Source organism: Desulfuromusa ferrireducens, assembly GCF_055389805.1.
In genome coordinates this window covers 288,358-346,028 of the sequence record NZ_AP042415.1, presented here as the reverse complement: position 1 = coordinate 346,028, position 57,671 = coordinate 288,358, and the positions used below count along the sequence as shown (strand labels likewise).

General features: G+C 53.7%; 49 protein-coding genes (1 of these 49 running past the window's edge). 30 read left to right on the top strand and 19 right to left on the bottom strand.

Annotated elements, in window-relative coordinates:
* Nucleotides 1-530: the start of a sensor histidine kinase gene (locus tag ACZ5PT_RS01540; protein WP_464265051.1), read on the bottom strand. Its footprint begins 916 nt before the window's first position; only the first 530 of its 1,446 coding nucleotides appear in the window; the start codon lies at nucleotides 528-530; its stop codon lies beyond the left edge, outside the window.
* Nucleotides 531-1,205, bottom strand: coding sequence for a response regulator (locus ACZ5PT_RS01535; RefSeq protein WP_464265050.1), 675 nt, complete (start codon nucleotides 1,203-1,205; stop codon nucleotides 531-533).
* Nucleotides 1,206-1,606: 401 nt separating this feature from the next.
* On the opposite strand from ACZ5PT_RS01535, the gene prmA reads away from it, so the two are divergent.
* Genes prmA through ACZ5PT_RS01520 form a run of 3 tightly spaced genes read left to right on the top strand, consistent with a single transcriptional unit; the run spans nucleotide 1,607 to nucleotide 5,049 of the window.
* A complete protein-coding gene (gene prmA, locus ACZ5PT_RS01530; protein ID WP_464265049.1) occupies nucleotides 1,607-2,527 on the top strand; it encodes a 50S ribosomal protein L11 methyltransferase in 921 nt (306 codons plus the stop codon).
* On the top strand, nucleotides 2,528-3,295 hold the full coding sequence (locus ACZ5PT_RS01525) for a 16S rRNA (uracil(1498)-N(3))-methyltransferase (protein WP_464265048.1): 768 nt from the start codon (nucleotides 2,528-2,530) through the stop codon (nucleotides 3,293-3,295).
* A complete protein-coding gene (locus ACZ5PT_RS01520) occupies nucleotides 3,292-5,049 on the top strand; it encodes an RDD family protein (RefSeq protein WP_464265047.1) in 1,758 nt (585 codons plus the stop codon). The genes ACZ5PT_RS01525 and ACZ5PT_RS01520 overlap by 4 nt, the downstream gene beginning before the upstream one ends.
* Before the next feature lie 63 nt (nucleotides 5,050-5,112).
* On the opposite strand, the gene ACZ5PT_RS01515 is transcribed toward ACZ5PT_RS01520, so the two are convergent.
* Together ACZ5PT_RS01515 and ACZ5PT_RS01510 are read right to left on the bottom strand one after the other, a co-directional pair.
* Nucleotides 5,113-5,730, bottom strand: coding sequence for a hydroxyacylglutathione hydrolase family protein (locus ACZ5PT_RS01515; protein ID WP_464265046.1), 618 nt, complete (start codon nucleotides 5,728-5,730; stop codon nucleotides 5,113-5,115).
* Nucleotides 5,724-5,939 carry a hypothetical protein gene (locus ACZ5PT_RS01510; protein WP_464265045.1) on the bottom strand — a complete coding sequence of 72 codons (216 nt, stop codon included), beginning with the start codon at nucleotides 5,937-5,939 and terminating at the stop codon, nucleotides 5,724-5,726. The genes ACZ5PT_RS01515 and ACZ5PT_RS01510 overlap by 7 nt, the downstream gene beginning before the upstream one ends.
* A gap of 91 nt (nucleotides 5,940-6,030) precedes the next feature.
* On the opposite strand from ACZ5PT_RS01510, the gene dapF reads away from it, so the two are divergent.
* The 5 genes from dapF to ACZ5PT_RS01485 are packed head-to-tail and all read left to right on the top strand — an operon-like array spanning nucleotide 6,031 to nucleotide 9,415.
* On the top strand, nucleotides 6,031-6,870 hold the full coding sequence (gene dapF, locus ACZ5PT_RS01505) for a diaminopimelate epimerase (RefSeq protein ID WP_464265044.1): 840 nt from the start codon (nucleotides 6,031-6,033) through the stop codon (nucleotides 6,868-6,870).
* Nucleotides 6,871-6,884: 14 nt separating this feature from the next.
* Entirely contained in the window at nucleotides 6,885-7,535 is a 651-nt protein-coding gene (locus ACZ5PT_RS01500; protein WP_464265043.1) for a pyrimidine 5'-nucleotidase, read from the top strand.
* Nucleotides 7,535-8,425 carry a deoxyribonuclease IV gene (locus ACZ5PT_RS01495; protein WP_464265042.1) on the top strand — a complete coding sequence of 297 codons (891 nt, stop codon included), beginning with the start codon at nucleotides 7,535-7,537 and terminating at the stop codon, nucleotides 8,423-8,425. Before ACZ5PT_RS01500 ends, ACZ5PT_RS01495 begins: the two co-directional genes overlap by 1 nt.
* Nucleotide 8,426: 1 nt before the next feature.
* Nucleotides 8,427-8,876, top strand: coding sequence for a D-aminoacyl-tRNA deacylase (dtd, locus tag ACZ5PT_RS01490; protein WP_464265041.1), 450 nt, complete (start codon nucleotides 8,427-8,429; stop codon nucleotides 8,874-8,876).
* A 14-nt stretch (nucleotides 8,877-8,890) separates the two neighbouring features.
* A complete protein-coding gene (locus tag ACZ5PT_RS01485; RefSeq protein WP_464265040.1) occupies nucleotides 8,891-9,415 on the top strand; it encodes a DUF4124 domain-containing protein in 525 nt (174 codons plus the stop codon).
* Between the two features lie 41 nt (nucleotides 9,416-9,456).
* On the opposite strand, the gene trxA is transcribed toward ACZ5PT_RS01485, so the two are convergent.
* A complete protein-coding gene (gene trxA / locus ACZ5PT_RS01480; RefSeq protein ID WP_464265039.1) occupies nucleotides 9,457-9,786 on the bottom strand; it encodes a thioredoxin in 330 nt (109 codons plus the stop codon).
* A 200-nt stretch (nucleotides 9,787-9,986) separates the two neighbouring features.
* Between trxA and ACZ5PT_RS01475 the strand changes: the two genes are divergently transcribed.
* The 9 genes from ACZ5PT_RS01475 (at nucleotide 9,987) to ACZ5PT_RS01435 (ending at nucleotide 20,203) form a co-directional block, all read left to right on the top strand.
* A complete protein-coding gene (locus ACZ5PT_RS01475; RefSeq protein WP_464265038.1) occupies nucleotides 9,987-10,565 on the top strand; it encodes a hypothetical protein in 579 nt (192 codons plus the stop codon).
* 4 nt (nucleotides 10,566-10,569) lie between these two features.
* On the top strand, nucleotides 10,570-11,259 hold the full coding sequence (locus tag ACZ5PT_RS01470; protein ID WP_464265037.1) for a precorrin-2 dehydrogenase/sirohydrochlorin ferrochelatase family protein: 690 nt from the start codon (nucleotides 10,570-10,572) through the stop codon (nucleotides 11,257-11,259).
* A complete protein-coding gene (ccsB, locus tag ACZ5PT_RS01465; protein WP_464265036.1) occupies nucleotides 11,256-12,092 on the top strand; it encodes a c-type cytochrome biogenesis protein CcsB in 837 nt (278 codons plus the stop codon). The genes ACZ5PT_RS01470 and ccsB overlap by 4 nt, the downstream gene beginning before the upstream one ends.
* Nucleotides 12,093-12,112: 20 nt before the next feature.
* Nucleotides 12,113-13,426: a glutamyl-tRNA reductase gene (gene hemA, locus ACZ5PT_RS01460; protein ID WP_464265035.1), complete on the top strand. Its 1,314-nt coding sequence runs from the start codon at nucleotides 12,113-12,115 to the stop codon at nucleotides 13,424-13,426.
* Between the two features lie 12 nt (nucleotides 13,427-13,438).
* Nucleotides 13,439-14,392 carry a hydroxymethylbilane synthase gene (hemC, locus tag ACZ5PT_RS01455; protein ID WP_464265034.1) on the top strand — a complete coding sequence of 318 codons (954 nt, stop codon included), beginning with the start codon at nucleotides 13,439-13,441 and terminating at the stop codon, nucleotides 14,390-14,392.
* A gap of 5 nt (nucleotides 14,393-14,397) precedes the next feature.
* Nucleotides 14,398-15,912, top strand: a complete 1,515-nt coding sequence (gene cobA / locus ACZ5PT_RS01450) for a uroporphyrinogen-III C-methyltransferase (protein WP_464265033.1) — start codon at nucleotides 14,398-14,400, stop codon at nucleotides 15,910-15,912.
* A 57-nt stretch (nucleotides 15,913-15,969) separates the two neighbouring features.
* Nucleotides 15,970-16,944, top strand: a complete 975-nt coding sequence (gene hemB, locus ACZ5PT_RS01445; protein WP_464265032.1) for a porphobilinogen synthase — start codon at nucleotides 15,970-15,972, stop codon at nucleotides 16,942-16,944.
* Between the two features lie 259 nt (nucleotides 16,945-17,203).
* Nucleotides 17,204-18,706 carry a PAS domain S-box protein gene (locus ACZ5PT_RS01440; RefSeq protein ID WP_464265031.1) on the top strand — a complete coding sequence of 501 codons (1,503 nt, stop codon included), beginning with the start codon at nucleotides 17,204-17,206 and terminating at the stop codon, nucleotides 18,704-18,706.
* Nucleotides 18,707-18,922: 216 nt separating this feature from the next.
* The gene (locus ACZ5PT_RS01435) at nucleotides 18,923-20,203 is read left to right on the top strand and encodes a M16 family metallopeptidase (RefSeq protein ID WP_464265030.1); all 1,281 of its coding nucleotides are present in this window, start codon (nucleotides 18,923-18,925) and stop codon (nucleotides 20,201-20,203) included.
* Here the strand turns inward: ACZ5PT_RS01435 and ACZ5PT_RS01430 are convergent, their stop codons facing one another.
* Nucleotides 20,204-23,026, bottom strand: a complete 2,823-nt coding sequence (locus tag ACZ5PT_RS01430) for a GPMC system transcriptional regulator (protein WP_464265029.1) — start codon at nucleotides 23,024-23,026, stop codon at nucleotides 20,204-20,206. It lies immediately after the preceding gene.
* A gap of 159 nt (nucleotides 23,027-23,185) precedes the next feature.
* On the opposite strand from ACZ5PT_RS01430, the gene ACZ5PT_RS01425 reads away from it, so the two are divergent.
* The 5 genes from ACZ5PT_RS01425 (at nucleotide 23,186) to ACZ5PT_RS01405 (ending at nucleotide 31,008) form a co-directional block, all read left to right on the top strand.
* On the top strand, nucleotides 23,186-23,620 hold the full coding sequence (locus ACZ5PT_RS01425; protein ID WP_464265028.1) for a FecR family protein: 435 nt from the start codon (nucleotides 23,186-23,188) through the stop codon (nucleotides 23,618-23,620).
* A 43-nt stretch (nucleotides 23,621-23,663) separates the two neighbouring features.
* Nucleotides 23,664-24,266, top strand: coding sequence for an OmpA family protein (locus ACZ5PT_RS01420; protein ID WP_464265027.1), 603 nt, complete (start codon nucleotides 23,664-23,666; stop codon nucleotides 24,264-24,266).
* A 15-nt stretch (nucleotides 24,267-24,281) separates the two neighbouring features.
* The gene (locus ACZ5PT_RS01415; RefSeq protein WP_464265026.1) at nucleotides 24,282-26,303 is read left to right on the top strand and encodes a CHASE2 domain-containing protein; all 2,022 of its coding nucleotides are present in this window, start codon (nucleotides 24,282-24,284) and stop codon (nucleotides 26,301-26,303) included.
* Between the two features lie 479 nt (nucleotides 26,304-26,782).
* Nucleotides 26,783-28,810 (top strand): HDOD domain-containing protein, encoded by a 2,028-nt coding sequence (locus ACZ5PT_RS01410; RefSeq protein ID WP_464265025.1) that lies wholly within the window; start codon nucleotides 26,783-26,785, stop codon nucleotides 28,808-28,810.
* A gap of 8 nt (nucleotides 28,811-28,818) precedes the next feature.
* Nucleotides 28,819-31,008 carry a putative bifunctional diguanylate cyclase/phosphodiesterase gene (locus tag ACZ5PT_RS01405; RefSeq protein WP_464265024.1) on the top strand — a complete coding sequence of 730 codons (2,190 nt, stop codon included), beginning with the start codon at nucleotides 28,819-28,821 and terminating at the stop codon, nucleotides 31,006-31,008.
* A gap of 186 nt (nucleotides 31,009-31,194) precedes the next feature.
* Here ACZ5PT_RS01405 and ACZ5PT_RS01400 read toward each other — a convergent pair whose 3' ends face one another.
* On the bottom strand, nucleotides 31,195-31,401 hold the full coding sequence (locus ACZ5PT_RS01400; protein WP_464265023.1) for a hypothetical protein: 207 nt from the start codon (nucleotides 31,399-31,401) through the stop codon (nucleotides 31,195-31,197).
* 159 nt (nucleotides 31,402-31,560) lie between these two features.
* Between ACZ5PT_RS01400 and ACZ5PT_RS01395 the strand changes: the two genes are divergently transcribed.
* Complete coding sequence (locus ACZ5PT_RS01395; protein WP_464265022.1) at nucleotides 31,561-32,775, top strand: GGDEF domain-containing protein; 1,215 nt, start codon at nucleotides 31,561-31,563, stop codon at nucleotides 32,773-32,775.
* A gap of 149 nt (nucleotides 32,776-32,924) precedes the next feature.
* On the opposite strand, the gene ACZ5PT_RS01390 is transcribed toward ACZ5PT_RS01395, so the two are convergent.
* The 6 genes from ACZ5PT_RS01390 to ACZ5PT_RS01365 form a co-directional block, all read right to left on the bottom strand.
* Nucleotides 32,925-34,226 carry a (Fe-S)-binding protein gene (locus ACZ5PT_RS01390; RefSeq protein ID WP_464265021.1) on the bottom strand — a complete coding sequence of 434 codons (1,302 nt, stop codon included), beginning with the start codon at nucleotides 34,224-34,226 and terminating at the stop codon, nucleotides 32,925-32,927.
* A 4-nt stretch (nucleotides 34,227-34,230) separates the two neighbouring features.
* Nucleotides 34,231-35,622, bottom strand: a complete 1,392-nt coding sequence (locus tag ACZ5PT_RS01385) for an FAD-binding oxidoreductase (RefSeq protein ID WP_464265020.1) — start codon at nucleotides 35,620-35,622, stop codon at nucleotides 34,231-34,233.
* Nucleotides 35,623-35,667: 45 nt separating this feature from the next.
* Complete coding sequence (locus ACZ5PT_RS01380) at nucleotides 35,668-36,177, bottom strand: universal stress protein (RefSeq protein WP_464265019.1); 510 nt, start codon at nucleotides 36,175-36,177, stop codon at nucleotides 35,668-35,670.
* Nucleotides 36,178-36,198: 21 nt separating this feature from the next.
* Nucleotides 36,199-37,539 carry a TRAP transporter large permease gene (locus tag ACZ5PT_RS01375; RefSeq protein WP_464265018.1) on the bottom strand — a complete coding sequence of 447 codons (1,341 nt, stop codon included), beginning with the start codon at nucleotides 37,537-37,539 and terminating at the stop codon, nucleotides 36,199-36,201.
* A 114-nt stretch (nucleotides 37,540-37,653) separates the two neighbouring features.
* Nucleotides 37,654-38,151 (bottom strand): TRAP transporter small permease subunit, encoded by a 498-nt coding sequence (locus ACZ5PT_RS01370; protein WP_464265017.1) that lies wholly within the window; start codon nucleotides 38,149-38,151, stop codon nucleotides 37,654-37,656.
* A gap of 90 nt (nucleotides 38,152-38,241) precedes the next feature.
* A complete protein-coding gene (locus ACZ5PT_RS01365) occupies nucleotides 38,242-39,399 on the bottom strand; it encodes a TRAP transporter substrate-binding protein (RefSeq protein WP_464265016.1) in 1,158 nt (385 codons plus the stop codon).
* Between the two features lie 469 nt (nucleotides 39,400-39,868).
* On the opposite strand from ACZ5PT_RS01365, the gene ACZ5PT_RS01360 reads away from it, so the two are divergent.
* Nucleotides 39,869-40,435 carry a LutC/YkgG family protein gene (locus ACZ5PT_RS01360; RefSeq protein ID WP_464265015.1) on the top strand — a complete coding sequence of 189 codons (567 nt, stop codon included), beginning with the start codon at nucleotides 39,869-39,871 and terminating at the stop codon, nucleotides 40,433-40,435.
* Nucleotides 40,436-40,446: 11 nt separating this feature from the next.
* Entirely contained in the window at nucleotides 40,447-42,603 is a 2,157-nt protein-coding gene (ldhH, locus tag ACZ5PT_RS01355) for an L-lactate dehydrogenase (quinone) large subunit LdhH (protein ID WP_464265014.1), read from the top strand.
* A 451-nt stretch (nucleotides 42,604-43,054) separates the two neighbouring features.
* On the opposite strand, the gene ACZ5PT_RS01350 is transcribed toward ldhH, so the two are convergent.
* From ACZ5PT_RS01350 to ACZ5PT_RS01335, 4 genes are all read right to left on the bottom strand, one after another.
* A complete protein-coding gene (locus ACZ5PT_RS01350) occupies nucleotides 43,055-44,146 on the bottom strand; it encodes a cytochrome c3 family protein (protein ID WP_464265013.1) in 1,092 nt (363 codons plus the stop codon).
* A 431-nt stretch (nucleotides 44,147-44,577) separates the two neighbouring features.
* Nucleotides 44,578-45,744 (bottom strand): Na+/H+ antiporter NhaA, encoded by a 1,167-nt coding sequence (nhaA, locus tag ACZ5PT_RS01345; RefSeq protein ID WP_464265012.1) that lies wholly within the window; start codon nucleotides 45,742-45,744, stop codon nucleotides 44,578-44,580.
* A 76-nt stretch (nucleotides 45,745-45,820) separates the two neighbouring features.
* A complete protein-coding gene (gene htpX, locus ACZ5PT_RS01340) occupies nucleotides 45,821-46,669 on the bottom strand; it encodes a zinc metalloprotease HtpX (RefSeq protein ID WP_464265011.1) in 849 nt (282 codons plus the stop codon).
* Between the two features lie 201 nt (nucleotides 46,670-46,870).
* Complete coding sequence (locus ACZ5PT_RS01335; RefSeq protein WP_464265010.1) at nucleotides 46,871-47,035, bottom strand: hypothetical protein; 165 nt, start codon at nucleotides 47,033-47,035, stop codon at nucleotides 46,871-46,873.
* A 136-nt stretch (nucleotides 47,036-47,171) separates the two neighbouring features.
* Between ACZ5PT_RS01335 and ACZ5PT_RS01330 the strand changes: the two genes are divergently transcribed.
* Both ACZ5PT_RS01330 and ACZ5PT_RS01325 read left to right on the top strand, forming a co-directional pair.
* Nucleotides 47,172-48,770, top strand: a complete 1,599-nt coding sequence (locus ACZ5PT_RS01330) for an ATP-binding protein (RefSeq protein WP_464265009.1) — start codon at nucleotides 47,172-47,174, stop codon at nucleotides 48,768-48,770.
* A gap of 15 nt (nucleotides 48,771-48,785) precedes the next feature.
* Nucleotides 48,786-49,478, top strand: coding sequence for a response regulator (locus ACZ5PT_RS01325; RefSeq protein ID WP_464265008.1), 693 nt, complete (start codon nucleotides 48,786-48,788; stop codon nucleotides 49,476-49,478).
* 116 nt (nucleotides 49,479-49,594) lie between these two features.
* On the opposite strand, the gene ACZ5PT_RS01320 is transcribed toward ACZ5PT_RS01325, so the two are convergent.
* Entirely contained in the window at nucleotides 49,595-50,173 is a 579-nt protein-coding gene (locus ACZ5PT_RS01320; RefSeq protein WP_464265007.1) for a response regulator, read from the bottom strand.
* Nucleotides 50,166-53,309: a PAS domain S-box protein gene (locus ACZ5PT_RS01315; protein ID WP_464265006.1), complete on the bottom strand. Its 3,144-nt coding sequence runs from the start codon at nucleotides 53,307-53,309 to the stop codon at nucleotides 50,166-50,168. Before ACZ5PT_RS01315 ends, ACZ5PT_RS01320 begins: the two co-directional genes overlap by 8 nt.
* A gap of 578 nt (nucleotides 53,310-53,887) precedes the next feature.
* On the opposite strand from ACZ5PT_RS01315, the gene ACZ5PT_RS01310 reads away from it, so the two are divergent.
* From ACZ5PT_RS01310 to ACZ5PT_RS01300, 3 genes are all read left to right on the top strand, one after another.
* On the top strand, nucleotides 53,888-55,216 hold the full coding sequence (locus ACZ5PT_RS01310) for an anaerobic C4-dicarboxylate transporter (RefSeq protein WP_464265005.1): 1,329 nt from the start codon (nucleotides 53,888-53,890) through the stop codon (nucleotides 55,214-55,216).
* 199 nt (nucleotides 55,217-55,415) lie between these two features.
* Entirely contained in the window at nucleotides 55,416-57,011 is a 1,596-nt protein-coding gene (locus tag ACZ5PT_RS01305) for an ExeA family protein (RefSeq protein ID WP_464265004.1), read from the top strand.
* Between the two features lie 6 nt (nucleotides 57,012-57,017).
* On the top strand, nucleotides 57,018-57,653 hold the full coding sequence (locus tag ACZ5PT_RS01300) for a general secretion pathway protein GspB (protein WP_464265003.1): 636 nt from the start codon (nucleotides 57,018-57,020) through the stop codon (nucleotides 57,651-57,653).
* Nucleotides 57,654-57,671 lie beyond the last annotated feature (18 nt).

The window sequence follows — 57,671 nt, the reverse complement described above, 5'->3', positions numbered from 1 at the left end:
ACTGCGGTTATGAGTTTGAGGCGATAATGGCTGAGGTTGAGAGCTGTTTCCTCAAGGGGGTGTCCAAGTTGTAAATGGTAGCGGATCTGACCGTTCTCGATAATGGGAGTGGTCAGCCGGCGAATCTTTTGCTCTGAATTGTCCCCGATATTTTCGAAGTAGGACTTTCCCGCTGAAGAATTTGCTTCTGCTGCTGGCGAAAAGCTGAGTAATGAGTTAAAGGGATGCTTATTGCTGCAGAGGACTTTTCCTTGTAGGGAATAGAGCTCAACCGCTTGTTCACCACTTTGCCATACGCTGAGCCGATTGAAATCCTGACAGAAGCTACTGTCGGTAGAGCTCGACACATCAACTTCGCGATAGCTGCAGGCAAAGTTTCGCGCGATGGACAGCAGCTGTTTGTCCAGGTTTTCCAGAAGTTCTTGCTGCTGTGCGTGATAGCAAAAAAAACCGCCTGCACCCAGGAGCATAATTAGCAGGATAAAGCTCCAGATGGTGAGGCGGTTTCTCAGTTTACTGCCGACTGGCAATTAATCGGACTCCTTGAGAACGTAGCCGACTCCGCGAACAGTGTGGATCAGTTTTTTATCGAAATCACGATCAATTTTCTTGCGTAGATAGTTGACATAAACATCGATGATGTTGGTGAACGAATCGAAGGTGTAATCCCAGACGTGTTCGGCGATCATGGTCCGGGTCAGAACCTGATTCGGATTGCGCATAAAATACTCAAGCAGCGCGTACTCTTTCGCGGTCAGGTCGATATCTTTGCTGCTGCGCCAAACTTTGTGACCGACCGGGTCGAGGCGAAGATCAGCGAAAAACAATTCGGCGCCACGATCTTGGGAGCCGCGACGAATCAGTGCTCTGACGCGAGCAACCAGTTCGGCAAAGGCGAATGGCTTGGTCAGGTAATCATCACTGCCGATGTCGAGGCCGGAAACGATATCATCAACGGTGTCTTTAGCGGTAAGGCAGAGGATCGGGGTCGGGATGTTCATTTCCCGGATCTCCCTGATGGCGCTCAGCCCATCTTTTTTGGGCAACATGACGTCCATCAGGATCAGGTCGTACTCGGTGTTTTCCGCCATGTAGACGCCTTCTTCACCGTCATAGGCAACATCCACGGCAAACTCTTCCTCTTCCAGACCCCGCTTGATAAAGCTGGCAACCTTCTTTTCGTCTTCCACTACCAGGATGCGCATTTGTGTCTCCTTCGTTGCAAGGTATCGAGGAGTTTAAGCCCCGCCTCTTCTTGAATTGATATGATCTCGGGCCGAATGTGATAACTTGGTTCGGCTGATAATTTTAGTAACGTTTACCATTTAAAAAGTTTTGCGATATGAGACGGGCATAATTATAGTGCCTGCTCATGAAGATTAATGGCAACTTTATCAGAGAGCGGACAGCAGTGCAAGCGAGATAATAAGATTTTCTAATTATTTTATCCGCAGGCGAAAATTTTTAAATAAGACCTTGATTTCAGTGATAAACAGCGCATTCATTGGCCTGAGCTTAGAATTCAGCCAGACTTTTCATGTTGTGTCAACTTTTTTCTTAAGATTCGTTGTTGATTTTCTTTCGATCTCTCTGTTAATTAGGGGTTATGAAAAATGAGTGGATTGTCATTGAAGTTGCTGTTCCCGGTCGGTATGTCGATTTAGCTGGTGCTGTTTTAGCTGATCTCGGTGCCGGGGGAACGGTGGTAGAGGACCGGCACCTGGATACTTTTAGTGTGCCGGATGAAGAACTTGAACCCGAGCGGATCTATCATTTGAAGGCCTACTTCGAAGATGCGACGGATCCTTCACAGCTTCGCACGTGGATTGATGAAGGATTGCACCGCCTGCCAGGTTTGGCAGGGCAAACTCTCTCTGTCAGTGCTCCTGCGGTTGTGAGAATGGAAGATTGGGCGGAAAATTGGAAACAGAACTTTTCCGTCATGCATATCGGGTCGCGGCTGGTTATTCACCCCAGCTGGGATCCTTACCAGCCGAACAACAATGAAGTGGCCATCGAGATTGACCCTGGCATGGCTTTTGGGACCGGTACCCACGGAACGACGTTGCTCTGCCTGGAGATGATCGCCGAGTTGCTGGATGGTAGCGAGCCGCCAGCTAACATGTTGGATGTCGGTACCGGATCGGGGATTCTGGCGCTTGGTGCTGCGGCTCTGGGGTGTGATAATATTCTGGCCAATGATATCGATCCGCTAGCCTGCGAGGTGGCTCGGGAGAATGTGGCGAAAAACAACTTGAATGAGCAGATCGAGATCAGCCTCCAGCCATTGGAAGAGTTGACGGGGAGCTTCGATTTAGTCGTGGCCAATATCCTTGCGGAAGAGAATGTTCGCTTAAAGGACGAACTGCTGCGCCATTTGCGCCCAGGGGGATGGTTGGTTCTTTCCGGCATCCTGGAGGAAAAAGAGACCTTAGTGCGGGATGGTTTTGCCCGTTTGCCGCTTGAAGCGTTCCCGACCCGCGTGCAGGATGACTGGGTCTGTCTCCTTTATCGTCGGCAAAAATAAATGCATCGATTTTTTTTACCGACAGCTCAATTAGCCCCGGATCAAACAGTTGCCCTGCCAACGGATGTGATGCGTCATTTGCGGACTGTCCTCAGGTTGCAACCAGGTGCCGAGTGTGAATTGCTCGACGGTGCAGGATTGGTTGCCCGGGCTCTTCTTTTGGAGGAATCAAAAGCGCGCATTTTGTCGGTTGCTCAGGTGCCCGCACCTGAATGTACGTTGTCGCTGATCCAGGGGTTGCCGAAGGGCGAAAAGTTGGAGTTGGTGTTGCAAAAAGGGACTGAATTGGGGATTAATCAGTTTCTGCCCACGCAGATGGAGCGCAGTGTCAGCCGCTTGAAGGGCGATCGCGAACAGAAACGGCTTGGTCGCTGGGAAAAAATCATTCAGGAAGCAGCCAGACAATCGGGACAGCCCTATCTGCCGCAACTGCAGCTCAGCCATAGTCTGGAATCATCCCTGTCTGCCGTTGATGCGGATTTAAAACTGCTGCTTTGGGAAGAAAGCGGTCGGCCGCTCAACCAGGTTTTGCCGTCTGAACGACCACGGCGGGTCGCTGTCATTATTGGCCCCGAAGGGGGCATCACGCCACAAGAAGCTGAAAAAGCGCAGCTTGCGGGCTATCTTCCGGTCAGTATCGGCCCGCGAATTTTGCGAACGGAGACTGCCGGACTTGCGATTATGGCAATTTTACAATATCTTTATGGTGATTTGACGAAAGTCCGGTGCGGCAGAGATGCTGCTTCCCAAGGAAAGGATGAGTCATGAAGTGCCCTAAGTGCGGCTACAACAGTTTTGACCATCTCGACAGCTGCAAAAAATGTGGCAAGGATTTAATCGAGCACAAGCAGCGTTTCGGGATCGTAAGTGTTCTTTTCCCCGGCCAGATGAAACCGGTCGATGAGGCTGCGGTGGCTGAGGAGGCTGAGGAGGAGAGCGCGACGGTGGAAGCCGTTGTCGCCGCTGCGACGGCAACAATGGTCGCTAGTAGTGAAGCCGCTGAAGCTCCAGCAGAGCCAATTTCTGAGTCTTCTAGTGAGGGCGATGACTTTGGTTTCGATTTCATGGGGGAGAGTGAAGAGGAAGAAGATCTTTCTTTCGACGAGTTGTTTGAGGAAGCCTCGGCTGATGAGGATGTCGATGAGAGTTTGACCGCCCCTGAAGAAGAGCCTGCCGCCGCAGAAGATGGTGGCGCGGGAGAATTTTCTTTTGACCTCGATGATGACGAGCCCGCCGATGAAGCTGCTGCTGCCATCTCTGATCTGGATGACGATTTCGGTTTTGACCCAACCGGTGAGGAGAAGGAGGCAACGGAGGTCGCTGGTGGTCCGGCGGATGATTTGGATGCAGATGCGTTTGAATTGCCACCGGCAAAGGACGAAGGATTTTCCTTCGACAGCGACACGGTAGAATTCGAAGACGATGAGGATACTGGGACCGGGGGGGACCCTAAAGCCCCTTTTGACTTACCGGAGTCTTCTCACCTTGAGGGGGCTCCGGAGCAGAAACTGGATCTTTTTGTTGTTGAAACTGTCGCCGATTCCGCTGATGTTGAAGAGGTTGATCTGCAACTGGACGAACCGCTCGCTGAACCTCCGTTGGATGAAGAGGTTGCTCTTCCCGGTGTCGTTGTTGACGCTTCGAATGAACCGGCTGGAGAGTTTGTTGCGCCCCACGGTGAGTTGCTATCAGAGGTGCCCGCAGCGGAGCCGTTTTTAGCAGAACCTTGCGCAGCTGAGGCGGAAGAATTGCCGTCGCCAGCTGCTGCTTGGCAAGAAGTTCTGGAGGATAAGTCTACAGTTGAGGCGGAACTTCCGCTGGCTGCCGTGATAGAAAAAGCGCCGCTTGAAACGACAGCGTTGCCCGCTGCGTTGACCGAAGAGATAGGGCGGGCAGCAGCCGTCGCGATAATTGCTGATAATCAACTCGTAGCAGATGTTCCTGCGGATATTCCCATAACAGAACCCCCGGTCGAAGAGCTCGCTGCTGCCGATTTGCTCGATGAGCCACTGTCTGAGGTTCTCGCATTTGAAGGATTGCCGGACGAAGCACCGTCCGTAGCGGAAGCCGATAGCCTGCCAGCCACCGGCAGCCGTGTCGCTGCTTTTTGTTGTGATCTGCTTCTGCTGGTCGTGGTTGGTGTCAGTTTTGTGGTTGCTGCCGAAGCGGCAATTGCTCCCAGTGGCGATAACTGGCTGCCTTCCATGGAAACCATGATCGACCTGTCAGTGCCGTATTTTCTGGTGTTATTCTCCTTGGCTTTCGGCTATTTCACCCTCTTCCATTTTCTCGCCGGACAAACTCCAGGCAAAATGTTAACTGGCTTGCGGGTAGAAACGATTGATGGTGAGCCGCTGCTGTTCTCACAGGCTTTTTTGCGCAGCGTCGGTGGTTTGTTGCAGATGTTGCCGGGAGGGCTTGGCTACTTGGTCGTTCTGTCGAGTCCAGATCGTCGTGGTTGGAATGATCGCTTGGCCGGGACCCGGCTGGTATCCCTCAAGGGGTCGCCCGTAGAGGCGTGAATTGAAGTGTCAGTAAAGACGACGAGGCCCTCGAAATGACGATTTCGGGGGCCTCGTTTTGTTTCAGCCGATGCGCAGTTTGATAAAGCTGGGAAGATCGGGACATTTGAGGAAGTCATTATTGTCCAATTCCCAGCCGATGGTTGATGTCGGTGTCGGGCCGTAATTATGACCGGGGTAAACCTGGGTTGCGGGCGGCAGGGTTTTCAGCCGTTGCAGGCTGGTATAAAGATCTTCTGCCTGACTGCCCGGCAGGTCAGCACGGCCGCAGCGACTGACAAACAGAGTGTCGCCGGTGATGATACGGTTGCCAATCTTAAAGACGAGCGAACCGGGGGTGTGGCCAGGGGTATGCAGGACTTCAATCTCGCCATTGCCCAGAGGGATTGTTGTCCCCTCAGCCAACGGAATGTCCGCGTTGGGCATGTCGATGGGACTGGCCGCGAGTTTGATATTGCCCTGCGCCAGAACCTGCGGATTGCCGGCAATGTGGTCTTGGTGTCCGTGGGTGTTGAGCAGCAGCGACAGGGTGACGCCCTGAGCCGCAGCTGCTTCAATCAGCAGTTCAGGGCGCATCGATGGGTCGACCGCTGCGCCTTGGCGTGTTTCCGGGCAAAAAATCAGGTAAGAATAGTTGTCCATCTCGCTGGCTTCCAGTTGGACAATCTCTAATCTCACCATGGTTCAACCGGGTCTTCTTTGGCGATCAGGCGGATTTCGCCTTCAATCACCTTAAAGCGATCTCCAGAGGAGCGTACCTTCCACTCATCCCCTTCTTCTGGGGGCAAAGGGAACTCACGGTTGCCCAAGTAGACATCTTCATTATCAATCATTGCCCACCAGTCGAGGGCACCCGTTTGCCAAAGTTTTGTTTTTAGGTAAAAAGCCATGTCATCTCCGTAAATTCAGTTGTTAGCATCTCAGACGCTGTTTATAGTAACAGAGACGGCAGGTCAACAACAACCGCCCGAAGGGGACGCTATGAAATTCATCAAAATGCATGGTGCTGGCAATGATTATGTCTATATCAATGGCTTTGAAGAGCAGGTCGATGACCCGGCAACATTAGCGCAGCAGGTGAGTAAACGGAATTTTGCCATCGGCTCCGATGGGTTGATCCTGATTCTGCCCTCGCAGCAAGCCGATGTGCGTATGCGCATGTTTAACGCTGACGGCAGCGAAGCGGAGATGTGTGGCAATGGGGTTCGTTGCGTGGCCAAGTATGCACACGATCACGGTTTGGTCGATCGACTGCAGATCACGGTCGAAACGGGTAATGGGGTTCTACCGCTGCAGCTGTTTGCCGGTGACTCGGGTTTGATTGAGCGGGTGCAGGTCAATATGGGACCCCCCAAACTGACCCGTGCCGAACTGCCGATGACCGGCGCACCACAAGAGCCGATGACCGCCATCCCATTGTCGTTAGATGGTCAGGATATTGAGGTGACCTGCGTCTCTATGGGCAATCCGCACTGCGTTATCTTTGTTGAGGATGTTGCAACCTGTGGTCTTGAGCAGATCGGGCCGCAGATTGAATGTCACCCCAGTTTTCCGCAGCGGATCAATGTCGAGTTTGTTCAGGTGTTAAGCCCAACCGAGGTGATTCAGCGGACTTGGGAGCGTGGTGCCGGGGAAACCCTGGCTTGTGGCACCGGCGCTTCGGCGGTGACCGTCGCTGGCGTGTTGACCGGACGTACCGAGCGCAAGATTGTTAATCATCTGCGCGGCGGCGATTTGCAAATGGAATGGTTGGAAGAGGGGCCGGTGCTGATGACCGGACCGGCAGTGGAAGTTTTTTCGGGTGATTTCGACCCCAAGTAACAGACTGGAAATAAATGAAAGCCGTTCTTTTTGATCTGGATAACACCCTTTATCCGGCAGAGTGCGACCTGTTCTCTCTAATTGATGTGCGAATTAATCGCTACATGGAAGAGATCGTTGCCATTGATCCGACGCAAGTCGATGTTTTACGCCGTCGCTACTGGAAAGATTATGGAGCGACCCTGCAGGGCTTGATCCGTCATCACGCCATCAATCCGGAGGATTATCTTGATTACGTGCATGCGGTCGATGTCGGTAGCCGGGTTGCGGCGGATAGCGAGTTGCGCGAATCGATAGAGCAATTGCCGGTGCCCAGCTACGTTTTCACCAACGGTTCGCGCTGTCATGTCGACCGCGTGGTGACGGCTCTTGGTCTCGATGGCCTGTTCGTTGATGTCTTCGATATTCGTATCGCCGCTTACCAGCCAAAACCGAACCCCGATCCCTATAGGCAGGTGTTAGAGCGCTTGCAACTTCCCGGGGAGCAGTGCGTGATGGTTGAAGATCAGCCGCAAAACCTCAAAACCGCTAAGGATTTCGGCATGAAAACGGTGCTGGTCGCTAACACGGCAGATGTCGATGAGCAGCATTCCTATGTCGATGCCACACTGGCCCGACCGGCGGAGATTGGTTCCCTGCTGCGAAGTTGGGGGGGGCTGCCCTGATGGTCGCTACAGAGTCAATTGCAGCGATTCCATTGTTGATTGGAACCCATGTCTCGATCGCCGGTGGCATCGAAAAGGCGATTGCCCGTGGGGAAGCGATCGGTTGTCGCGCTATCCAGGTTTTTACCCGCAATGCCAGTCGTTGGCTGGCCAAACCGCTACAGCCTGAAGCCATTGCGGCATTTCGCGCCGCTCGGCAGGGTAGCGACATTGCCTATATTGCCGCTCACGACAGCTACCTGATCAATCTGGCCAGTCCTGATCAAACCCTGCGCGAAAAATCAATTGCCGCATTTATCGACGAAATGGAGCGTTGCGCTCTCCTCGGAATCGAAGCTCTGGTCATGCATCCCGGAGCGCACATGGGCGAAGGGGCCGCCTCTGGGGTGGCGACTCTGACCGACAGCTTTCAGCGGATTTTTTCTCAGGCACCGCGCGACGTTCGGGTGCTGGTGGAAAATACCGCTGGGCAGGGAACTTGTCTGGGGGCTCATTTTGAAGAATTGGCCGAGATTCTTGAACGGCTGCCGCAGGGGAATCTGGGGATCTGCTTTGACAGCTGTCATGCCTTTGCCGCCGGTTATGATCTGACCAGTGCCGACAGCTATGCCGCGGTGATGGCTGAGTTTGATCGTTTGATTGGGGCAGAAAGGTTGGCGCTCTTTCATCTGAATGACAGCAAAAAAGGACTGGGCTCGCGGGTGGACCGGCATGATCACGTCGGTCGTGGCTTGATTGGGCGTGACGGTTTTCAGGCGTTGATGCAGGATCACCGCTTTATTGGTTGCCCGAAGATTATGGAAACCCCACCGGGGGATGAGCATTGTGAGGACTTGGCCAATTTGGCTCTGTTGCGGACGTTAGCGGGCCGGAAAGCAGGAGGTGCCTGAGATGCGTGCCGTTGTGCAGCGGGTCAGCCGCGCCGGAGTGGCCGTCGATCAGCAGCGGATTGCCGAAATTAGTGGCGGCTTGCTGGTTCTGCTCGGCGTTGAGCAGGGGGACGATGAGCAGGCGGCTGACTACCTGGCGGAAAAGATTGCCGGGTTGCGGATTTTTGAGGACGACGCTGGTAAAATGAACCTGTCGGTGCTTGATTGCGCCGGCGACTTGCTGGTGGTCTCGCAGTTTACTCTACTGGCAGATTGTCGTAAAGGGCGACGACCCGGGTTCAGCCAGGCGGCGCCACCGGAGATCGCCGAGCCGCTGTGTGACTATTTTGTTGAGCGGTTGCGGCAACTGGGCGGTGCAGTGCAGACGGGAAAATTCCGGGCAGATATGGCGGTTGACTTGATCAATGATGGTCCGGTGACCATCATGCTCGATAGCCACCGCCACTTTTAGCAAAAGGAGCGCTGATGCGTATTTTGCTGTTTATCCTGCTGTTGACGAGCGTCGCTGTCTCCTCCGGCTGGGCAAAAATCTACTCCTGTCGTGATCGCAGTGGGCAACTGCATTACTCCGACAACCTGCAGGGCTTACCGGAAGTGTGTCTCGGTAAACAAACTGAGGTTAAGGCGGACGGTGCCGATCGCCTCAATATTGTGCCGCGGAGTCCTCAATCGTCGCAGTCGAGTGCCGAGTTTAATCGGAGTGTTCGGGCCGTCGAGCGTGAGCAGGCGAATGCCAAGCGACAATCTCTTCGTTTGCAGCAGCAGGTGGAAAAATTAATCAAAGAACTGCAAACGGCAACCTTGAAAAAACATAAAGCCAGGCGCAACGAGATCTATCGTTCGCGCCAAATTATCAATCAGGCGAATGCTGACATCGCCCGCGTGCGCGAACAAAAACAACAGCTTTTGCAAGAGCTTGAAGATGTCAGGTTGCCACGGAGAGAAAAAGAGCAGTTGCGAAGTTTGCTGGAGGGCATTGATGTGGAATAAAAAGGGCCCCCATTCGGGAGCCCTTTACTGATTCAGTGGCTTTAGAGTGCTTTTTGCAGCAACGCTTCAAGCTGGTTTTTCGGCACAGCACCGACCAGTTGGTCGACGATTTGACCGTCTTTAAACAGGATAATGGTCGGGATGCCGCGAACACCGTATTGGCCTGGGGTGGCCGGGTTCTCATCGACGTTGACCTTGCCGATCTTGACTTTGCCGTCATAATCCTCGGCAAGCTGGTCGACGACCGGAGCAATTGCTTTGCAGGGGGCACACCAGGTTGCCCAAAAGTCGACCAGAACGGGAACGGAAGATTTTAGGACTTCAGCATCAAAATTATCGTCAGTAAACTCTACAACTTTATCACCAGCCATCAGGTTCTCCTTTATCGGTGTTGGCTTCAGGGAAGCTAAATTCGTTAAGAATTAAGATTCAAATATATAGAACTTGTCGAAAAAATCAAGAAGCAATCAGTTTGGCAAGCCTGTTGCTTGACAGTCCGGGGGCAGCTCCATATCATGCCTGAACCGTTGAGGTGATATTTACTTGTGGCCTTCTTGTTCAAAGGTGAAAAATGAATCAAAAAATAGCTGCATCCTGTAGCCAACTGCAGGAATTATTGGAGAATTTCGGTCAGCGACAGGGGGACGAGCTGACCCGCTTGGCTCAGCAGGTGGCGGCTCTTTTTTCGAGTGGTGGCCAGTTACTGATTGCTGGAGGCGCGGCTTTTCAACCCGTTGTTCAGCTGTTGGCTGGCCATTTCACCTATCGTCTCGGTTTTGATCGGCCGGTATTGCCCGCAGTCGCTCTAGGCAGTGACCCGGTACTGGCGGCGGTTATGGCCAATAGTGGTCAGTCGGACCAGTTCTTAGTGCGTCATTATCGGGCGCTAAGTAGCGAGAACTCCTTTTTGTTGATCCTCAATGACGGGTCTGCCTCTGCCTCCTTACGGGCGTTGCGTGATGAGTTGTTGGACAATGAGCGCCCGGTGGCTTTGCTCACCTCCGAGAGCTTGACCGATCCCCTGTGCCGTGACGGAGTCGACATCTGTATCGATATTGGGACCTCTCTGCCCCCGCGCCAGTTGGAAGTTACTCTGTTTGCTGGGCAGTTGCTCTGTGAACTGGTTGAAGCAGAGCTGTTCGGAGTTTAAAGGCATGCCGACCGACACTGGTGACCTTTTTAATTATCCCTTAATGCTGAACCTGCGTGACCGACTGGTGGTGCTGGTGGGGGCCGGTACCGTTGGCCAGCGCAAGTTGGTCGGGCTGTTGCGGGTTGCTGCGCGGGTTCGGTTGGTTGATCCGCTGTTGGCTGATAATCCGCACCGTTCTGCGTTGGTGGAGTCGATCGGTCGGGCGTTTGAGCCTGATGATCTCAACGGGGCACTGTTGGTTTTTGCCTGTACCGACTCAGCATTGATTAATGTCCAGATTGTCACTGAAGCACGCCGCCGCCAGATACTCTGCTGTCGTGCTGATCAATCGGCGACGGGAGATTTTTCCCTGCCTGCCGTATTGCGCAGGGGGGCGCTGACCGTTGCTGTTTCGACCGGCGGGAGCTGTCCGGCTCTGGCCGCAGAGATTCGCGATCGTCTGGCCGTGCAGGTTTCTGACAGTTGGGGCTTTTCATTAGAGATTGTTTCGGCCGTGCGGCGAAAGTGGTTGACGGAACAGATTGACGACAAATATAATCAACAGGTTTTGCGCAGTTTTTGGGCAGAGCAATTGTTGCCGCTGATCGAGCAGGGCCGTTTGGCTGATATTGATCAGTTGTTGACAGAAACTTTTGGTGAAGAATTTTCTCTGGAGCGGTTGCCGCTGCAACTACCGGAAGGGATCTTATGAGTATAAATCCCCTGTTATTTAACGTGACCATGCTTATCTATCTGGTCGCGAGTATTCTTTATCTGCTTGGCATGATTGGCAAACGCCCTCAGGCCGGGCGGGCCGGACGCTGGGTTCTGGTTGCCGGGGTTGTTTTACATGCCGCCAGTTTTGGGGTGCGTCATGCGACCATTGAGGGGTTGCCGGTAACGACTTTGCACGAATCGCTGTCATTTTTCGCCTGGTGCTTGGTGCTGCTTTTTCTTTTGCTCGATCTGCGTTTTCGCTTGTCGGTGATGGGGGCTTTTGCCGCACCGCTGGCATTTCTGCTGATGCTCGCTAGCAGTATGAGTCCGGATATGGTGGTGCAACTCAATCCGATGCTCAGAAGTTGGCTATTTCCGGTGCATATCGCCTTTGCCTTTTTAGGCAATGCTGCCTTTGCCCTCTCTTTTGGCGCCGGTGTCATGTATCTGATTCAGGACCGGATGCTCAAAAGTAAGCGTTTTAATGGCATTTATCAGCTACTGCCATCACTCGACACCCTCGACAAGGTGAATTACACCTGCTTGAGTATCGGCTTTCCGCTGATGACCTTGGGGATCATCAGTGGTGCTTTCTGGGCGAACACGGTGTGGGGGACCTACTGGAGTTGGGATCCCAAGGAAACCTGGGCGCTGATTACCTGGATTTTGTATGCCGGTCTGCTGCACGGACGATTGACCGCTGGTTGGCGTGGTCGCAAAGCGGCGATCTGCTCGATTATCGGTTTTATCTTTCTCTTGTTCACGTTTCTCGGGGTTAATTTGCTGCTTGGGGGGCAGCATACCTTTGATGCGTTTACCAAACTTTAACCGGAGCTGACAGACAGACCATGAATATTGTTGTTGTGGGACTGAGTCACAAAACGGCTCCAGTCGAAATACGCGAAAAAGTAGCTTTTCCACCCACAGAGATGGAAGCCCCTCTGCAGCAGATGCTGGCTTTGCCGGCGATTGCCGAAGCTGTGATTGTCTCCACCTGTAACCGGGTCGAACTCTATGCCGCCAGCCGGACTCCCGAGGCCGCTGTCATTGAGTTGAAGAAGTTTCTTGCCGAGTTTCACCAGTTGCCGCTCGATAAGCTGAGCGAGCACCTCTATGTCTATGAAGGCGAAGATGCCATCCGGCACGTATTGCGGGTCGCGGCCAGCCTTGACTCGATGGTCGTCGGTGAGCCGCAGATTCTCGGCCAGATCAAAACCGCCTATGGTTATGCACGCGAGTTTAAATCCTCCGGCTTGATCCTCAATCGCTTTCTGCACAAGGCCTTCTCGGTCGCCAAACGGGTCCGCACGGAAACCGCGATCGCCAGCAATGCGGTCTCGGTCTCGTTTGCCGCGGTCGAACTGGCGCGTAAGATCTTTGATACCCTTGAGGGCAAGACCGTCATGCTGATCGGCGCCGGCGAGATGTGCGAACTGGCGGCAAAGCATTTTATCAATAACGGCGTCAGCAAGGTGTTGGTGACCAACCGGACCTTCGCCCGGGCGGAGAAATTGGCTGCTGAGTTTGATTGCGGCGTTGCCGTCTCCTTCGATAATTTCCGTGAGCAGCTGCACCGGGTTGACATTGTCCTTTCTTCCACCGGCGCCCCCGATTACGTGCTGGATGCAAAGAAGGTCAAAGAGGTCATCAAGGCGCGTCGTTATAAGCCGATGTTTTTGATCGATATCGCCGTACCGCGCGATATCGACCCGCTGGCCAACAAGCTGGATGGTATCTACCTGTATGATGTTGATGATCTGCAGGGCGTGGTGCAGGCCAACCTCAAAGGACGGAACAAAGAGGCGGCCAAGGCGGAAAAAATCATCGATGGAGAGATTCAGCAGTTCCAGAAGTGGATGTCGACCCTCGAGGTCAAGCCGACCATCGTTGCCCTGCGCCAGCGGCTCGATCAGGTGCGTAAGGCGGAACTGGAAAAGACCTTCTCCAATCTCAATGGATTGGGAGACAAGGAACGCAAGGCGGTCGAGGCGATGACCAATGCCATCGTCAACAAGATACTTCATCACCCGACCAATATCCTGAAAAAATCACAGAATGGCAGTGACGGCAATCTCTATATTGATGCCGTGCGAACGCTATTCGATCTGCCAGATAATACCGACCAGCAGCATCCTGACGCTGCTGAGGCGGACGACAAATAAAGGAGTTTTCTCATGGCCACACGCATTTTACGTATCGGTACCCGTGCTAGCGCACTCGCCCTTTGGCAGGCCAACTGGGTCAAGTCCGAGCTGGAAAAAAAATATCCCGACCTGCAAGTCACTCTGACAAAAATTAAGACCCAAGGGGATAAGATCCTCGATGTGCCGTTGGCGATGGTCGGTGGTAAGGGGCTGTTCGTTAAGGAAATTCAGGAGGCGATGCTGCGTAATGAAATCGATATCGCTGTCCATTCGATGAAAGATGTGCCGACCTTTTTTCCTGAAGGAACCGGGCTGCGCTGTATCACCGAGCGGGAAGATCCACGCGATATCGCGGTGCTTAAAAAAGGGTGCAAGAGCTTTATGGATATCCGCCAGGGCGGCCGCATCGGCACCAGCTCGTTGCGCCGCAAGGCCCAATTGCTGAACATGCGTCCCGATCTGGAGATGATCGATATCCGTGGCAACGTGCAGACCCGCATTAGCAAACTGACCGACGATAATCTGGATGCGGTGATCCTGGCCGCTGCCGGGATGCATCGACTCGGCTTCGGCGAGCAGATCGGTGAGTACTTCGAGCCGAAAACCTGTCTGCCGGCGATCGGTCAGGGAGCGTTGGGGCTGGAGAGTCGTCTCGATGACGATGTTACCAATGACCTGATCGACTTTTTCAACCATCCGCCGACCGCCTGTGCGGTCAATGCCGAGCGCGCCGTGCTCTCGACCCTCGAAGGAGGTTGTCAGGTGCCGATTGCCGCTTTCGGTACCGTCACTGGAGATCAGCTGGAATTGACCGGCCTGGTCTCTGATGTCCTGGGTACGCAGATGCTGAAACGGGCCGTCACTTGTCACGTCGATCAGGCGGTGGAAACTGGCGTCGCCTTGGCTAAGCAGTTGCTCGCAGAGGGCGCCGGACCGATTCTCAACGAGGTCTACGGCTGTAAAACCTTTGCGGATAAGGACTGAAACCTTTGACATCTGGAAAGGTTTATCTTGTCGGTGCAGGGCCGGGTGATCCCGGCCTTTTGACCTTGAAAGGGCGGGACTGTCTGGCGCAGGCCGATGTGGTCATCTACGACTATCTGGCCAACCCGCTGCTGCTTGGGCACGCGTCAGAGAGCGCCGAGCGGATCTACGTCGGTAAGGTGCGCGGCAATCATCATCTGCCGCAGGAACAGACCAATGCCCTGCTGGCGGAAAAGGCTGCGGCCGGTCTGCAGGTGGTGCGTTTGAAGGGCGGCGACCCCTATATTTTTGGGCGTGGTGGCGAAGAGGCGGCTTACTTAAAAGAGCGGGACATTCCCTTTGAGGTGGTACCGGGGGTGACCGCCGGTTTTGCCGCCGCCGCTTACGCCGGGATTCCGCTGACCCACCGTGACGTCACCACCAGCCTGGCGCTGTTGACCGGTCATGAGCGACCGGAGCGCAAGCTGTCCAGTCTTGATTGGGAAAAACTGGCGACCGGCCTCGGTACGTTGATATTTTACATGGGGATGGCCAACCTTAAGCAGATCAGTGAACAGTTGATTAAGCATGGCCGTGCCGCTGATACGCCGGTGGCGGTGGTGCAGTGGGCGACCCTGCCGCGCCAGCGCACCCTGGTGGGGACGCTGGAAACCATCGTCGACGATATCGCCCGGGAAGGGCTTGAGCCGCCGGCGGTGATTATTATCGGTGAGGTGGTTAAATATCGTGAGGAGCTGCGCTGGTACGATAACCTGCCGCTGTTCGGCAAGCGTTTTCTGATCACTCGGCCGCGCGTTCAGGCAGCCCCTTTTGTCAAGCTTCTGCAGCAGCAGGGCGCCGAGACGATCTGTATTCCGACTATCGAGATTGTTCCGCCGGAAGATCTGGCGCCGCTCGATCAGGCGTTGCAGGAGCTGTCCGGGTTCGACAGTTTGATTCTGACCTCGGTCAATGGCGTCGCTGCATTTTTTGAACGCTTGGCGGCGCAGCAGTTGGACTTGCGCAGTCTGGCCGGCGTGCAGTTGATTGCCGTTGGGCCGAAAACCGCCCAAGCGCTGGAACAACGTGGGCTGCGTCCCGATTTGATCCCAGCCCGTTATCAGGCCGAAGGGTTGGTCGAAGAGCTGCTGGAGCAAGGGGTCAAGGGCAGGCGGATTCTTTATCCGCGGGCCGAGATTGCCCGCACCTTGATTATCGATAAACTTGGCGAGGCCGGAGCCGAGGTGGTTGCGCCGGTGGCCTATCGGACCATCCGACCGACCGGCAAGGAAGAGATGATTCGCCATCTGCTGGACGCCGGTGAGCTGGACGCCGTCTGTTTCAGTTCCTCATCTACCTTTGATAATCTGGTGGCGATGTTTGGTGACGAGTTGTCAGAGCTGCAAGGCCGCGCAGAGTTTTTCTCCATCGGCCCATTGACCTCAAAGACCATCCGCAAGCATGGTTTTGAGGTGGCGTTGGAACCGGAAAAATGGACGCTCGACGATCTGGTTAGTGCCATGGTTGAGTATTATAACTAGCAATCGTAGGGGCGACCTATGCCTCGCCCCTACATCCGTAACTAAAGGAGACCGCACATGTATTTCCCCAGCTATCGACCTCGCCGCATGCGGCGCAACGCCAATATCCGTCGTATGGTGCGTGAAACCCATCTGCATGTCGAAGACCTGATCTACCCGATGTTCAGCGCCTTCGGTGAGAATATCAAAAAAGAGATCGTCTCGATGCCGGGGATCTATCAGCAGTCGATCGAGAATATCGTCGCCGAAGCCAAAGAGGTCTATGAACTGGGTATCCCCGCGGTGATCCTGTTCGGTATCCCGGAGGCAAAAGATGCCGTTGGCAGTGATGCCTACAGCGATACCGGCATCATTCAGAACACCATTCGCGCGATTAAAGAAGCAGTACCTGAGTTAACGGTGATCACCGATGTCTGCTTGTGTGAGTACACCGATCACGGCCACTGCGGGATCATTGAGAACGAGGATGTGGTCAACGATGCGACCTTGGAGCTGCTGGCCAAAGAGGCCCTTTCCCATGCCCAGGCTGGCGCCGATATCGTTGCGCCCTCTGACATGATGGACGGTCGGATTGCCGCTCTACGCGATATGCTCGATGCTAACGGTTTTGAGCATATTCCAGTGATGAGTTATGCCGTCAAATATGCCAGTGCTTATTATGGTCCGTTTCGCGATGCCGCTGATTCGACTCCGCAGTTTGGTGATCGCCGTTCCTATCAGATGGATCCGGCCAACCGCATGGAAGCACTGCGCGAAGCCAATCAGGACGTCGCCGAAGCGGCGGATTTTTTGATGGTCAAGCCGGCATTGGCGTATCTGGATATTCTCCGTGAACTGAAGGATAACTTTGATTTGCCGTTGGTCGCTTACAACGTTTCCGGCGAATACAGCATGGTTAAGGCCGCCGCCGAAAAGGGTTGGATCGATGGCGATCGGGTGATGATGGAAACTCTGCTCGGCATGAAACGCGCCGGTGCCGATTTGATTATCACCTATCACGCCAAGGAGGCGGCTCAGCAACTAAACGGCTGAGTTTTTAGCCATTGATGAGTACAGAAGAGGGGCTGCCGCAAGGCGGCCCCTCTTTTTGTGCCTGTAGGCAAAACGCTTTTTTCTTTTTGCGGGGGGGGGTGAATCTGCAGGGAGGCTATTTTTCGTTGGATTTGTTGTGACGAAAAGCAAACCGCGATGAATTTATGTATAGTTTACACGTGTCGATGCACATCCCCGTAAGCTCTGCCGGGTATCTTTCAGCTCCAGTGAAACACCTGAGTAGATAGCGAGGTGTTGATTGAAAAACAAGCGGGACTTGAAAATAAACGCACTGGTTTTTTCGACGCTGCTCTTTATTGTCATCTTTGCTGTCGGTTGGTACGCTGCGGGAAAATATCAGCAGTCTCTCGCAAAGGAACGTCATCTGCTTATCGTGGATGAGTTGCGTAACAAAGCCAATGCGATTGAGCAGGCGATCAATACCCGGTTGTCACTTCTTTATGGGGTACGGGCCTTTGTCAATGCCACCGGCCACCTGTACGAGAGCGCGCCCGATGAGTTTGCCCGTGAGTCCAGTCTCTACCTGCGAATCATGCATCAAAATATTCCTGATGTTCGTTCCGTTTCTATCTCACCCGATGCGATTCACAAATATATCTACCCTCTTACCGAACGAACCCGCAAAACCCTCGGACACAACCTGTTAACAGATAAGCGGGCGCATGTCCGTGACAAGGTTAAGCAAACGATTGCCAGCGGCTTAATCGGCTTGAGCGGGCCATACCGGCTTCGGCAAGATGGAACCTTGGCGCTTATTGCCCGGCTGCCGATTTATCGAGACCAAGTATTCTGGGGGCTGACGGCCATGGTGGTTGAGATTGCACCTATTTTAGCCGATTTGCATTTGCTTTCCTCGGGGCTCGGGAGCGCAGATTTTGCCCTTCGGGTGAAGGGGGGGAGGGTTTTTTATGGACCTCCCCGCATCTTCGAAAAAAGTTCATACGTGCAACCGATTACTCTTCCGGATGGGCAATGGGAGCTTGCGATCCTCGTCGATGAAGATGGTTACGCTAAAGGTTTGGCGTGGATTCTGCGTGTTTTGAACGCGGTGATGTCATTACTGTTGGGGGCGCTGTTTTATGTTCTTGGCAGTCGCCAGAACTTTTTGCAGCACAAAATCGATACGGCTCTGGCAGAGGCCGCAGAAGAAAGAGTTCTGGCGGAGCAAAGTGAAAAACGCTTCCAGCAGCTCATCAAGCAGGCCCCCATCCCGCTCTGTATCGTTGACCCGGATGGAGTCATTACCTATTTCAATGATCGCTTCAATGAACTCTTTGGCTACAGCCACGCCGATGTTCCGACGTTAACCGAGTGGTGGCAACTTGCCTATCCGGACCCGACCTATCGTTCCTGGGTCCTCGAAACGTGGAACGCTGCAATCGAAAAAGCTGCCAGGGAGGGGACTGACATCGAACCGGTCGAGTACCAGGTAACCTGTAAAAACGGAGAAGTTCTGACCGTCGAAATATCAGGGATTACTTTTGACGAGATGTTTTTGGCGACCTTTATTGATCTGACTGATCGGAAAAAAGCGGAAGCGGAATTAACCAGGCATCGCGATAATCTCGAAGAAATTGTTCAGGAACGAACCCGGGAAATTCAACGGGCTCTCAACCTCATGGCCGGTCGTGAGGTGCGTATGGCGGGTTTGAAGAAATCGATAAAAATATTGCGCGAACAATTGATCGCAGCGAAGCAGGTTCCATTGGTTGATGACTCTTATCGAGATGGACAAGAGTAGTCAGTGGATAAGGGGAGTATTGTTTAGGCGATAATCTGGTTACCTGTGCCTCAGGTTTGCACGGAGCAAGGTTTGCCGGAAATGGTAACCCTTGCTCCGTCAGTGACCGTCGCTGAAAGCATCTGTTCGCCGTTTCTGCTGGTATTTAGCGTCCATCTGTTTTACTTTGCCTGCCTGTCCTGATTTATCGCCCCAAACAAATAGGTTGCTGATTTAATGCCCGAATATACTGTCGATACCCTGGCAAACGGTGTGCGCCTCGTCACCGTGCCGATGCCGCACCTGCATGCTGCAGAATTGGTCTGTTACCTGGCGGTCGGTGGTCGCAATGAGCCATCGGAACTGTCGGGGATTTCTCATTTTCTGGAGCACATGGTTTTCCGCGGCACCGACGAATATGCAAATAGTACCGCGCTGGAACGTGCTTTTGAAGCGATTGGCGGGTCGGTCAACGCGTCTACCGATGCTGAGAATACCTGTTTTCATTCTCGCCTGCATCCCGATTACCTGGCAGAAGGAGTCGCACTGTTCGCTTCGATGCTGCGTCGTCCCCGTTTCAATGATATTGACCTCGAGCGGCGGATCATTCTTGAAGAGGCGCGCGAGGACTATAATGAAAAGGGTGTGCAGATCAATCTGGATAATCTGATGGTCGGTTTGCTCTGGCCGGGACACCCGCTGGGCGAATCATTGATCGGTACTCCCGAAACTCTGGCGCGTATTGATCTGGCAACACTGAAGGATTACTATCGCCGCTGGTATGTTCCGGAGAACCTGGTGATCTCCGGTTGTGGCCGCGTCGATCGAGAGCAGTTACTGCGTCTGGTCGACGAGCAGTTTGGTGATTGGCAAGGGCCGGCTCTCACGCCGCTTGTCGCAGCGCCTGAGGTGGTGCCTGCCGAACCGGAGTCTTGTTGGGTGTTCGATTCCGATTCACAGGTCAGCCTGCAACTGGCGTTTCGCCTGCCGGGTCGTCAGGATTCGCGGATGTTGTCGCTGCGGCTGTTGCGGCGACTGCTTTCTTGGGGGGGCGGTGCGCGCTTGCCGTTGCGGTTGCGGGAAGAACTGGGCCTGACCTACGCCGTCGAGGCGAATTGTTCAATGATGGCCGATGCCGGATATCTGGCCATCGATATTGCCGTGGCACCGGAAAATCTGCAGCAAGCGGTCGCTGAATTATTGAAAGTTCTCAAAGAACTGTGTGAACAGCCGGTCCCGACTGAAGAACTGCAGGCCGTCGTGCGCAGTTATCTGTTTGATCTCGATTTTTCCCGTGATCAGACCGAGGCGATGGCAGTGCGTTACGGTTGGGGATTGCAGGCCGACTACCTGCGGACCCTGGAACAGGACTGTGCCGAGATTAAGCCATTGACTGCCGCGCAGTTGCAGCAGGTTGCGCGTGACCTGTTGTGTCGTGTCGGCATGAAGCTGGTTGCCGTCGGCCCTTGGACCGAGGCCGACAAGCAGGCCGTTGAGCAGCTGCTCAACGACTTCTGATCAGCTGACCCTGATGGTTTTATAGAGAAAGTTTTTAAAGCGGAAGAAGGTTTTGCGTCCCTCTGCCGAACTGTCGGCTGGATCGCAGGCATTAAGCAGGCGGGCCAGTTTCGGCATGCTGTTCGCTCCCTGCCGGCGTGCTTCCTCAATGACCTTTAACACCACCTCTCGAGTAATCTCTTTTTGCGAATAGGGTTGATAGACAGCCTGCCAGAAATCCTGCTCTTGCTTGGCAATTTGTTGCATGATCCCTTCACTGATCTGTATTTCCAGTGTTTGCCTGCTGTCGCCGGGGAAATTGGTGCTGTGCGGCTGCAACGCGCCCTCTATCCCGTCAGCGCCAATCACCTTCCCGGAGCGGAACAGCATCGCCCGCAACAGGATGCTGCGTAGTTCACGCATGTTGCCTGTGTAGTGATGCTGTGACAGAAGTTGTTTGGCTTGCGGGCTGAGGGTCGGCGCTTCGTCGGTGCTTTGTTCCGGGCGGCGGTAGACCTGGAACAGCCGGCCGAGAAAGTGAACTGCCAGGTCGGGGATATCCTCGCGCCGTTGATTGAGTGACGGGACTTCGATAATCAATTCCGAGAGGCGGTGATAAAGATCTTCGCGGAAGGTCCCTTCGGCAATCAGTTGGCGCAAGTCGCGGTTGGTCCCGGCAACCAGCAAAACTTGCGAGTGGCGGGTGATGTTTTCCCCCAAGCGGACGAATTCGCCGCTGTCAAGGAAGCGCAACAGCTGAACCTGGGTTTTGGGGTCGGCATCGCCGATTTCATCAAGAAAAACGACGCCGCCGTGGGCTTCTTCGAGGATACCGCGGCGGTCGGTATGGGCACCGGTGAAGGCCCCGCGCTTGTGGCCGAATAGCTCCGAGTAGGTCAGTTCGCCGCTGTAGGCCGCAATGTTGGATTTTTTCAGTGACAAGGTGCCATGCCCCGGCAAAAGTTCGCTATAGATGCGATTCAGTTGGGTGAATAGGTTGTTAAACAGGAATTCCTTGCCGGCACCGGTTTCGCCGGTGATCAGGATCGACGGCAGGCCGAGAGATTCCCCTAGGTCGTTCGTATCCGGATGCTTCCACATCGCCAGCCGCTGGCAGAGTGGCGGGGTGATTTTTTGGATGGTTTCGATAATCGACTGGGTCTTTTCCGAATTACCGATGATGTTGCCGAGCCGATAGGACGAAATGCTCGGATCTTTGTAGTCGACATCCTGCCGCAGCCGATCAATTTCACTGGTTAACTTATCGATTTTTTGCAGAATGGCCAGATGGTGGCCAATCATCCGTTCGATAATCAGCAGGATGCGGCGATGCTCACCGGTAAAGTAATGCGGACGCAGGCTGTCGAGGCAGATTACCGCTAACACTTCCCCATCATAGATGATCGGCACAGCGATTTCACTACGGATTGCCGCGGTGACCTGTAGATACGATTTGTCGGAGTCTTCGCTATTGTGGGTATCGGCTAAAATGGCCGGTTTTCCCGAGGCCGCCACCGAGCCGGTTAAGCTGCGTTGCTCTTCTGGTAGCTCCCGGCCGCCGACGCGAATCGGCGGGATATCTTTTTTCAGCCAGTCTTTGTTCTTTGCCCCGACCAGGTTGCCGTTGGCATCTTCAACCAGCAGCCAGCGTTCCCCCTCATTCTTGCGGACCAGCGCGATACTGCCGGTATCGGCACCGATCAATTGCGTGGCCTTGGAGAGGACCCGGCGTAAAAAGGGGCGCAGACCGTCACTGGATTGTTGTAGCAGGTCGCCGATTTCAGAAAGGATCTGTACTTCGAGGTGCTCATCACCAATTTCCTGCACCACGCGTTGCGCCATTTCGGCGTGGGATTCGAGCAGGCCGCGTTCGAAGGGGGTGAACTGGTGATGTTCTTTGGTGTAGTAATTGACCAGACAGACAACGCGTCGCGTTTGTTTGTCGAAACGGGGCACCATATAGAGTGACTTGAGCCCCAGATCCTCGGTAAGAAACTGTTTCTGCAGGGTTTCTGTCGCCAAGTCAGAGATGTAGAGCGGCGACAGCAAGCTTTCATCGATGATGACTCCGGCCCGGTCGATAAAGCGTGACACCAGCGATTGCCCCGGGCTTAAGTTGATCAGTCGCTCCTGTTTGTAGAGCTTGCCGGCCTCTTTTTCCTTGGAATAGGCGGCCAGGATCTGCAGGGTCCGTTCCCCTTCCTCTTCTGCCGGAATCGGCACCAGCACCGATGCCAGGGCGACTTGGTCGATCAGGCGGGCCGCCGACTTGACCATGAAAAGGGCGGCTTCACGTTTTTTGGCTTCATCAACCCGTCTGGCTAACTGCAACTGCTGGTGATATTTTCGTGCCCGATTAAGGGTTTGGGTGATGGTCGAGAGCAGCTGACGCAACTGATGTAGTTCCGTATCTGTGGGGAAATGCTTAGACTGGCTGCGGTCGAGGCAGAGAACCCCGATCGGACGTCCTTGATGCGTCAGCGGGATCAGGTAGCTGGCCCCGGTCAGCCTGGTTCCGGGGCTGGTCGGCATGTCCTCCGGGTGGGTCGTCAGGTCGGCGATGGCCAGTTCGTCCTGTTGCTGATAAACCTGCGAGACTAGGAATGTATCATTGTTGATCGGGAATGATTTTTCTTCTACTTGGCCGACGTTGCCTCCGGAAGCCGCAACGCAGGTGAGAGCTCCCTTGGTCAGGTCCTCCAGGTAGATGCGGCAGCCCCCTTCAGGGATCAGTAGCTGAATCCCTTCGATCAGGCTGTGCAGGATCTCTTCCAGGTTTTCCTTGCCGAAGCGATCAATCTTCTCCAGAAGGTGTTCTAACTGTGGTGCTGCTGATTGCGGCATGTCTGCTCCGTGGGTAAGTACATTTTTTACTCACGCGAGTATATCTACGTCGCACCGGGCTGTCAAAGATTCCAAGCTATTCCAATCTGTTGAGCTGACAACTTCATTTTTTTTGTTATTATAGTGAGTTGCTTGTTATTGGCGCCAATGGGGGTGTTTATGCGAATTCTGTGTTTGTTGATGCTGTTGTTGCTCTGTCCCTTTGCTGCTTTTTCGGCTGATGTCGCCGGGACGGTAAAAATGCTCACTGGGGAAGTGCTGCTCGATCGGCAGGGGCAGTCGTTTGTGGTGGTCGTCGGGATGCCTATCTATGTGGAAGATCGTTTGCTGACGATGAAGGACAGCAGTGTCGGTTTGATTCTGCAGGATGACACAACGTTGTCGATCGGGCCTGGGAGTGAGCTGCTGGTTAAGGATTTTATTTTTGAGCCGAAGCAGAATCGTTTTTCCTTGGTCCTGAAAATGTTCAAGGGAACTTTTCTTTATATGTCCGGCGTGATCGGCAAGCTGGCTCCCGAGTCAATCCGCCTGGAGACGCCAGACTCGACAATTGCTGTCAGGGGGACGCGGTTGTTGGTCAAAGTATCACCTTGATTTATGCCGTTTTATTTATTAGCCGTTGCTTTGGGGAGGGGTCATGAGTGGTGCTCCTGTTGTTCTGTTAGTCATTTTTATCGCCGGTATCCTGTTTGATTCTGGAAATGAAAGCCAGGTTGTTCTTCTGCCGGATCCGGATGGTTCGGTCGGTGCGGTTGAGGTGATCACCGAAGGAGGCAAGGCTCTACTGACCGAAGCCGGGCAAATGACCAAGGTCACTGGCGTTGGTCGGGCGCCATCTGTCCCGGTCGTCCTCAGCGAGAAACAGATCCAGCAGGATTTTGCCGAAGTCTTTGCCGTCGAACCTCCAGCGCCGATCAAGTTCCTGCTCTATTTTGAGCAGGGAAATACCCAATTGGTTGCTGCTTCTGAGCAGCAGCTAGCGAAGATTCTGACGGCGATGGAGCAACGCCAGTCTTACGCCGTCGGAATTTATGGTCATAGTGACCGAACCGGATCTGATGCCTATAATTTGCAACTTTCAGCACAGCGGGCGGCGGCTATTCGAGATCTGCTTGTGGGTCATGGTGTTAAGCCTCAATTTATGGATGTAGCGTCCCATGGCGAGGGGAACCCGCTGGTGCCGACCATCGATGGCGTTGCTGAGCCCAGGAACCGCCGGGTTGAAGTCATTGTTCGATAGTTGCTGGTGTCGCCGGTGAATTTGCGTAGGGAAAAGTCGGTTGTGCAACGTTTAAGCTCATTGCGTCAGGGTCGCTTTCGCTTGGTGTGCTGTGGTTTGTTGACGACGATTGTCGCGCTACTGTTTCTTTTCTACCCTCCTGAGTTATTGCGCTTTTTTGATTATCGTACTTTTGATCTCCTCCTTTCTGGCGCACCCACCCAGAAAATCAATCATCGCCCGGTTGTTGTTGCTATTGATGAGCAAAGTATTGCTCATTTTGGGCAGTGGCCTTGGCCCAGATACCGCTTGGCGCAGCTTGTTGATGCTCTTCGGTTGCAGGGAGTTTCGGCCATCGGCATTGACCTGTTGATGCCGGAAGAGGATCGGACCTCCCCGGATGTTATCTTGCGTGAGAGGCAGCGTGACCTCAATGAAGAACGATCGCTTGGTCGGGGCGGGCAATTAGGGCCCAGCAATGATGAAATTCTGGCTGCCGCCATCGCTTCGGCGCCGGTGGTGCTCGGTTTTAAATTTTTGACCGCAGCGGAAAGTTCCGCTGCGCAGCAGATTTCATTGGGACCGAACGTTGGAATTGTAGTGCGCAATGAACGTGCCGGACAATTCCCTTTGCTTGAACCTGCCGGAGTTTTGAGCAACCTTGATCTGCTGACCGGCGCGGCAGCGAAAACGGCCTTCACCAACGCTGCCCCCGATCGCGATGGCGTTGTAAGGCGGCTGCCAATGATCCAGCAGTATCGAGGGCTCTATTATCCGAACCTGGCGCTGGCGACGGTGCAGAAAGCACTGGGGGAGGATCGGGCACGCTTGGATGTGTTGGCGCAGGAGGCTATTCTTTCTTGGAACGACAACCTGATTCCTTTGGATCGTCGTGGAAATATGCTGATCGGCTTTTCTTCGACCGCGCCATTTCGCTATGTATCGGCAACGGAACTTTTGCTGGGGACAATGCCCCCTGACGATCTCGCGGGGCAGGTGGTGTTTATTGGTGCCGTGGCGGCGGGTTTGGGTGATCGTCATGTGGCTCCGCTGGATCGAGACCTTGCCGGGGTGAAAATTCACGCCGTAGTTGCTGCTAATTTGTTGAATCGGCAGTGGTATTCTCACCCCGTTTGGGCGCGCGGGGCAGAACTCTTCAGTATTGTCCTGTTTGGGGGCCTCTCAACCTGGTTGCTGAGTTGCTATAATTTACGTTTCCCTTTGCTGCTCATTTTGTTTGCCGTGGTTGGTATTTCCTGGGGCTCAGTTGGACTGTTTCATGCTGAGCGTTACTTTGTCTCGCCGACGCTGCCGGTCCTTGTTCTTTTAGCTAACGCTGCTTTGTTGGGATTGCTGAGATATGGTGTTGCCGCAAATCACTTGCGCCACAGAAACCGTGATCTGCTGCAGGCGCAGGACGCGACCATTGTCAGCTTGACGACCTTGGCGGAAACCAGAGACAGTAATACCGGAACGCATATTTTACGCACCCAACGCTTTGTTCATGTCTTGGCGACGCAATTACATAAGGAGTCGGCATACAGTTCTGATATTTCCGCTGAAGATGTGGAGATGTTGTTTTTATCTGCTCCGTTACATGATATCGGCAAGGTCGGTATCCCCGATAAAATCTTGTTGAAAACGGGAACGTTGACGGATGAAGAAATTAAGATCATGCGTGAACACCCGCAACTCGGAGCGATGGCGCTGGCGCGGACTGCGGCGGCTTTGGGCGATCCCGAAAATTATGCATATCTTCACTATGCCCGACAAATGGCAGAAACTCACCACGAGCGTTGGGATGGGTCCGGTTATCCTTTTGGCCTGGAAGGGCAGGGGATTCCGCTCGCGGGACGACTGATGGCTCTGGCGGACGTATATGATGCGCTTGTCAGCGACCGGGATTATAAGGAAACAAGTTCGCATGAAGAGGCTCGCGAATACATTGTTTCCATGTCCGGACAGCTTTTCGATCCGGAAATTGTTGCCGCTTTTGTTGGCTGTGAAGATGTTTTTTTTCAGATCACGAAGGAATATCGTGATGAACTGTTGTCGTAAACTTGACATGTTTTATCTTGCAGGATGTGTTTCTTTTTGAGCGAAACGCATTGTTTTTCTCGTTAATTTTATGTTTAGTTTCTAACCTTCCCGCGGGTGAAGCCATTTTTCGACCAATTGTTTGAGGAGTCTTATGCGTTTTGTGTAAGCTCGTGTCTATGAAAATCGTCCTTTTTCCGGTCGGTTGACCTTTTGTCGTGGGTAATTCTTCGTCGGATGTTAATGAGATGATTTGCTCTCCTTAATTAGTCCTTCGATCTGACCAGGCATGTGCCTAAGTGCCTGAATATTAAGTGAAATTATCTATTTTCCGGTTGAAGGTGTGGCTGCTTTCGTTCATAATGACATAGGCTATGTCACGCTGGTAATTGGGGGGCTTGTCGCCAACGAGTCCAGATAGAAGTATTTCAATTGTTCTGGTTGTTATGGTTTGTTCGGAAGTTGAATTTTGCGAACTAGATGTCAATCGTCTGTTTTGCATGCCACAAATTTTGGTGAACTTGATCGAAGCCTGTCTTTCCGGCGAGAGTGCGCAAAGTTTAGCCGAGATTGTCTTGCAGGATGCTGCCCTTTCGGCAAAAGTCATCCATGCGGCCGACAAAAGTCATGGCGGCATGTTGGATCCTGTGGAGCCGGTGACATCCGCTATTCAGCAATTGGGTGTTCCGGTTGTTACCGGGATAGCGCTGCAATCCGCCAAACAGATTGTCGCGCACGATTTTTCCCCAGCGGCATTGGTTTATTTGAACGGACTGTGGTTTTCGTCGCAAGTTGCCGCGAAGGTCGCGCGCTGTTTGGCGCCCACCGTTGGTTATGCCCATGTCGAAGAGGCTCAGCTCAGTGGTCTGTTTCTTAATCTCGGCATGCATGCGCTGTTTTCCACCTATGGCGATGCTTATGCTGCTCTAGCGGTAGAAACCTCGAGTAACAGTGAGCTTTGTCAGCGGGAACAGGAACAGTACCAGACCGATCATCTGCAGGTTGCTGAAGGGTTGATCAAACCCTGGCAGATCGATTCGTTTTTAATCGATGCGATCCGCTTTTTACATATCGATATCAGCCAAATTGAGAACAGCAGCCAGCTGCTGAAAATTACACGTTTGGCGCAGCAGTTTTGCCAATACCCGCGGCAGCTGAGTTCCGAATCCGAAGCCTTGGCTGAGCGACTGTTTCAGTTTCGTCAGAGTGAAATCGAATACTTGTTTTCCTGGGCGCAAGAGTCATATCAGTCGCAGATCGTGGCCTTGGATGATCCACAACAGTTACACGCTGATCTGAAAAGCGCGCGTGATCGTCTCATCGAGCTGATTTTTGCCATTGCTGATCAGGAAGGTGCACGGGCCCGTCTGGCCAGTAGCAGTCATCCCGAAACTCTGGTGCGCGATGCCCGTGATCTCTATCTGGAAAACAGCGCCGCGAGTGAAGCGGTATTTTTACTGATTGATCATAAAAACAACCAACTCTGCGGAATTGTCGCACCTGGACAGGCGCGCTTGATCGGCGAATTAAAGGTGCCGCTCGATGCCTCAGCCAGTCTGGTTACACAGGCGCTGATCAAGGGCGAGGTGGTTAACAGTTTTGCCGCGCAACAGCCGCTGACGGTGACTGACCGGTTGCTGCTGCGAATCTGCGCTAGTCAGGGAATTATCTGTCAACCTTTTCGCCTTGAAGGGCAGATGCTCGGGGTAGTGGTTCTGGGCGTCGAGTCTGAGCAATCCCTGTCATCTCTGCAGAGCTTGCGTTTGCAAATGTTTGCTCAGGTGGTCAGTGATGCTCTGGCCCTGCTGACGGCTGGAGGGCAAGACCGGTGGGCAGAAGGGGGCACTGTGTTGCGCCGGGTCAGCCACGAGTTGAGCAATCCGCTGACTATTATCAGTAATTACGCCGAAGTCTTGAACCATCTGCTGGCGGACAACGATAATCGTGAGTTGCCAGAAGCGATTAAACGCGAAGTGCGGCGCATTGATGATATCCTGAACTATTATCTCAACCAGCAGGAAATGCCGCGCTTCCCGGACCAGAATGTCAATCTCAATCAGTTGGTCCATGAAGCGGTGGCCGCATTGGATGAATCCGATTTGCAGCCCCGTGAGATAAAAGTCAGCTTCAATTTGAAGGATGAGCTGGAGACACTGGCCACCAATGGGGTGCTGGTCAAGCAGATCCTGGTTAACCTGCTGAAAAATGCTGCGGAAGCGGTTGCTGCCGGTGGTCTGATTCGTTTGACAACGCGGGACAGCTATTGTTCTGATGGCGGTCGTTACGCTGAGGTTGTGGTTGCGGACAATGGGCCCGGTGTCGACCAGAAGATCCAGAGCAGACTGTTCAGCCCGGTCGTCAGCACCAAGGGGGCTGGGCATGCCGGTGTCGGTTTGAGTATCGTTAAGGGAATGGTTGAAGATTTGGGGGGGCGGATCAGCTATCAAAGCTCAGCCGATTCGGGGGCCGGTTTTCATTTGCAGTTACCTTGCGGAGAGAGTACTTCTCCGGTTGCGGAGCAAGGCTAGGGGGGATTTTGCGAGCAAGAGCTAACGACGGGGTTCCACCCCCGGATATTGTCGGACGATCGCATGTGCTGATTGTGGATGACCAGTTACCGCTGCTTGAAAGTTTGCGGGCGCTGTTGCGGATTAGCGGCTATCGGATTGAGATGGCGACCAGCGGTGCTGAGGCGCTCGATAAGTTGCAGCAGCAAAGCTATAACCTGGTGCTGCTCGATCTGCAGATGCCGGGGCTGGATGGCCACGAGGTGTTACGCTTTATCCGGCAGCATGAAATAGATGTTGAAGTCATTGTTGTCAGTGGCGAGTCCTCCTTTTTTGCCGTTAAGAGTGCGTTGCGTAACGGTGCCTACGATTTTATCCGCAAGCCTTATGAACCGGAAGAGCTGCTAACAACGGTTAAAAATGCCCTGGAACATTATTGGCAGGCGCGCCAGTTGCTTCGTACCCAACTCACCCTGCATGAATCAGAGCGGATGCACCGCTTCATCGTCAATAATTCACCTGACTTTATCTACATGCTTGACGCGCAGGGGGATTTTACCTACGTCAATGAAACGGTTGAGGAGTTGCTCGGTTACAAGCGCAACGAATTGATCGGCAGTCATTTTTCCAAGCTGATCCACCCGCACAATGCCGATGATATCTATACCTATTTCAGCGAACATCGCGCCGGTGAGCGGGCAACCAGTAACATCGAAATCAGGTTGCTGGTCAATCAGGCCAGCGAACGGGTTGAATGCCTCGATAATTACGAGTTGATTGTCGAACTGAATGCCATCGGCATGTACGAAAATGATGAAAATGGCACGCGATCCTTTATCGGAACGCTCGGTTGTGCCCGTGATATCACCGCGCGCAAGCGTTCAGAGGCGCATATCAGTTATCAGGCCTATCACGATTTACTCACCAGTCTGCCGAATCGAGTCCTGTTTAACGACCGCATCAGCCAGGTGTTTGCCCATGCCCGTCGCAATGAGCAGAAATTTGCCCTGTTGTTTCTGGACCTTGATCGCTTTAAACAGGTCAACGACAGCCTCGGTCATGCGATGGGCGATTTGGTTCTGCAGCAGGTTTCCGAACGGATTCTCGGCTGTCTGCGCGCCGAAGATACGCTCTGCCGTTTTGGTGGCGATGAGTTTTCCTTGTTGCTGCCGGACATCAACAGTAAGAAAGATGTTGCCGCCGTCGCGGACAAGATCCTCAAAGCGGTCAGAAGACCATTTCGCGTCAATAATCATGAGTTTTACCTGAGTTTGAGTATCGGTATCGCACTTTTTCCGCTGGCGGGTGATGACAAAGAAGCCCTGCTGCAAAGTGCCGATATTGCCATGTATCATGTCAAGGCGAATGGCAAAGACGGCTACTGCTTTTACAGTGACGCGATGGATGGCAGTGATTCAAATTTCCTTTCGGTGGAACGTGATCTGTATCTGGCGTTGGAACATGGGCAGTTTGATGTTTTCTTCCAGCCCAAGGTTGACCCATCGACCCATATTATCGTCGGCATGGAAGCTTTGCTGCGTTGGCGACACCCAGACAAGGGTTTAATTTACCCCGGTGATTTTATCTGGATAGCCGAAGAGTCGAAATTGATTGTGCCGATCGGTGACTGGGTTCTTAAGTCTATCTGTGAAGAGTTGGTCCGCTGGAAACAGCAGGGAATACCCGATTTGAAGATTTCCATCAACATCTCAGCAGTGCAGTTAGAGCAGGACGATTTTGTGCAGAACTTTATTGGCACACTGCAGCAGTATGGGGTGAATGCGTCGGTTTTTGAGCTTGAGTTGACCGAGCAGGGGCTCCTGAAAGGGCAAAGTGAGATAATCAAAAAACTGCGTCAGTTGCGTGCCCTTGGTGTTTCTGTCGCCATCGATGATTTTGGGCGGGGCTATTCGTCTCTCAGTTATCTACAGAAATTTCCGGTCAACACCTTGAAGATAGATCGGTCGTTCGTTCGTGAAATCGAAGCCGAGCAGAATGAAACCTGTATCGTCGATGCGATCGCCATGATGGCCAAGGGGCTTAATCTGCATATGGTTGCCGGGGGGGTGGAGAATCTCTCCCAGCTCGATTACCTGCGTAACCTTGGCTGCAGCGAGGTGCAGGGGTATCTTTACGGAGAAGCCCTGTCTGCGGTGGATACTCTGTCTCTGCTCAATGGCTGTCCGGCGGAGGGTCCGCACTTTGTTATGCCTGATTGAAACGCGCACCAATAGATAGCGGTGCCACCTTCCTTTTTGTTTCCCCTCGCGGTTTTCACACTTCTTATAACTTCTGTCAGGCAGACCTGCCTGATCCGCTGAATATCATGTCCCGGGCTTTTTAGTTCGCCAGAGAGTTGTCCGCCGCCTTTACCCCGGAACAAAGGGCAGCGAATTCTGTGGAGATCAGTTCTTTCGCTTGAGCCCTTCCTGCCGTTCTCTTTCATAGCGGTCGTAATCTTCGATAATTGAATCTAGGCAGCTTTGCCGTTCGTTGCCGGTTAGCTTGTTGCCTTGGAACTTTTGTCCCTCTACAAAACCGGTATACCAGGTTTTATAGCTGCAACCTTGCAAGAACAGTGCTGCCAGGCTAACAAACAGTATTGCTCGCATGATTTCAATTCCTCCTGTTTCTAGCGACAGTTTTTATGTCGCAGGAGGTTTTGCCTAGGTCAAGGAGCATTGTTCGCGGCAAACTGTCGTAGCAATTAAGTTCTTAGAGGTTTATAATGGACGCGGTTTTGCATTCGATCCTACAGGAGCGACGACCTTGTGACCGCTACACTCCGAAAAATAGTCTATCCCTTTCTTTTGCCCAATGGTCTGCTCTGTGTTGTGGCTCTGTTCGGATTGGCCCAGGAAACCTTGCCTGTCGAGCTGCAACCGTTTTTGCGCGTGTTGCCGTTTGCCGTGGTGGTGATCGGTTTACTGCTCGGTTGGCGGTTCAATCGGAGTCGGCTGATTTATGCCATTGTGCTGTTGTTGCTGGTCGATCTGGTCTTGCTCTATTTTTCTGCTACCGACCGGGCAGCGCTGATTTTCCAGTCGGTGGTCTTGCTGTTGCCGCTGAATCTACTGCTGGTGTCCTGGTTTCGTGAGCGGGGCATGTTCAATTTGCGCGGTCTGTTCTGGTTGACGTTTGTGCTGTCCGAGTTGCTGGCTTGTGGCAGTTTGTTTCGCTATCGACCGATCCCGCTGCAAGACTGGTTGAATTACCGGTTACTCGATCTGCCGCAGCTTCGGATGCTGCCGATGTCACAGCCGCTGCTGCTGGCAAACGGCTTGGTCTTGCTGTTTTTTTTCGGCCGATGTCTGCGTAGACCGGCAGCTTTCGAAATCAGTTTTTTTTGGGCACAACTGGTGGTTTTTGTCGGTTTCTCCGGCTTGGGTGGGCAATCATTGCGACTCTATCTGGCCAGCGCTGGACTGATTCTGATTATGGGGATCATGGAAACCTCCCATTCCCTGGCCTATCGTGATGAACTGACCGGGTTGCCGGGACGTCGCGCCCTCAACGAAGCGTTGGCCAAACTCGGCAGCCGTTATACCCTGGCAATGCTCGATATCGATCACTTCAAAAAATTCAATGATACCCATGGCCACGATGTCGGTGACCAGGTGCTTAAAATGGTTGCCGCCAAGCTTTCCACCGTCAGCGGTGGCGGCAAAGTGTTCCGTTTTGGCGGCGAAGAATTCGCGGTTATTTTCCCGCGCAAGTCAATAAAGGAAGCCCTGCCGTTTTTGGAAGTGCTGCGTCAGACCGTGGAAGATGCCCGTTTTATCCCCCGTGGCAATGACCGGCCGAAGAAAAAACCGAAAAAGGAACCAACCAGTAGAAAGAAGAGTGTGACCGCTTTAAGGGTCACTATCAGTATCGGTGCTGCTGATCGGGATTCTCAGCTTAGTACGACTGATGCCGTGATCAAAGCCGCAGATCAAGCCCTTTATCGAGCCAAAAAGGCCGGGCGAAATAAGGTCTGTGGGTAATCCCCCCCGCCGGTTCTTACTGCTTTGAGCGGCCCTTCTGGGTGGGGCAAATGAAGATGCCCGACTCTCTACGCGGTAGAGGGCCGGGCATCTCCCCAGACAGTCTCGGGTCGCCTGGGGTAACTTGCAGTCATTGCAGGGCGTGTTCCCTACTCGGGAGTTGCTTCTCCGAGCAGCTCCATCAAATGCATGACTGGTTGAGGCATCCCTGCTTCGCGCAGGCCCCAAGCCAGTTGCAGATGACAGCCGGGGTTGGCGGTGACCAGAATGTCGGCCTCGGTTGCTTTGACATTATTCAGTTTACGATCAAGGATCTGTTGGCTCTCTTCGGTAAACTTAAGGCTGAAGGTCGCAGCGCTGCCGCAACACCAGCTGGCTTCCTTCATCTCCCGATATTCGACCCCTGGAATCGCCTTGATCAGTTCGCGTGGCTGTCTGCTGATCCCCTGCGCATGACAAAGGTGACAAGGCTCATGGTAGGTGACCGATTTATTGACCGGTTGCAGGTTGTCGGTGCGAATTCCCTGCTCGACCAAAAACTCGCTGACATCCTTGATCTTACTATGGAATAATTTAAGTCGTGCATGATCCTGTCGCTCGTGAAGGATCTCCTCGTATTCCTTTAAGGCACTGCCACAACCGGCGCAATCAGTGACGATGGCATCGACATCCAGATCAAGAAACAGATCGAGGTTGTGGGTTGCCATCTGCCGGGTCGTCTCGCGATCCCCTTCGGTCAGGTGCGGTGCGCCGCAGCACTTCTGCTCTTTGGGGGTGATAACGTCGAAACCCTGGTGGTTGAGGACCCGAACTGTCTGCTTTGAAACTTCGGCGTACATCAGCGTCATCACGCAGCCAAGGAAGAAGGCTACTTTGCCGCGTTTCTCTCCCTTGGCTAAAGTGATCTCTGGAATGCGCTGCCGTAACGGCTGATGCATTTCCGGCATCATCCCTTCAGCTTTATCTATCCACTTCGGTCCCAATTTCAGCAGCTTGCTGTGACGTACAAGCCACTGCACGCCGAGCTTCTGGTAGAGTCGGGCCGGCAGCATCGAGGTCTCCAGCAGGTCCGGATTCGGCAGCATCTTCTGTAGGATGAAATTGCGGAAACCGGCCTGCCATTTCGGCAGCGGCTTCTGCTGATGAACCTGACTGCGACAGACCTCCATCACCTCGCCAGCACGAACGCCAGACGGGCAAGCGGTGGTGCAGGCGCGACAATCGAGACAGAAGTAGGCTTCATCTTTGACCGCGTCGGTGAATTCCAGCTTCTCTTCGGCCACCGCCCGAGCCAGTGCGACCCTGCCGCGCGGGCTGGAGCGCTCACGACCGGTCAGAGCAAAGGTCGGGCAGGTCGGAAGGCAGAAACCACAGCGCATGCACTGCAGGGTGTCTTCATATTTAGGTGCATCCTGTTCGGTGAAGTTGCCACGTTTTTCTTTGTTGGCCATGGCTTTATTCCTGATCGTCGGCAAAGATCTTGCCTGGATTCAGGATTCCTTCAGGATCGAAGGCCTGCTTGATCCGTTTCATTACCGCCACGCCGCCAGGCCCGATCTGCCGGGCCAGATACTCTTTTTTGGCGATACCGATGCCATGTTCACCGGACACTGTCCCGCCCCAGGCGAGAACCTGCTCGTAGAGTTCATCGTAGAAGGCGTGGGCGCGGCTCATTTCATCTTCGTCACGCTCATCGCAGAGGACCGTTGGATGCAGGTTGCCGTCTCCGGCGTGGCCGAAGGTACCAACTGTCAGTTGATATTTCTCGGTGAGCTTTTCGATCAAAGAAAAGGTGTCCGCTAGCATTGAACGGGGCACGGTGGCATCTTCCAACAGGGTCGTCGGTGACACTCTGGCCAGTGCGGAAAGAGCGGTACGTCGGGCTTCGGCCAGCTTGGTCGCTTCTTCGGCATCCTTGGCGGCATGCACTTCGGCTGCGCCAACTTCGTGGAGGATTCTCTCGACGCCTTCGGCTTCTTCGGCGACCATCGCCGGATGACCGTCGACTTCGATCAGCAGCAGCGCGGCCATTTGTCGCGGCAGGCCGATGTTGACGTAATCTTCAACGCAATTGATGGTTGCCTTGTCCATGATTTCCATGGTCGAGGGGATGATTTTGGCGGCAATAATCTTGCTGACCGCCGCCCCGGCGACGCGGATATCATCGAAATAGGCCAAAAAAGTGCGCTTGTCCTGCGGTGGTGGAATCAGTTTGACGGTGATCTCGGTGATCAACGCCAGGGTGCCTTCGCTACCGACCAACAGGTCTTTAAATGCATAGCCGGCAACGTCTTTGACGCTTTTGCCGCCGGTAGTGAGCAGGCTGCCGTCCGGCAGGACGCACTTGAGGGCCATCACGTAATCGCGCGTGACGCCATATTTCAGACCGCGTAGACCGCCGGCATCTTCCATCACGTTGCCAGCTAAGGTCGAGATCTTCTGCGAGCCGGGATCGGGCGGATAGAACAGCCCCTTTTCGGCGACCGCATTGAACAGGTCGAGGGTAACGACGCCGGCCTGGCAGGTCGCGGTCAGGTTTTCCTCATCGATTTCGAGGATCTTGTTCATCCGGTTGATGCAGATGACCATTCCCCCATTAACTGGGATGCTGCCGCCGGACAAACCGGTGCCACTGCCGCGCGGGGTGATCGGCAGCTTGTTGTCGCGGGCGATCTGCATGGCAATCTGCACCTGCTCGCTGGTGGTCGGGTAGATGACGACATCGGGCGTAGCGTGCAGACCGGGGGTGGAATCATAACCGAGAACCAGCAGGTCTTCTGCTTCGGTGAGGACGTTTTCCGTCCCCAGTTTGTTTCTCAACTGTTGAATGACTGTTGTTGAAATCATATTGCCTTCCATGGAAGCATTGGGATCAGCGGTTGTTGGCTGCCCCTAAAATCCTTCTTCGTGAAAACCATCCGGTATGCGAACGACCAAAACCGGTGTGGTTGAGCTGTGGAGTACTTTGTGGGTGGTGGTGCCGAGCATCGCATCGCCGAGAACAGTGTGCCGGTGCGAACCCATGATGATCAGGTCGGCTTCGATCTCTTTGGCAACTTTCAGAACAACCTCTGCAGGGGAACCGTCTTCGATCCGGATTTCCCGGAGACGGTGAACGCACTGTTGATCCTCGCCACCTTCTTTCGTACAGAGTTGCGCAATGCGCTCCTGGAGCTTGCTTTTGGCATGCTCATGCGCATCACGGTGAATTTGCTCTTGTTGTTCTTTTGCGATGTGGACGTTCACCAGGCTTTGCGCGAACGACGAAAGTTTCTCGAGGCCCGATACCGCAATAATTTCGGCATCGTGCTGCTTTGCCATTTCCAGGGCATAGCGGTAGACATGTGGAGCGCCTGCCCCCATCCCGGTGGCGTAGAGAATGGTTTTGATTTTTGGAAGCATGGGTTGTCTCCTCTCGTGGGTCTAGTTGCCAAAGAAAATACTGGGTAACCACGTAATGACTTGAGGAAAGAATACCATAGTGGCCAGACCGATGATCTGGATGGCAACGAACGGCAGAATCCCTTTGTAGATATGCCCCATGGTGTACTCCGGTGGCGCCACGCCTTTAAAGTAAAACAGCGAGTAGCCAAACGGTGGGGTGAGAAACGAAGTCTGCAAGTTGACACAGATCAGCATGGCGAACCACAAGGGGTCAAAATCGAGATCCATGGCAATCGGGGTGAAGATCGGCACGACAACCAGTAGAATCGCCGCCCAGTCGATAAACATGCCCATGACGAAAACCACCGCCATCATGATTGCCAGCACCACGTATTCGTGGACATCCATGCCGAGCAACAGATCAGCAACCGCATCACCGCCGCCCATCGAGAGGAAGACCACCGAGAACAGCTTGCCGCCGATAAACAGCAACATGATCATCGATGTGGTGCGCAGGGTGGCGACCGATGCCTGGCTGATGACATCCCAGTTGAATTTGCGGTTGAACATCGCCAGCACCATAGCACCGACGCAGCCCAGAGCCGCTGCTTCGGTTGGGGTGGCAACGCCGGCGAGAATGGTGCCCATGACAGTAAGGATCAGGCCGAAGGGCGGCACGAAACTCTTCATCGTCATGCTAAATTTCTGCCCAAAACTGTGGGTCCGCTCTTCTGCCGGGATCGGCGGGCCAAGTTTTGGATTGAGAAAACAGCGCACGCCGACGTAAAGCAGGTACATGCCGGAGAGCAGCAGGCCGGGCATGATCGCTCCGGCAAACAGGTTGCCGACGCTGGTTTCCTTCATGCCGGTCAGGCCACCGTAAACCACCAGCATGATCGAGGGCGGAATCAGGATGCCGAGGGTACCGGAAGAACAGATGATGCCGGCCGAGAGACTTTTGTCGTAGCCGCGGCGCAACAGTGCCGGCCCAGCCATCAGGCCCATGGCGACGACTGAGGCACCAACGATGCCGGTGGTTGCGGCAAACACCGTCGAGACGACGATGACCGCCATCCCCAGTCCGCCGCGTAATCCTCCCAGGACAATATATAAGGCGTCAAACAGGGCCTCGGACACTTTGGACCGGTCGAGGATCTGCGCCATAAAAATAAACAGGGGAACCGCCACCAGGGTGTAGTTCTGGAAGAGACCCCAGGAATTGTTAACGAAAAGGTCGAGCAGCGCAGGAACATTGCCGCCGTTGTCGATCAGGCCGAACAGCGTGGCGACACCGGCCAGGGTGATGGCGAGCGGGTGCCCGAGGGCAATGCTGACCATCAAAAATACAAACATCGAAATTGCGAGGATTTCGGGAGTCATAAAAACTATCTCCTAACTATTCGGCATCTCCCGACTTTTGTGCTCTGACTGCGTTGCGGTGCTGCTCGCGCCTTTTCAGAACTCAAAATTCGGGCCTGCTGAACAGTTACATAATTAACCTTGCTCTTTGAGCGAACGGAAATCTTCCATCAACTTGGCGACTCCTTGCAGCAGAAGCAGGATGAAGCCGATGGCCATCAGGGTTTTAAACGGGTAGAGCGGCGGTGCCCAGGAGGTTGAAGCACGCTCCCAGTTTCCCCAGGAATCGGAAGCGTAAATAACTGCCCAGATCGATAGCATGCCGATGGTCGGCATGAAGAGCAGCAGATTGACGATCAGGCGTAAAATGGTGCGTGGTTTTTCCGGCAGTCGTCCTTCAAAAACATCGATGGCGACGTGGCCGCTGTGTTTGTGGGTGTAGGCGATGCCGAGCATGAAGTGAACACCGTAGATCAACGTTGTGGCTTCAAACACCCAAACGGTCGGAGCGTTGAAGGCGTAACGCATGATGACTTCATAGGCGACGACCAGAACCAAAGGGATAACGAGAAAGGAAGTAAAATAACCAACCTTTTCGTTTAACCCGTTAATGCTCTTCTCAATCAAGAACATCTGTGAACCTCTCTTATTTGGCAGGGGTGGAGGTCCGGTTGCCAGACCTCCACCCGTTAATCAATTCTGTTTCAAACTGTCAGCGATATTTTACTGCTGGTGTTTTCCGGCGATGTAATCATCAATCGGCCAAGGTGCCACGCGACCGCGTTGCTCGCGCCAGGTGGTGAATTCCTTCTTGAAATCTTCCTGGGAATCGAGAGTTTTCTTGACGTCAGGATTCTTTGCTTTGAGTTTTTCAAGATAGTCTTTGGTGACTTGAGCTACCGCGCTCAGAGTCTTGTCGTCCATGCTTACAAACTCTACATTTTCTTTGAACTTGTTGATTGCTTGAACATTGAGGTTCTCAATCCAGGCGTTTGACCAGAGCTGAGTCTCTTTGGCGGCAATTTTTACAATCCACTTCAGGTCAGCAGGAAGCTTGTTCCAGGCGTCCTGATTGAAGAAGACGGTACACTGTACCGAAGGCTGGTGGATGCCTGGCTCGATGACGTATTTGGTGATGTCGTCAAAGCCCATTGGGAAGTTGATCGCCGGAGCGGAAAATTCAGCTGCGTCGATAACACCGCGCTCCAGGGCGAGATAAACTTCGCCACCCGGTAGCGGGGAAACCGAAGCGCCCGACTGATTCATGATGTCCATAAACCAACCAACGGTGCGCAGACGCATGCCTTTGAAATCGGCAAGGGTTTCGGCCTTTTTGTTGGAGAATAGACCCATTTCCTGCCCACCGTTACCGGCTGGGAAGGGGATCAGGTTGTAGCGACCGTAAAGCTCTTGCAGTTGCTCAAGCCCGCCACGTTCGTACAGCCAGATGTTGTAGCCTTCAGCATCAAGACCGAAAGGAACCGAGGCAAAAGAGACGAAGTTTTCGTTCTTGCCTTTCCAGTAGCCAGGCCAGTCGTGACCGACTTCAGCAGCGCCCTTGGAAACAGCGTCGAAGGTTTCGGTTGCACCGACCAGTTCGCCAGCGGAGAAAACTTTGATATCGAGACGACCACCGGAGGCTAGTTTGACCGAGTCGGCAAAGTGCTGGGCGAAATCGTAGAAGAGCAGCCCTTTACTCCACGGCATAACCATTTTCCAGCGGAATTTTTCCTCTGATGGTTTGATCTTGCGCAGTTCTTTTTTGACGGCAACGTGACGTTCGTCAACGCCGAACTTTTCCCGTTTGGCGGCAAAGGCGTTTGGCGCCAGTACCAGACTGAGCAGAACGAGCAGCCCGACGATTCGCTTCAATGATCCCATTGTTTTTCTCCTTTTGCATTACGTGTTGAAAATTTGGATGTGGTCAGACACCCGCTTTTGGTGAAAACATTTATTCGGCATGTTGGAATTGCTGATATGCTGGTAAGACCAATTAAGGGTATGGTTGGCCAAGTGATTGTGTCAAGAAAATAATCAAAAGATGTTTTACGTATGCTGTGTACAGGTGTCGACCGGCCGTATTGCGGGTATACGGATTCCGTTGCTGCTGCGGTTTGGTGAGCGTGACGTGCCACGGTTGCGGCTAGCAGCGGGCTGGTGGCGTAGACGTTTTTGTTGGGAGGGTCTGCTGAGAGCGCAAAGGAATAGTTATTGAAAATATATATGTTAGGCTTATTTGGTTGCTGCATCTGTTGAAAGTCGGAAGAAACGAACGTTGTGTTCTTTTTCTTGACAGTCCAAGCGAACTTTGGTTAACTTGACCAAGTGGTAAGACCAATTTGGAGGGTATATGAAGAAGTCGGCTGAATTAAAGAAGGGTTTTATTGCTGCTGCCGAGGCGGTCGGCGCGCACATTGTTGAGTGTAAAAATCTGCAGCAGGCGGTTGACTATACTGCTGAGCAGATCGATGGTGTGTTGCTCTGTCCCCGCTTTGCCAGTGGTGAGCGTGCCGGTTTAACCGCCAAGCTGGAGGACGCCGGGTTGAATTTGGTTACGCAGGATTTTCGTCAACATGCTCCCACTGCAAAAGCCGGAATTACTGGGGTGAATTTCGCGATGGCCGATACTGGTAGCCTGGCGCTTGAAAGCACCGACGAGGATATTCGTCTAGCAACCACCCTGCCGGAAATCCAGATTGCCCTGCTCGATCCAGAGAAGATTCTTGCCGACGGCCTGGAAGCGGTTGGACCGCTACGGCAATTGCATCAACGTGATGCCCGCAACTACATCGCCTACATCACCGGTCCCAGTCGTACCGCCGATATCGAGCGGGTGCTGACTATTGGAGTCCATGGTCCCAAGCAATTGTACATCCTGCTGGTGCCGAAACTCTCAAGCGATCTGCTGGAAATGTGAGGAGCGATATGATGAATAAACAACGCAGTAAGGATTACCGCCAGCGGGTCAGTCAAGCGATCGCCTCACCAAAACTTCAGGACGCACTGCATAAATTCGGTGATGCTTACCTGCTGTCGCGCGGCAACGCTTTTGCCAATTACGATTTCGAGGCAATGCGCACTGAAATTGCTGAGATGAAGGATGGTGTGCGCGAAAATCACGCTGAACTGTTGCAGCAATTTATCCGCAATGCCGAAGCCGCTGGTGCGACCATCTATCTGGCCAAGACGGCCGAGGATGCCAATAATTACATTGCCGAACTGGCAAAAAGCAAAGGCGCCAAGCTGGCGGTCAAAAGTAAAAGTATGGCCAGCGAAGAGACCCATTTGAATGTCGCGCTGGAAAAAGCTGGCACCAAGGCTTTGGAAACGGACCTGGGCGAGTGGATTATCCAACTGGCCGGACAGAAACCGAGCCATATGGTGATGCCGGCCATTCATATGTTCAAAGAAGATGTCGCCGAACTGTTCAGCAAGGTGACCGGCCAGCAAGAAGCAGCTGAAATTGAGCATCTGGTTGAAGTGGCACGGCAGCAATTGCGCCAGGGGTACTTTGATGCCGAGATCGGTATCACCGGGGCCAACATTGCTGTGGCCGAAACCGGCGGTATTGCCTTGGTGACCAACGAAGGCAACGCCCGCCTTGCTTCGACACTGCCGAAGGTGCATGTCGCCTTGGTCGGCATCGAGAAACTGGTGCCGACGCTGGAGGACGCTGCCAAGGTTATCCGTATCCTGCCGAAAAATGCCACAGGTCAGGCGTTAACCTCTTACGTCACCTGGATTCGCGGTGCCGTTCCCTGTGACGGAGAAGAGAAGGAGCTGCACATTGTGTTGCTCGATAACGGTCGCAGCACGCTGGCGGAATCGCCCCAGTGTCAGGATGCCCTGCGCTGTATCCGTTGTGGCGCTTGTGCCAACGTCTGCCCGGTCTATCAAACTGTCGGTGGTCATGTTTTTGGTCATGTTTATATCGGCGCCATCGGTATCATCCTGACCGCTTTTTATCACGGCCTTGATAACGCTGCTGAAATCGTTCGCGCCTGCATCGGCTGTCGTTCCTGTGTTTCCATCTGTCCGAGCAAGATAGATCTGGAAGAGATCATCCTTTCGTTGCGCGAAACCATAGGTGACGAAGAGGGGATCGGCGCTGGTAAAAATCTGGTCTTCCGCAAGGTGATGCGCAACCGCAAGCTGTTCCACAGTTTGTTGCGCGCCGCCAGTGTGCTGCAGAAGCCGGTCACCAGAGGAGAGCGGACTATTCGTCATCTGCCGCTGTTCTTCTCCGGTTTGACCGAATGGCGCACCCTGCCGGCGGTGGCGGACAAGCCGCTACGTGATCTGATTCTGAAACAGCCGCAGCGGGTCGAAAAACCACGCTACCGGGTTGCCCTGTATGGTGGCTGCGCCAACGATTTCCTCTTTCCGGAGTTGGGTCTTGATCTGGTGACGGTGATGAACGCTCTTGATGTCGAGGTCTACTACCCACAAAAGCAGAATTGCTGCGGTGTGCCGGCGCTCTATTCTGGTGACAAAGAGACCGCCATTGAACTGGCCAAGCAGAATATCGACGCGATGCTCGAAGGAAATCCCGATTTCGTCCTGACGACTTGCCCGACCTGTACCATGGCGCTACAACGTGATTTCGTTGAGCATCTCAAGGATAACCCGGCCTGGGCGGGCAGGGCGGAAAAGTTGGCGGCGATAACTGTCGACGCCGCAGGTTTCATCGTCAATCATCTCAATGGTGCCGAGGTCTTTACCGAGTTGGCAGCCGCTGAAAAAGTCACCTACCACGACTCCTGCCATCTCAAGCGCGGCGCCGGGGTCTGGCAGGAACCACGTCAGTTGATCGAAACCGCTGGACACGAGCTGGTCGAGATGGCCCACGCTGATCGCTGCTGTGGTTTCGGCGGCTCCTACTCGCTGACTAGTCATCCCGATATTGCCAAGGCGATCCTCACTGACAAGCTGACCGATATTAAAGCCAGCGGCGCGACCTGTGTGGCGATGGATTGTCCCGGCTGCATGATGCAGATCCGTGGCGGGTTGGAAAAGAATGATTCCTCGGTGCGGGTGCAGCACACTATCGAGCTGCTGGCCGAGGCGCTGAAAAGTAAAAAATAAGAACCCTTTACGCGTGGATTCATCTCTCTCCCACGTTTATGCCCCATCCCGGACCATCCTACTGGGATGGGGTATTTTTTTTGGCACTGCTAGCGTTTCGGGTTGCTTTGGTTTTTCAGCCAATCTCGGATTTGCATCCAGCCACAATTCCTAAGGAGTTGTGATGACTCAAGAGACTTGCCTGCTACAACAGGGCCTGTAGCCATGGCTAAATTGGGGGGGGACTGCTCACCAAGTTCTGTCACTGCGCTAAACGCAGATCGAAATCGTTCTTCCGCACCGCGCTGCATTAGCCAAGAGGTGATATCCGCGCAGTGATGGCGATCCAGAGCTGTGGCGATGCCGGGCGCTGGCATCCGCACTTGCGTATCATCGTCGCCGATGGGCTGTTTTCACGTTATGTCGAAGATTGCAATACCGTTATTCGCTCCTTAGCGGAGCACTGTTTATATTACAGGGCTCCATCTTTGGCAGTATGGCAGGAGAAACAGCCACAGGCAGCATCTTCAGTATTCGTCTGGCAACTACCATAATCCCAACGCAGCATATCGGCGTATTCTGAACCGTGGGCGCGATGGCAGGACAGACAGGTCACCAACGGGGTAGTCGTGGTATCCGTGACATCCTCGTAGGCCACCGGAGCCAGCGTTGTATAGCTATACTCTGCGTATTCCGAACCAGCGGTCAACATGTCCAGAGCAACATCGGAGGGATGACGGATCCAGGCCCCGGTGCCATCCTGATCATACTTATGGAAATTGCCGTGGCAACCGGAACAGAAGGATCCGATGCTGCCATTCACAGGTCTATAAGACTTCTCATACCCCCATAGCGTCCCCTGGTAGACATTGTGGTCAGTCGCATCGGCAGAGTACTCCCAGTCAGCGTCTTCAATACCGATTACACCCTGTTCGAGTTCGGGGTGTTCATAGGCTTGATATCTGATTTTCCAATCGTAAAACATGGCAGAACCGAGAAAACGATACCAGCCATCCTCCTGATCGACGATTGCCGTGCCGTTTCCAGAACTGTGATGCAGCGGCAGGTGGCAGCCCCGGCAGCCACTGGTCGGCTGATCCGATGCTAAGGTTTGGTGACAGCCGGCGCAATCCGAGGCAAGGGCAATGCCGTTGGCACCTGGTGCCTGAAGGTGATTCGCGTCCTGGCCGGCAATGCCGAAGACGTTATGACCGTAGTTATCGCCATGACTCGACTGCGTCACCCAGTAGAAGTTCCCTCCGGCCAATGATTTGGTCGTGCCAGTGCTATTGTAGACGATCGGCACCTGAGAGTTGCCAATCGTGATAATTGTCTCGGAACCACTCGATGAATGGCAGCCGACACAATCCGACTTGAGCAAATTACCAAGGGGCTGGTCAGGATTTGACATCCCGAAAGTCATCGCCTGACCATCCTGGCTGTTGTGCATGGTGTGGCAATTAACGCAATCCCCGGTCACAGCGGCGGTCGCCGCAGAAACCAGGGAAAACACTGCTGCAACGGCCAAGAGCATTATGCTTAAAAAGGTTTTCCCCGCTTTCATTTTCACTCCCCTCTACCGATGAGTCTACGAGTTAAAGCCGATGGGTAGGGGGCCTCAACGCTATGCTCCGTTAATTAACGGAGCATAGCGCGGCAAATGCCCTCATCTCTCTAATCTTAGACATGTAACTATATGACATTACAAGAATAGCTGTGTTGAAAAAGAATTTAACGGTTAAGAAGTGCAGTTAATGTGCCTAATAGGGCTTTAATGCCGGCGTGTGGCCAGTTTGCGTTGCCAGACAAGCCAAGCTTTTCTCTGATGCCGGTTCCAGGCGCATTGCTGTCATCAGCGTCTGCTCCTGTTGCATATCTGACTTCACGGTATTGCTTGAGGAGTTGTCATCGGCATTGGGTGCTGCGAGAGAGGGCTGAAATAGAAGAGTCCTCCGGGTAGGCAACATTGCATGTGAAATGGGCCGTTTTTATCCATTACTTCAATGTCCGCCGCAGCAGAAAATATCCAGCCAGTGCGGACAGCAGTGAACCCATCAAGACCCCCAGTCTGGCCGCCGCACCAATCTCATCGGAGATCCCCTCCAGAGCCAGGGTTGAAACAAACAGGCTCATGGTAAAGCCGATGCCGCAGAGGGTCGCCATGCCGTGGAATTGGTGCCAGCCGATTCCCTGTGGCAGTTGCGCGATCTTCAGCTTAACGCCGAGCCAGGAAAAGCCGACAATGCCGAGTTGTTTGCCGACAAAAAGTCCGGCGGCAATCCCTAATGGCAATGGTGCCAGTAGCGCGGCAGGGGTCATACCAGCGAAGGAAATTCCCGCGTTGGCAAAGGCAAAAACCGGCAGAATCCCGAAAGCCACCCAGGGGTGCAGATTATGTTCAAGGTGGCGCAAGGGCGAATTGCCGTGCAGGTCTTTCGCCCGCAAGGGGATGGCAAAGGCCAGCACCACGCCCGCCAAGGTCGCATGCACGCCAGATTTGAGCACGCAGATCCAGAGAAAAATCCCGACCAGCATGTAAGCGGCGATTCTGGTCACGCCGAAACGGTTCATTGCTACCAGCGTAATTATGGCCAAGGCAGCCAGGATTAAAGAAGTTATCGATAGCTGGTTGGTATAGAACAGAGCGATAATGACGATTGCGCCCAAATCATCCAGAATGGCCAGCGTCAGCAAAAACAGCTTAAGGGCGTTGGGAACGCGGTTGCCGAGTAACGCCATGACGCCCAGGGCAAAGGCGATATCGGTTGCCGCCGGAATCGCCCAGCCTTTCAAGGCCAGCGGATCGGCCCAGTTAAACCAGAGATAGATCAGCGCTGGGATCAGCATCCCACCGACCGCAGCAATGCCGGGCAACGCGATCTGTGGCAGGCTGGACAGTTCTCCTTCTAGAATTTCACGTTTGACCTCCAGACCAACCAGCAGAAAGAAGATCGCCATCAGGCCGTCGTTGATCCACAGCAACAACGGTTTGGCCAGAGCCAATGCGCCGATATGCACGGCGACATGGGTGTCTAAAAAGGCGCCATAAAGACCCGCCAGTGGAGTGTTGGCGCTGATCAGAGCCAGTACCATCGCGCCGATTAACAACAGGCCACTGGCAGACTCAAGCTTTAAAAAATCACGAATGGTTTGAATAGTCATCGTCCTTCTTTTATTGAAATAGGTTGTTTTTGTTCTTTATCGTCTTGGGTCAATTAATAGCGTTGAAAATTGTCTTTTAGTGGCTGGTCATTGTTTCCAGTCGGGCGATCCGTTCTTCCACCGGCGGGTGGGTGGAGAACATTTTCCGTAGCGCGCTTCCGTTTAGTGGGTTGATGATAAACATGTGCGAGGTGGCCGGGGTCGCTTCTTGTAGCGGTTGCGTTTGCGCGGCCTGGTGCAGTTTGCGCAGGGCGTTGGCCAGTGCTTGTGGTTTGCCACAGAGTCTGGCTCCAGCGGCATCGGCCAGATATTCACGTGAACGGGAGACAGCCATCTGGATCAACATCGCCGCCAGCGGGGCAATGATCGCCATCGCCAAACCACCGAGCAGGCCGCCGCCATCTTCATCGTCGTTGTTGCCGCCACCAAAGATCGCCGCCCACTGCAACATATTGCCGAGCAGCGCAATCGCCCCGGCAAAAGTGGCGGCGATGGTCGAAATCAAAGTGTCACGATTCTGCACATGGGCCAGTTCGTGCGCCATGACTCCTTCCATCTCTTCGGTGGAGAGAATCTTCATTATCCCTGCGGTTGCGGCAACCGCGGCGTGCTGCGGATTGCGACCGGTAGCAAAAGCATTGGGCGCGTCAGAGGGGATGATGTAGACTTTTGGAATCGGCATTTTCGCCTGCTTGGCGAGGCGCGCGACCATGGCGTGAAAGTCGGGCGATTCCTCCGCTGTCACTTCCGTCGCCTTGTACATTTTCAGGATGATTCTGTCGGAGTACCAATAGGAGAAGAAGTTCATCCCCCCCGCCAGAACAAAAGCGATCAGCATCCCGGACTGGCCGCCGATGGCGTTGCCCATGGCCATGAGCAGCAGGGTTAAGCAGGTGAGCAAAAAGGTGGTTTTGAGTTGGTTCATGTCTTTTACCTCCGGGCAAAAAGTTGCGCCGCAGGTAAAAGAAAAGACCTCTACCCACAGCATGTTGTCATGCTCTGAATAAAGGTCTTGCAGATTTCGACTTAAGTGTCGCAACCCCGCGCCCGGGTGGATGAACCACCGTATTGACGTATCGCGGGCCGGCAGTGTCTCCCGCCGGTTGCTACTCCCCTTTAATTCTGATTACTGTATTTTAGCTGTCTCTTCCCTGTCAATAGGAATCGGCCATTTCGCTTCGGTTTTACCGGAGACAGGAAGACGGATCGTAAAGGTTGTGCCCATATCTATCGCGCTCTCCACCTGCAGTTGACCACCGTGATATTGGATAACGTCGTGGGCGATGCTCAACAGTTGTTCTCTTGATGACCCATTTGGTGGTGAAGTTCGCACATTTTATTGCTACGGTGGTCTATGCTAATCTGAAAGAATTGATGAGTTAGATCGCTATGTCGCTTTTATTCCGGCGCATGCTTGGAGTTGAAACTTGGCCCTTTATCAACTGATCGACCGCATCTTGCCGCGCCGCCTGCAGACCAAGTTGAGTCTGCTGGTGACGGTTCTCTTAATGGTGTTGATCAGCTTGATCGGCGCACTGTTTTCTGATTCGGCGGAAAAGTTGTTGCTGGAGCAGATCGGTCACAAGGCGCTGGAGGTTTCCCAGTCGGTGGCTCTGAACCGGCAGATCCGTGATGGTTTACTGGCTGCGGACAGCGTTACCGTTCAGCGGGTTGCCGAAACCATCCGTCAGGCCACCGGTGCTGAATATGTCGTTGTTGGTGATCGCAACGGCATCCGTTTTTCCCATCCTGATGCGGAAAAGATCGGCAAGCCGTTTGTCGGCGGCGATCAGGCTGCTGCGCTTGAAGAGGGCAAGGCCTATTATTCACAGGCCGTCGGTACTCTGGGGCCATCGCTGCGCGGTATCGTGCCGATTCGCGATGTGCAGCAAACAATCATCGGCTTTGTCGCCGTCGGTTATCTGACCCGTGATATTGATGTGATGATTCGTGACAAGCAGTTGGAAATCGTTAGTTATGCCGGGATTGTGTTGTTGTTCGGGGTTTTTGGCGCGACGATCATTGCCCGCGGTCTCAAAGCCGCCATCATGGGTCTTGAGGTGCATGAGATTGCCGCCCTGTTCCATGAGCGCAATGCCATCATCGGTGCGATCCGTGAAGGGATTATCGCCGTTGATGGTCGTGGCCACCTGACCTTTGTCAATCAGGCTGCTCGCCAGTACCTCGGCGAAAGATTTGATGTCGAACTACGCGGCCAGCCACTTAAGGATGTCTGTCCCTGTCCCGACTTGTCGCAGGCCCTTGCGGCCGGCGAGAAACTGTTCGATCAGGAGATGACCCTGCAAAATCGGCCGATGATCGTCAATATCCTGCCCCTCGGGCCGGGGCGTGGTGGCTTGGTTGCCAGTTTCCGTCCTAAGGACGAACTTGATCGCTTGGCTCGGGAGCTCTCCCACGTGCAGGAATATTCTGAATTGTTGCGCGCCCAGACCCATGAATATTCAAATAAGATGCACACCATCGCTGGCTTGATCCAGTTAGGGGCCCATCAGGAGGCGCTCGATCTGGTGATTAACGAAGCCAGTGGTTATCAGCAACTGATCCGGAACCTGGCCGAGGCCGTCCCCGATCCGGTGATTGCCGGGCTGATCCTCGGCAAATATAATCGCGCCTGTGAACTGAAGATCGAGCTGGAATTCGATCCGCAGAATTCCTTCGCCGATCTTCCGCCTGAACTTGAGCGGGAGCCGCTGGTGACGATTATTGGCAATCTGCTGGATAACGCTTTTGATGCGGTACGCGAAGCTGGTTGCCAGCCGCTGGTGCGACTCTACCTGACCGACCTGGGTCCTGACCTGATTGTCGAGGTTGAAGATGCCGGGACGGGGGTACGACCGGAGGTGGCGGAGACGCTTTTCTCCAGCGGGGTGACGACCAAATCGGGAGCAGGGCGCGGCACCGGCTTGGCTTTGGTGCAACGGGCGGTCGACAGTATCGGTGCCCAGATTACTTACAGCGACGGTGAACTGGGTGGCGCCCTGTTCACGGTGATCATCCCCAAGTAAGTGAAGGATTTAAGTATGAGTGATGTCAAGGTCAGGGTGCTGGTGGTCGATGATGATATGCGCATTGCCGAACTTCACCAGCGTTTTGTCGAAAAACTTCCGGAGTTCGAAGTGGTTGGTGTGGCCATCAGTATTGCTGATGCCAGCGAGATGGTCGAAATCCTGCAGCCCGATCTGGTGTTGCTCGATCTGTTCTTTCCCGAAGGCAACGGTATGGAGTTGCTCAAACAGATTCGCAACCGTGAGCAACTTTGTGACGTGATTCTGATTACCGCCGCCCGCGAGATGACGTCGTTGCAGGAAGCGCTGCGTGGTGGGGTGTTCGATTACATCATCAAACCGGTCTTTTTCCCCCGTTTTGCCGAAGCGCTGCAGAAGTTTTATCAGTATTTCTGTCAACTGCAGAGCGGCGGTGCATTGGAACAAAAAGATGTTGACCGATTGCTGCATGCCCAGCGGCCTGCTGCAGTGGACACTGGAGCTGTTCCCAAGGGGATTGATGCACTGACTCTGACCAAGGTGCGCAAGGTCTTCGACAATTCGCAGGTTAAGGATCTGAATGCTGAGGAGGTTGGTAAGCAGGTCGGCGTTAGTCGCTCGACGGCACGGCGCTATTTGGAGTTTCTCGCCAGCGAAGGCTTTTTGAAAGCCGACCTGATTTACGGCGTGGTTGGTCGCCCGGAACGGCGATATATTCGGATCGGTTAGAGCAGATAGGGGTTTCTATGACAACCGTGGGGGGGGGATGTCCTGAAATAAAACAAGCCCATCCCGTTCGGTACAGGCTTGGGTAAGAAACTGTTTGCGCACCGGCCCCCGAGAGGCTACCCCTTTTTGCCGTATTTCCGCTGGAACCACTCCTGATCACCATACAGATCTTGCATGCAGACAGGACAGAGCCCATGGCTGAGCAGGGTCTCGGTATGGCTTTCGATATATGCCTCCAACTGTTTCCATATCCCTTCCTCATCGCGAACATTTTTGCATTTGGAGCAGATCGTGAGGAACCCCCTTAAGATCTTGAGTTCAACATGTGTTTTTACCCGGGCCAATAACTCAACGGAATTAAAAGGCTTGGTGACATAATCTACTCCGCCGACTTCAAACCCTTTAACGATATCCTCGGAATCGGTTTTGGCTGTCAGAAAAATAACCGGGATATGCTTAAAAATTTGCTGTGCTTTCAAGTGCCGACAGACCTCATAACCATCCATTCCCGGCATCATCACATCCAGCAGGATAAGATCCGGCATTTTTGTTTTGACAAACTCCAAGGCTTCCTGACCACTTTGAGCAACACAAAGACTGTAGTCATTCTCTGTTAGAAACTTGCCGAGAAACTGAAGGTTCTGCGGATTGTCATCAACGATTAAGATGAGCTGTTCGGGCTGTTTATCACTCATGATTCTTCCTCACGGCATTGTTTAACTGCTCGGCCAGTTTGGGGAATTCCTGGATTTTTCTGCGCGTATTTTCGACATCGACCTGTTTGACGTAATCGATTAATTCTGTACCATAGGCCACAAGCCCGCGGGCAGCATGCTTCCGGCCCAAATCAACGAGTCCTTCGGCAAGCCGTTGCACCATGCTCAGCTCCATAGCTCCCTTAACCTCCTCATAGCACGGGAGGATTTCATCGCGAAACGTCGCGATCATTTCGTCCAGCTTTGCAATTTTTTCAACCTCGAGAGATTCATTGGCAATATCCTCTCTTCCCGGTTCTTCTGCAACCCGGTGCGCAAGATGTTTGGCCAATTCAGAAAAAAGTCTGCCAGCTCCAGCCGGCTTCAGCAGATAGCCATCAAAGCCCTTTTCCATCAGGCTGGTCTGATTCTCGACCGTTGAAGCCGTCAAGGCAATGACCGGAATCTGCCTGGTTTTCGGGTTTGCCTTCAATTGCCTGGTCGCTTCGATGCCATCCAGCACCGGCATCCGGATATCCATGACAATCAGCTCAGGTTGATATCTCTCGACCAGATTTAAGGCCTCCTGACCATTTTCAGCCGTCAGGACATTCAGATTAACCCTGCCCAGCAGTTCGCAGAGCAGGTCCCGGTTGGTTTCGATATCATCGACGACCAGAATCTTCGCCTTATCGAACACTATATTTTCAATGGGCGGAGCGACTTCGATGATTGCCGATTCCTCATGCGTTGCTATTTCGACCCCCCTCAGCACCACCTCGAAGATACACCCGCCACCAGGTCGACTGGCGACCGATATCCGGCCATCCATAATCTCGACCAACCGTTTACAGATCGCCAGCCCCAAGCCGGTCCCGCCGTATTTCTTATTGACCTGCCCGGACAGCTGTTTAAATGACTCGAAAACCTGCTCCTGTTCCTCTGCCGGGATGCCGACCCCGGTATCCTCCACCGCGATTAGCAGATCGACGCGGTTTCGATTTTCCGGTGCCGCCAGTTTTTTTGCCGTCAGCCTGACCTCACCCTCTTGGGTGAACTTAACGGCATTGCCCACTAGGTTAAGTAGAATCTGCCTGATCCTGGTTTCATCCAGCATCAGCAGCGACGGCAGCTTCGGATCGATCGTCAGCCCGAACTGGAGATTCCTGCTGCCGAGCTTGACCTTGAAAATCTGGCTCATCTCACCGAACAGCAACTTCAGGCTCACCGGCGTATGGACGATCTCCAGCATCCCGGCTTCGATCTTCGACAGGTCGAGAATGTCACTGACCAGGGTCAGTAAACTCTTTCCCGCCGTCTTGATCGCCTCAAGGTAACTCTGTTGAGTGGGATCGGAGACCATTGATGAGAGCAGCTCACTGTAGCCGGTGACCACGTTCAACGGTGTGCGGATTTCGTGACTCATATTGGCCAGAAATTCCGACTTGGCATGACTGGCGGCCTCGGCCAGTGCCTTGGCCTGCGCCATCGCCGCCTCGGCCTGTTTGCGCTCGGTAATGTCCAGCACCAGCCCCACGTAATACATCGGCTTCAAATCGGCTCCCGGTACAGATGCCACCGAGGCGTGCCCCCAAATGGTAGTGCCATCCTTGCGCAGGAAGCGTTTATCATAGTCGATGCTCTGATACCGACCACTCTGCAAGTTATTGTAACGTTCGGAGGTTCTTGTTCGGTCGTCAGGGTGGGTGATGTCGTTAACGGAGAGATCTAATAATTCTATCTGGGTATAGCCGAGAAAGTCACAAAAGGCCTGGTTCACCTTCAAAAAGCGGCCCTCGGGGGAAATGGTGACCAGGCCTGATGCGGCGGCTTCAAAAAGTGAGCGAAAACGCGCTTCGCTCTCACGCAAGGCTTCTTCGGCCAGCTTGCGCTCGGTAATATCGAAAACGATAGCGAAATCCGCCAGGAAGCTCCCCTGGACATCGAAAATCTTGGTTACGTTCAGATCTCCCCAGAAAACGGAGCCGTCCTTTCTTTGGTAACGCTTTTCCAACTGGAATGAATCAAGCTCTCCCTTAAGGGCCCGCTCGTGGGTGTTAATGCTCTGCGGTAAGTCATCGGGATGGGTGAAGTTATACGGTTTTTTGCCCAGCACCTCGTCTCGGCCGTACCCCAACATCTCCAGCATCTTGTCATTGATCTCGATAACGTATCCTTCGGCATCGGTGGTCACGATACCTGCAGCAACGTTTTTGAACATTGCCTGGAGGCGTGCCTCGCTTTGCTGCAAGGTCGCTTCGGCCCGGTGGCGCACTTCTATCTCGGTCCGCAGCGTTTGATTGGCGCTAGCGAGTTCGGCGGTGCGTTCCTCGACGCGCCGCTCCAATTCGGCGTGGGCCGCTCGTAAGTCCTTCTCCACCTCCTGGCGTTCGGAGATGTCCCTGACCGAACCGAAAAGGAATTCCCGGCCCTGCTGGGAAAAATAGTTGACCGTCAGCTCGATAGGAAACTCCCGGCCGTCACTGGAGCGGGCAGCGCTCTCCAGGATCGCCATCCCACGGCCCTTGCACTCCTCCCAGAAGCCGGGCCAGACTTCGGTTGTCAATTGGGGATCGACATCAGGCACTCGCAGGGAAAGAAGCTCTGATCGGGAAGAACCGACCATGCGGCAGAGGCTCTCGTTGCCGAAGAGAAAACGGCCGTCGGCAGCCACCATAAAAATCCCTTCGGCGGCGCTATCGATACAGAACTGGGTCTGATGAAGGGACGCTTCGGCCCGTTTGAGCAAGGCACGGTTACGCAGCAGATAGACAATAAACCCGGTTTCGACCAGCAGCAGTAGAATGACAACAAGAATGTGCCAGCGGTAAAGTTCATAAAAGGCTGGTTGCTTAAAACGGACAATGCTTCCGGCCGGCAGTCCATCTTCGTATGCCTCCACCCGATAACGCACCAGATCCTGAGACCCAGGGTTTGGCAGGATCGGCCCGGTCGCATTGGTGTCGATTTCTGAACGCAAACTTTCATCGGACAGCATTTCCCGGGGCACGCTGTCATTGTACGAATAGAGGACCAGGGCCCGCTTGACACCATCCGGCACGGCGACCGAGGCGGAAGGGGCTAGAGAAAAGGACATAAGCAGAAAGAGAGGAGCAACCTTTGCGAAAAATCGCATACTTGAGAGTCCTCCTGGTATCAATGCCACAACCCGTTTTGCTCCTGCGGGACGAAATGGTGGCCGCAAGGATCATTCTCTAATGATACCTTCAAAACATTATTCCGCTACTCCGGATAATTCCGGTCCATCGACTCCGGATGAGACGGTACTGAATATCACGGATTTCTTTATCCCGTCTTCTGGGTCCACCACTCTTGACTGAACACAGAGATAGACCTCTCCGCTAGTCATGCCCTTAATCATCAAGGCTCTCAACGCTGTGGAATACATGTGGCTCCTAACGACACCCAATCCGTTCTAATGGTTTGAGCAGTTACAGGCGAAAACTATGTTGATACCGGGGGGCACATCAATTCCGAAGACCCGGTAGGTCTGCCCGCGCCGCGGTGGCAGGAGAGAACTCTTCAGGGATACATCGCCCTAGTTTTCCCCCGTGAACACAATCACCAAAATCCCCACAAAAGAATAAATCCTCTTTAAATCCGTTATATATACGCCCTTCCTCGAAGAGATTAGAGTCTCCTTAAGACATCGGAGCGTCTTTGGACGTCAACCAGATAAAAAGGAGTCTCACTATGCTGTATATTCAATTTTTCTTTCTGTTGTTAATGCTTTATTTGGGTAGTCGCTATGGCGGTATCGGTCTCGGAGTGGTTTCCGGTATTGGTCTGGCCGTTGAAGTGTTCGTTTTCAAAATGCCGCCGACCAGCCCGCCGATCACCGTGATGCTGATCATCCTGGCGGTGGTCACCTGTGCCGCCATTCTCGAAGCGGCCGGTGGTCTCAAATACATGTTGCAGATCGCTGAGCGGATTCTGCGCTCGAAGCCGAAGTTGGTTACTATTTTGGGCCCGCTGGTGACCTACACTATGACCTTCATGCTCGGTACCGGCCACGCGGTTTACACCATCATGCCGATCATCGGTGATGTCGCGTTGAAAAACGGTATTCGCCCGGAGCGGGCCATGGCCGCCTCTTCGGTGGCCTCACAGATGGGCATCACCGCCAGCCCGATCTCCGCAGCGGTAGTCTATTACCTGTCGCAGATGAGTGGTCTCGGGGCTAATATCACCCTGGTGTCAATTCTTTCGGTCACCATCCCGGCCACCCTAATCGGCGTTATAGCTATGTCCCTCTACAGCATGCGCCGTGGTCTAGAATTGGAAGATGATCCAGAATATCAGGCGCGTCTGCAAGACCCAACCTGGAAGAAGCGCATCGAAGAAACCACCGCCACCACCCTCGACGAAAAACTGCCGACTTCGGCGCGTAACGCCGTGCTGCTGTTCCTGTTGGCGTTGGCGACCATTGTGGTGATTGCTATGGTGCCGGAAATTCGTACCCTCTCCGATGGTGCCAAGCCGATCAAGATGTCGATTATTATTCAGATGATGATGCTTGCCTTCGGTGGCATTATCCTGCTGGCGACCAAAACCAAAACCTCCAAGGTGCCCGAAGGCGTAGTCTTTAAGTCGGGGATGGTCGCAGCGATTGCCATCTTCGGTATTGCCTGGATGAGTGACACCTATTTCAAATTCGCCATGCCGAGCTTTAAAGGCGGTATCACCGAGATGGTTACTGCTTACCCCTGGACCTTCGCCCTGGCGATGTTCATTGTTTCGGTGGTGGTCAACAGTCAGGCGGCAACCTGTCGGATGATGCTACCGGTTGGTCTTGCTTTAGGGCTGCCACCGGCACTGCTGATCGGTATCATGCCGGCTTGCTACGGTTACTTTTTCATCCCCAACTATCCGTCTGATATAGCCACGGTAAACTTCGATACCTCGGGGACGACCAAGATCGGCAAGTGGTACTTCAACCACAGCTTCATGGTGCCCGGCCTGGTCGGGGTGATCACCGCCTGTCTGGTCGGTTACGCGCTGGGGATGCTGCTGCTTAGCTAAATCGACTTAACGTAAGTGTGAGTAAAAGATAAAGACAAGGCCATCCGCTATCGGGTGGCCTTGTTTGTTTTGCGCCGATGACAGCTGACTGTTGCCTTAATGCGCTAAATTTTATAGGCTATCCCCATCTTTCTGCTATGAATTACAGTGTCGGGATTCTTACTGCCGCTGTGGATTTCCGCAAGGACCTTGGTTGCCTATGTACAATGACTATTTCGGATTCAAGGAAGCTCCTTTTTCCATTGCACCCGACCCGCAATTTTTGTACATGAGCGACCGCCATCGCGAAGCCCTGGCTCACCTGATTTATGGTCTTAAAACTGATGGTGGGTTTGTGCTGCTGACCGGCGAGGTCGGCACCGGCAAAACCACCGTCTGTCATTGCCTGCTCGAGCAAGTGCCGGAAAATTCCGAAATCGCTTTCGTTCTCAATCCGAAGTTGAGTGTCATCGAATTGCTGGCGACCATCTGTGATGAACTCGGCATCAGTTACCCGCAGGATAATCGCAGCAACAAGGTTTTTATCGATGCGCTCAACGCCTTTTTGCTTGATGCACACAGTCAGGGGCGCAAAACGGTGCTGATTATCGACGAAGCACAGAACCTGCAAGTCGACGTGCTGGAGCAGATCCGTCTGCTGACCAACCTGGAGACGCACAAACAGAAGCTGCTGCAGGTGATCATGCTCGGTCAGCCGGAATTGAAGCAGATGCTCGAACGGTCGGAACTGCGCCAACTTGCGCAGCGGATTACCGCCCGCTACCACCTTGAGCCGCTGTCGAAAAACGAAATTCAGGCCTATGTCTGTCATCGTTTGTCGGTGGCTGGTGTCGAGCGGGACCTGTTCCCTGAGGTGACCACCAATAAGCTTTACCAGTTAAGCGGTGGCGTGCCACGGCTTATCAACCTGCTCTGTGATCGTGCCCTGCTCGGGGCTTATGCCAAGGAGCAGCATAGTATCAGTCCGGTGCTGTTGATCGCCGCAGCCGAGGAGGTGTTTGGCCGCAAGGTAAAACCGCAGTCAGAACCAGCGCCCTTCTGGCAGTGGCTTCTTCTAGTGCTGCTGATTCTGGGCGGAAGTTTCTTTTTGCTGCAGACCTACCTGAACAATCAGCCGCGCGCTCAGATTGTGCCGCCAATCAAGTTGCCGATTACCCGTGCTATTTCAACCCCGCCCCTGCTGTGGACTGCATCAGAACCGATCGAGCGCAGCAGTGTCCTAGCGTATAATGCGCTGTTTGCCAGCTGGCAACACCAATTCGACGAAGCCGCTGGTACGGCAACCAGTCAGGCGGAATTGCTTGGCTTAAGTCTGCTTTTCAAGCGCAGCAGCCTCGGCCGACTGCGCCAGCTTAATCGTCCGGCAGTGTTGAAGCTTTCCGATCTGCAAGGGCAGGAGTTTTATGCGACCCTGACTGGCCTCGACAATGACAGTGCCACGCTGGTGCTGGCAGACGAGCTGCGCGTCGTTTCGATCGCCACGTTAAACAAGCAGTGGTTCGGCGAGTTTGCTCTGCTCTGGCAGGCGCCGGAAAACTACGCTGGTGCAGTAAAGCCCGGCGCTCAGGGGCCGATCGTGCAATGGCTGGAAGAGCAGATGGCTGATTTGCACGAGCGCAGTGTCCAAAATAGCGAAAATCCGACCCTCGAAGGGCAACTTCTTCAGGAGGTGCAGCAGTTCCAGGCCGCTAGCGGCCTGGAAGCAGATGGCATTGTCGGTATCTATACCCTGATTTTGCTCAACAGCCGGACCGGACAGTCGTTTCCGACTTTGTTAGCTGGGCGAAAGGGCTGATCGCTGATGTCCTTTATTCTTGATGCGCTGAAAAAGTCGGACAAAAAACGCCAGGAGAACAATGCGCCGAGCCTCGACACGGTCCACGAACCCACCTCGGTAACGCGGCCGCGGCGGCCGTTTTGGATCTATCTGCTGGTTCTTATCCTGCTGCTGAATGTTGGCCTGTTGCTCTGGTTTTTTGCGCCTGGGCCGCGAGGGATCGTTGTTGGGCTGGAACAGGTTGCGCAAAAACAAACTGTAGTTGCCACACCTGTTCCGGTTTCGACTCCCGTTGTCCGTTCACTGGCGGTGTCCCAATCGCAAACGCAACGCTTGAGCAAAACCCCGACAATTAGAAACTCATCTCCAGGAGTGGCCGCACCGGTTGAACCGCAACCAAGCGCCAGCGAGCGGATTTACGCGATTGCCGAACTGCCGATCGCTTTGCAGAGACGTCTTCCCGAGATGCACATGTCGTTACATGCCTACAGCAAGGGGAGCGGGACGGCCAGCTTGGTGCGGATTAACGAGCAGATTATGCGCGAAGGGGCGCGGCTGGCCGATAAGTACCTTCTTGAAGAGATCACTGCCGATGGGGCGACCTTTCGTTATGATGGCTATCGCTTTCTCCTGCCGCGTAAGCGCACCGGAGAAGATTGAGTCCCTAAGGTTGTTTGT

Coding starts and splice junctions, on each gene's coding strand:
- ACZ5PT_RS01515 (WP_464265046.1), bottom strand. CDS start 5,730: ATGGTGAGATTAGAGATTGTCCAACTGGAAGCCAGCGAGATGGACAAC.
- hemB (WP_464265032.1), top strand. CDS start 15,970: ATGTATTTCCCCAGCTATCGACCTCGCCGCATGCGGCGCAACGCCAAT.
- ACZ5PT_RS01310 (WP_464265005.1), top strand. CDS start 53,888: ATGCTGTATATTCAATTTTTCTTTCTGTTGTTAATGCTTTATTTGGGT.
- ACZ5PT_RS01535 (WP_464265050.1), bottom strand. CDS start 1,205: ATGCGCATCCTGGTAGTGGAAGACGAAAAGAAGGTTGCCAGCTTTATC.
- ACZ5PT_RS01365 (WP_464265016.1), bottom strand. CDS start 39,399: ATGGGATCATTGAAGCGAATCGTCGGGCTGCTCGTTCTGCTCAGTCTG.
- ACZ5PT_RS01485 (WP_464265040.1), top strand. CDS start 8,891: ATGCGTATTTTGCTGTTTATCCTGCTGTTGACGAGCGTCGCTGTCTCC.
- ACZ5PT_RS01350 (WP_464265013.1), bottom strand. CDS start 44,146: ATGAAAGCGGGGAAAACCTTTTTAAGCATAATGCTCTTGGCCGTTGCA.
- ACZ5PT_RS01325 (WP_464265008.1), top strand. CDS start 48,786: ATGAGTGATGTCAAGGTCAGGGTGCTGGTGGTCGATGATGATATGCGC.
- ACZ5PT_RS01495 (WP_464265042.1), top strand. CDS start 7,535: ATGGTCGCTACAGAGTCAATTGCAGCGATTCCATTGTTGATTGGAACC.
- hemC (WP_464265034.1), top strand. CDS start 13,439: ATGGCCACACGCATTTTACGTATCGGTACCCGTGCTAGCGCACTCGCC.
- ACZ5PT_RS01500 (WP_464265043.1), top strand. CDS start 6,885: ATGAAAGCCGTTCTTTTTGATCTGGATAACACCCTTTATCCGGCAGAG.
- ACZ5PT_RS01430 (WP_464265029.1), bottom strand. CDS start 23,026: ATGCCGCAATCAGCAGCACCACAGTTAGAACACCTTCTGGAGAAGATT.
- dtd (WP_464265041.1), top strand. CDS start 8,427: ATGCGTGCCGTTGTGCAGCGGGTCAGCCGCGCCGGAGTGGCCGTCGAT.
- ldhH (WP_464265014.1), top strand. CDS start 40,447: ATGAATAAACAACGCAGTAAGGATTACCGCCAGCGGGTCAGTCAAGCG.
- ACZ5PT_RS01305 (WP_464265004.1), top strand. CDS start 55,416: ATGTACAATGACTATTTCGGATTCAAGGAAGCTCCTTTTTCCATTGCA.
- ACZ5PT_RS01360 (WP_464265015.1), top strand. CDS start 39,869: ATGAAGAAGTCGGCTGAATTAAAGAAGGGTTTTATTGCTGCTGCCGAG.
- ACZ5PT_RS01435 (WP_464265030.1), top strand. CDS start 18,923: ATGCCCGAATATACTGTCGATACCCTGGCAAACGGTGTGCGCCTCGTC.
- ACZ5PT_RS01300 (WP_464265003.1), top strand. CDS start 57,018: ATGTCCTTTATTCTTGATGCGCTGAAAAAGTCGGACAAAAAACGCCAG.
- ACZ5PT_RS01475 (WP_464265038.1), top strand. CDS start 9,987: ATGAATCAAAAAATAGCTGCATCCTGTAGCCAACTGCAGGAATTATTG.
- nhaA (WP_464265012.1), bottom strand. CDS start 45,744: ATGACTATTCAAACCATTCGTGATTTTTTAAAGCTTGAGTCTGCCAGT.
- trxA (WP_464265039.1), bottom strand. CDS start 9,786: ATGGCTGGTGATAAAGTTGTAGAGTTTACTGACGATAATTTTGATGCT.
- dapF (WP_464265044.1), top strand. CDS start 6,031: ATGAAATTCATCAAAATGCATGGTGCTGGCAATGATTATGTCTATATC.
- ACZ5PT_RS01425 (WP_464265028.1), top strand. CDS start 23,186: ATGCGAATTCTGTGTTTGTTGATGCTGTTGTTGCTCTGTCCCTTTGCT.
- ACZ5PT_RS01320 (WP_464265007.1), bottom strand. CDS start 50,173: ATGAGTGATAAACAGCCCGAACAGCTCATCTTAATCGTTGATGACAAT.
- ACZ5PT_RS01470 (WP_464265037.1), top strand. CDS start 10,570: ATGCCGACCGACACTGGTGACCTTTTTAATTATCCCTTAATGCTGAAC.
- ACZ5PT_RS01510 (WP_464265045.1), bottom strand. CDS start 5,939: ATGGCTTTTTACCTAAAAACAAAACTTTGGCAAACGGGTGCCCTCGAC.
- ccsB (WP_464265036.1), top strand. CDS start 11,256: ATGAGTATAAATCCCCTGTTATTTAACGTGACCATGCTTATCTATCTG.
- htpX (WP_464265011.1), bottom strand. CDS start 46,669: ATGAACCAACTCAAAACCACCTTTTTGCTCACCTGCTTAACCCTGCTG.
- ACZ5PT_RS01390 (WP_464265021.1), bottom strand. CDS start 34,226: ATGGCCAACAAAGAAAAACGTGGCAACTTCACCGAACAGGATGCACCT.
- ACZ5PT_RS01410 (WP_464265025.1), top strand. CDS start 26,783: ATGCCACAAATTTTGGTGAACTTGATCGAAGCCTGTCTTTCCGGCGAG.
- ACZ5PT_RS01520 (WP_464265047.1), top strand. CDS start 3,292: ATGAAGTGCCCTAAGTGCGGCTACAACAGTTTTGACCATCTCGACAGC.
- ACZ5PT_RS01370 (WP_464265017.1), bottom strand. CDS start 38,151: ATGTTCTTGATTGAGAAGAGCATTAACGGGTTAAACGAAAAGGTTGGT.
- ACZ5PT_RS01400 (WP_464265023.1), bottom strand. CDS start 31,401: ATGCGAGCAATACTGTTTGTTAGCCTGGCAGCACTGTTCTTGCAAGGT.
- hemA (WP_464265035.1), top strand. CDS start 12,113: ATGAATATTGTTGTTGTGGGACTGAGTCACAAAACGGCTCCAGTCGAA.
- ACZ5PT_RS01315 (WP_464265006.1), bottom strand. CDS start 53,309: ATGCGATTTTTCGCAAAGGTTGCTCCTCTCTTTCTGCTTATGTCCTTT.
- prmA (WP_464265049.1), top strand. CDS start 1,607: ATGAAAAATGAGTGGATTGTCATTGAAGTTGCTGTTCCCGGTCGGTAT.
- ACZ5PT_RS01525 (WP_464265048.1), top strand. CDS start 2,528: ATGCATCGATTTTTTTTACCGACAGCTCAATTAGCCCCGGATCAAACA.
- ACZ5PT_RS01375 (WP_464265018.1), bottom strand. CDS start 37,539: ATGACTCCCGAAATCCTCGCAATTTCGATGTTTGTATTTTTGATGGTC.
- ACZ5PT_RS01420 (WP_464265027.1), top strand. CDS start 23,664: ATGAGTGGTGCTCCTGTTGTTCTGTTAGTCATTTTTATCGCCGGTATC.
- ACZ5PT_RS01385 (WP_464265020.1), bottom strand. CDS start 35,622: ATGATTTCAACAACAGTCATTCAACAGTTGAGAAACAAACTGGGGACG.
- ACZ5PT_RS01380 (WP_464265019.1), bottom strand. CDS start 36,177: ATGCTTCCAAAAATCAAAACCATTCTCTACGCCACCGGGATGGGGGCA.